At 60.8% G+C, this 57,671-nt stretch carries 47 protein-coding genes, 1 tRNA gene, 1 rRNA gene and 1 riboswitch (1 of these 50 running past the window's edge); of the genes, 20 read left to right on the forward strand and 29 right to left on the reverse strand.

Annotated elements, in window-relative coordinates:
* From KTAU_RS21820 to KTAU_RS17270, 3 genes are all read left to right on the forward strand, one after another.
* Positions 1-125 (forward strand): 23S ribosomal RNA (locus tag KTAU_RS21820); the annotation flags it as partial.
* A gap of 270 nt (positions 126-395) precedes the next feature.
* Positions 396-1,253 carry an amidohydrolase family protein gene (locus KTAU_RS17265; RefSeq protein WP_151729547.1) on the forward strand — a complete coding sequence of 286 codons (858 nt, stop codon included), beginning with the start codon at positions 396-398 and terminating at the stop codon, positions 1,251-1,253.
* Positions 1,254-1,349: 96 nt separating this feature from the next.
* Positions 1,350-2,324 carry an MBL fold metallo-hydrolase gene (locus KTAU_RS17270; RefSeq protein ID WP_151729548.1) on the forward strand — a complete coding sequence of 325 codons (975 nt, stop codon included), beginning with the start codon at positions 1,350-1,352 and terminating at the stop codon, positions 2,322-2,324.
* Positions 2,325-2,389: 65 nt separating this feature from the next.
* On the opposite strand, the gene KTAU_RS17275 is transcribed toward KTAU_RS17270, so the two are convergent.
* A complete protein-coding gene (locus tag KTAU_RS17275; RefSeq protein WP_151729549.1) occupies positions 2,390-6,427 on the reverse strand; it encodes an adenylate/guanylate cyclase domain-containing protein in 4,038 nt (1,345 codons plus the stop codon).
* Between the two features lie 300 nt (positions 6,428-6,727).
* Here KTAU_RS17275 and KTAU_RS17280 point away from each other — a divergent pair, with 300 nt between their 5' ends.
* From KTAU_RS17280 to KTAU_RS17290, 3 genes are all read left to right on the forward strand, one after another.
* The gene (locus KTAU_RS17280) at positions 6,728-7,300 is read left to right on the forward strand and encodes a ribonuclease FAU-1 family protein (protein ID WP_170293397.1); all 573 of its coding nucleotides are present in this window, start codon (positions 6,728-6,730) and stop codon (positions 7,298-7,300) included.
* A gap of 460 nt (positions 7,301-7,760) precedes the next feature.
* A complete protein-coding gene (locus tag KTAU_RS17285) occupies positions 7,761-9,821 on the forward strand; it encodes a GMC family oxidoreductase (RefSeq protein WP_170293398.1) in 2,061 nt (686 codons plus the stop codon).
* Positions 9,822-9,828: 7 nt separating this feature from the next.
* On the forward strand, positions 9,829-11,730 hold the full coding sequence (locus tag KTAU_RS17290) for an ABC transporter ATP-binding protein (RefSeq protein ID WP_170293399.1): 1,902 nt from the start codon (positions 9,829-9,831) through the stop codon (positions 11,728-11,730).
* A 121-nt stretch (positions 11,731-11,851) separates the two neighbouring features.
* On the opposite strand, the gene KTAU_RS17295 is transcribed toward KTAU_RS17290, so the two are convergent.
* The 3 genes from KTAU_RS17295 to KTAU_RS17305 form a co-directional block, all read right to left on the reverse strand.
* A complete protein-coding gene (locus tag KTAU_RS17295) occupies positions 11,852-12,952 on the reverse strand; it encodes a dipeptide epimerase (protein ID WP_151729552.1) in 1,101 nt (366 codons plus the stop codon).
* Between the two features lie 121 nt (positions 12,953-13,073).
* The gene (locus KTAU_RS17300) at positions 13,074-14,222 is read right to left on the reverse strand and encodes a D-alanine--D-alanine ligase (protein WP_151729553.1); all 1,149 of its coding nucleotides are present in this window, start codon (positions 14,220-14,222) and stop codon (positions 13,074-13,076) included.
* 29 nt (positions 14,223-14,251) lie between these two features.
* Positions 14,252-15,721: a UDP-N-acetylmuramoyl-tripeptide--D-alanyl-D-alanine ligase gene (locus KTAU_RS17305; protein ID WP_151729554.1), complete on the reverse strand. Its 1,470-nt coding sequence runs from the start codon at positions 15,719-15,721 to the stop codon at positions 14,252-14,254.
* Between the two features lie 292 nt (positions 15,722-16,013).
* On the opposite strand from KTAU_RS17305, the gene KTAU_RS17310 reads away from it, so the two are divergent.
* Positions 16,014-16,991, forward strand: a complete 978-nt coding sequence (locus KTAU_RS17310) for an NAD(P)H-quinone oxidoreductase (RefSeq protein ID WP_151729555.1) — start codon at positions 16,014-16,016, stop codon at positions 16,989-16,991.
* A 143-nt stretch (positions 16,992-17,134) separates the two neighbouring features.
* Here KTAU_RS17310 and KTAU_RS17315 read toward each other — a convergent pair whose 3' ends face one another.
* Positions 17,135-18,481, reverse strand: coding sequence for a hemolysin family protein (locus tag KTAU_RS17315; protein WP_151729556.1), 1,347 nt, complete (start codon positions 18,479-18,481; stop codon positions 17,135-17,137).
* A gap of 424 nt (positions 18,482-18,905) precedes the next feature.
* Positions 18,906-19,020, forward strand: a riboswitch (TPP riboswitch).
* A 408-nt stretch (positions 19,021-19,428) separates the two neighbouring features.
* On the opposite strand from KTAU_RS17315, the gene KTAU_RS17320 reads away from it, so the two are divergent.
* The 4 genes from KTAU_RS17320 (at position 19,429) to KTAU_RS17335 (ending at position 24,608) form a co-directional block, all read left to right on the forward strand.
* Positions 19,429-20,199: an ABC transporter ATP-binding protein gene (locus KTAU_RS17320; RefSeq protein WP_151729557.1), complete on the forward strand. Its 771-nt coding sequence runs from the start codon at positions 19,429-19,431 to the stop codon at positions 20,197-20,199.
* Positions 20,196-20,987 (forward strand): ABC transporter permease, encoded by a 792-nt coding sequence (locus KTAU_RS17325; protein WP_151729558.1) that lies wholly within the window; start codon positions 20,196-20,198, stop codon positions 20,985-20,987. The genes KTAU_RS17320 and KTAU_RS17325 overlap by 4 nt, the downstream gene beginning before the upstream one ends.
* 48 nt (positions 20,988-21,035) lie before the next feature.
* The gene (locus KTAU_RS17330; RefSeq protein WP_151729559.1) at positions 21,036-22,103 is read left to right on the forward strand and encodes an ABC transporter substrate-binding protein; all 1,068 of its coding nucleotides are present in this window, start codon (positions 21,036-21,038) and stop codon (positions 22,101-22,103) included.
* Between the two features lie 417 nt (positions 22,104-22,520).
* Positions 22,521-24,608, forward strand: a complete 2,088-nt coding sequence (locus tag KTAU_RS17335; protein ID WP_170293400.1) for a WD40 repeat domain-containing serine/threonine protein kinase — start codon at positions 22,521-22,523, stop codon at positions 24,606-24,608.
* Between the two features lie 67 nt (positions 24,609-24,675).
* Here KTAU_RS17335 and KTAU_RS17340 read toward each other — a convergent pair whose 3' ends face one another.
* Positions 24,676-25,323, reverse strand: coding sequence for a thiamine diphosphokinase (locus tag KTAU_RS17340; RefSeq protein WP_151729561.1), 648 nt, complete (start codon positions 25,321-25,323; stop codon positions 24,676-24,678).
* A gap of 384 nt (positions 25,324-25,707) precedes the next feature.
* Between KTAU_RS17340 and KTAU_RS17345 the strand changes: the two genes are divergently transcribed.
* Together KTAU_RS17345 and KTAU_RS17350 are read left to right on the forward strand one after the other, a co-directional pair.
* On the forward strand, positions 25,708-27,069 hold the full coding sequence (locus KTAU_RS17345; protein ID WP_151729562.1) for an FAD-binding oxidoreductase: 1,362 nt from the start codon (positions 25,708-25,710) through the stop codon (positions 27,067-27,069).
* Between the two features lie 8 nt (positions 27,070-27,077).
* Positions 27,078-27,815, forward strand: a complete 738-nt coding sequence (locus KTAU_RS17350) for an SDR family oxidoreductase (RefSeq protein WP_151729741.1) — start codon at positions 27,078-27,080, stop codon at positions 27,813-27,815.
* Between the two features lie 12 nt (positions 27,816-27,827).
* Here the strand turns inward: KTAU_RS17350 and KTAU_RS17355 are convergent, their stop codons facing one another.
* From KTAU_RS17355 to KTAU_RS17385, 7 genes are all read right to left on the reverse strand, one after another.
* Positions 27,828-30,401, reverse strand: coding sequence for an ArnT family glycosyltransferase (locus KTAU_RS17355; RefSeq protein ID WP_151729563.1), 2,574 nt, complete (start codon positions 30,399-30,401; stop codon positions 27,828-27,830).
* Positions 30,402-30,617: 216 nt separating this feature from the next.
* Positions 30,618-31,373 (reverse strand): 23S rRNA (guanosine(2251)-2'-O)-methyltransferase RlmB, encoded by a 756-nt coding sequence (gene rlmB / locus KTAU_RS17360; RefSeq protein WP_151729564.1) that lies wholly within the window; start codon positions 31,371-31,373, stop codon positions 30,618-30,620.
* Between the two features lie 168 nt (positions 31,374-31,541).
* Positions 31,542-32,366 carry a ribonuclease HII gene (gene rnhB / locus KTAU_RS17365; RefSeq protein WP_228026516.1) on the reverse strand — a complete coding sequence of 275 codons (825 nt, stop codon included), beginning with the start codon at positions 32,364-32,366 and terminating at the stop codon, positions 31,542-31,544.
* A gap of 157 nt (positions 32,367-32,523) precedes the next feature.
* Positions 32,524-32,988, reverse strand: coding sequence for a 50S ribosomal protein L19 (gene rplS, locus KTAU_RS17370; protein WP_151729566.1), 465 nt, complete (start codon positions 32,986-32,988; stop codon positions 32,524-32,526).
* A 383-nt stretch (positions 32,989-33,371) separates the two neighbouring features.
* A complete protein-coding gene (gene rpsT, locus KTAU_RS17375; RefSeq protein ID WP_151729567.1) occupies positions 33,372-33,665 on the reverse strand; it encodes a 30S ribosomal protein S20 in 294 nt (97 codons plus the stop codon).
* 688 nt (positions 33,666-34,353) lie between these two features.
* Positions 34,354-36,045 carry a L,D-transpeptidase gene (locus tag KTAU_RS17380; RefSeq protein ID WP_151729568.1) on the reverse strand — a complete coding sequence of 564 codons (1,692 nt, stop codon included), beginning with the start codon at positions 36,043-36,045 and terminating at the stop codon, positions 34,354-34,356.
* Between the two features lie 260 nt (positions 36,046-36,305).
* Complete coding sequence (locus tag KTAU_RS17385; RefSeq protein WP_371875117.1) at positions 36,306-37,466, reverse strand: cystathionine gamma-synthase; 1,161 nt, start codon at positions 37,464-37,466, stop codon at positions 36,306-36,308.
* Positions 37,467-37,769: 303 nt separating this feature from the next.
* Here KTAU_RS17385 and KTAU_RS17390 point away from each other — a divergent pair, with 303 nt between their 5' ends.
* Together KTAU_RS17390 and KTAU_RS17395 are read left to right on the forward strand one after the other, a co-directional pair.
* Complete coding sequence (locus KTAU_RS17390; RefSeq protein WP_151729570.1) at positions 37,770-38,783, forward strand: alpha/beta hydrolase; 1,014 nt, start codon at positions 37,770-37,772, stop codon at positions 38,781-38,783.
* A gap of 88 nt (positions 38,784-38,871) precedes the next feature.
* Positions 38,872-40,311: a hypothetical protein gene (locus KTAU_RS17395; protein WP_151729571.1), complete on the forward strand. Its 1,440-nt coding sequence runs from the start codon at positions 38,872-38,874 to the stop codon at positions 40,309-40,311.
* A gap of 539 nt (positions 40,312-40,850) precedes the next feature.
* On the opposite strand, the gene KTAU_RS17400 is transcribed toward KTAU_RS17395, so the two are convergent.
* From KTAU_RS17400 to KTAU_RS17410, 3 genes are all read right to left on the reverse strand, one after another.
* A complete protein-coding gene (locus tag KTAU_RS17400; protein ID WP_151729572.1) occupies positions 40,851-42,047 on the reverse strand; it encodes a rhomboid family protein in 1,197 nt (398 codons plus the stop codon).
* A 678-nt stretch (positions 42,048-42,725) separates the two neighbouring features.
* Positions 42,726-43,361: a MarC family protein gene (locus KTAU_RS17405; protein WP_151729573.1), complete on the reverse strand. Its 636-nt coding sequence runs from the start codon at positions 43,359-43,361 to the stop codon at positions 42,726-42,728.
* Positions 43,362-43,557: 196 nt separating this feature from the next.
* Positions 43,558-43,941 carry a hypothetical protein gene (locus tag KTAU_RS17410; RefSeq protein ID WP_228026517.1) on the reverse strand — a complete coding sequence of 128 codons (384 nt, stop codon included), beginning with the start codon at positions 43,939-43,941 and terminating at the stop codon, positions 43,558-43,560.
* Between the two features lie 356 nt (positions 43,942-44,297).
* Between KTAU_RS17410 and KTAU_RS17415 the strand changes: the two genes are divergently transcribed.
* The 3 genes from KTAU_RS17415 to KTAU_RS17425 are packed head-to-tail and all read left to right on the forward strand — an operon-like array spanning position 44,298 to position 46,844.
* Positions 44,298-44,780: a hypothetical protein gene (locus KTAU_RS17415; protein WP_151729574.1), complete on the forward strand. Its 483-nt coding sequence runs from the start codon at positions 44,298-44,300 to the stop codon at positions 44,778-44,780.
* 2 nt (positions 44,781-44,782) lie between these two features.
* A complete protein-coding gene (locus KTAU_RS17420; RefSeq protein ID WP_151729575.1) occupies positions 44,783-45,442 on the forward strand; it encodes a hypothetical protein in 660 nt (219 codons plus the stop codon).
* Complete coding sequence (locus tag KTAU_RS17425) at positions 45,426-46,844, forward strand: MFS transporter (RefSeq protein ID WP_151729576.1); 1,419 nt, start codon at positions 45,426-45,428, stop codon at positions 46,842-46,844. Before KTAU_RS17420 ends, KTAU_RS17425 begins: the two co-directional genes overlap by 17 nt.
* 217 nt (positions 46,845-47,061) lie before the next feature.
* Here the strand turns inward: KTAU_RS17425 and tatC are convergent, their stop codons facing one another.
* The 11 genes from tatC to KTAU_RS17480 all read right to left on the reverse strand — a co-directional run bounded on the left by tatC (position 47,062) and on the right by KTAU_RS17480 (position 54,496).
* On the reverse strand, positions 47,062-47,898 hold the full coding sequence (gene tatC / locus KTAU_RS17430; protein ID WP_112431190.1) for a twin-arginine translocase subunit TatC: 837 nt from the start codon (positions 47,896-47,898) through the stop codon (positions 47,062-47,064).
* A gap of 118 nt (positions 47,899-48,016) precedes the next feature.
* Entirely contained in the window at positions 48,017-48,394 is a 378-nt protein-coding gene (locus tag KTAU_RS22470; protein ID WP_151729577.1) for a twin-arginine translocase TatA/TatE family subunit, read from the reverse strand.
* Between the two features lie 191 nt (positions 48,395-48,585).
* On the reverse strand, positions 48,586-48,888 hold the full coding sequence (locus tag KTAU_RS17440; RefSeq protein ID WP_151729578.1) for a hypothetical protein: 303 nt from the start codon (positions 48,886-48,888) through the stop codon (positions 48,586-48,588).
* Positions 48,866-49,693 carry an RNA polymerase sigma factor gene (locus tag KTAU_RS17445; protein ID WP_151729579.1) on the reverse strand — a complete coding sequence of 276 codons (828 nt, stop codon included), beginning with the start codon at positions 49,691-49,693 and terminating at the stop codon, positions 48,866-48,868. The genes KTAU_RS17440 and KTAU_RS17445 overlap by 23 nt, the downstream gene beginning before the upstream one ends.
* Positions 49,694-50,244: 551 nt before the next feature.
* Complete coding sequence (gene acpP / locus KTAU_RS17450; RefSeq protein WP_151729580.1) at positions 50,245-50,499, reverse strand: acyl carrier protein; 255 nt, start codon at positions 50,497-50,499, stop codon at positions 50,245-50,247.
* The gene (nusB, locus tag KTAU_RS17455; RefSeq protein WP_151729581.1) at positions 50,499-50,951 is read right to left on the reverse strand and encodes a transcription antitermination factor NusB; all 453 of its coding nucleotides are present in this window, start codon (positions 50,949-50,951) and stop codon (positions 50,499-50,501) included. Before nusB ends, acpP begins: the two co-directional genes overlap by 1 nt.
* A 209-nt stretch (positions 50,952-51,160) precedes the next feature.
* A complete protein-coding gene (locus tag KTAU_RS17460) occupies positions 51,161-51,493 on the reverse strand; it encodes an Asp23/Gls24 family envelope stress response protein (protein ID WP_170293401.1) in 333 nt (110 codons plus the stop codon).
* Between the two features lie 105 nt (positions 51,494-51,598).
* Positions 51,599-52,636 (reverse strand): ACP S-malonyltransferase, encoded by a 1,038-nt coding sequence (fabD, locus tag KTAU_RS17465; RefSeq protein ID WP_151729583.1) that lies wholly within the window; start codon positions 52,634-52,636, stop codon positions 51,599-51,601.
* A 209-nt stretch (positions 52,637-52,845) separates the two neighbouring features.
* The gene (gene rpmF, locus KTAU_RS17470; protein WP_112431204.1) at positions 52,846-53,037 is read right to left on the reverse strand and encodes a 50S ribosomal protein L32; all 192 of its coding nucleotides are present in this window, start codon (positions 53,035-53,037) and stop codon (positions 52,846-52,848) included.
* Positions 53,038-53,117: 80 nt separating this feature from the next.
* Positions 53,118-53,657 (reverse strand): YceD family protein, encoded by a 540-nt coding sequence (locus KTAU_RS17475; protein ID WP_112431206.1) that lies wholly within the window; start codon positions 53,655-53,657, stop codon positions 53,118-53,120.
* Positions 53,658-53,818: 161 nt separating this feature from the next.
* Entirely contained in the window at positions 53,819-54,496 is a 678-nt protein-coding gene (locus KTAU_RS17480) for an ATP synthase subunit B family protein (protein ID WP_151729584.1), read from the reverse strand.
* Positions 54,497-54,573: 77 nt separating this feature from the next.
* Between KTAU_RS17480 and KTAU_RS17485 the strand changes: the two genes are divergently transcribed.
* A complete protein-coding gene (locus KTAU_RS17485; RefSeq protein ID WP_151729585.1) occupies positions 54,574-54,771 on the forward strand; it encodes a hypothetical protein in 198 nt (65 codons plus the stop codon).
* 65 nt (positions 54,772-54,836) lie between these two features.
* On the opposite strand, the gene coaD is transcribed toward KTAU_RS17485, so the two are convergent.
* On the reverse strand, positions 54,837-55,352 hold the full coding sequence (coaD, locus tag KTAU_RS17490; RefSeq protein ID WP_151729586.1) for a pantetheine-phosphate adenylyltransferase: 516 nt from the start codon (positions 55,350-55,352) through the stop codon (positions 54,837-54,839).
* 1,207 nt (positions 55,353-56,559) lie between these two features.
* Positions 56,560-56,650, reverse strand: a tRNA-Ser gene (locus KTAU_RS17495).
* Positions 56,651-56,982: 332 nt separating this feature from the next.
* Here KTAU_RS17495 and KTAU_RS17500 point away from each other — a divergent pair.
* On the forward strand, positions 56,983-57,671 hold the beginning of the coding sequence (locus KTAU_RS17500; RefSeq protein WP_151729587.1) for a PP2C family protein-serine/threonine phosphatase. The gene runs 853 nt beyond the window's last position; only the first 689 of its 1,542 coding nucleotides appear in the window; its start codon is at positions 56,983-56,985; its stop codon lies off the right edge, out of view.

Below are 57,671 nucleotides of genomic sequence, written 5' to 3' on the forward strand. Positions count from 1 at the left end.
CCGCTCCAGGCTGGACCCCCAGCCGGAGATAAGGTCCCAGGAAGATCACCTGGTTGATAGACCGGAGGTGGACACCTGGTAACAGGTGCAGCTGACCGGCCCTAATGACCGAACGGCTTGTGCCTTCCTTACGATACTGCCAAAGATCGCTGAACGCCTGCTATTGTCAAGGATGGAACGCGCGGCGCTTCCCCGCTGTCGCGACGGACTTCTCCCTCAGCAAAATTGAGGCAAGACACCTTTCAGTTGGAAGTTCTCCCTGTTTCGCTGTTGCTTTTTCTTCGAACAAAAAAGAATGTCTAAGAGGCGCAGTAAGGAAGCAGGAAAAGGGGCGTGCCGGTGAGCAACGCCCTTTTTTTATAGCCTGGAGCACCCTTCTGGAAGCGAAGCAGAGCATGATCATTGACTTCCACACCCATCTCTTTCCACCCTCTATTTGTCAGCAGCGTGAGCGCTATTGCGAGCGCGACCCCTGGTTTCGGACCCTCTATGCCAATCCCCGCAGCAAGCTGGCCACCGCTGAGGATCTGATCACGGAAATGGATGCTGCGGGCGTGGATGCTTCGGTAGCCTTCTCCTTCGGCTGGACCGACCCGGGCCTCATCGAAGAGGGTAACAGCTACGTCCTGGATGCCATGCGTCGTTATCCGGGTCGCATCTATGGCATGGCAGTAATCTTACCTACAGCTGGCAGGCGCGCGGTGCGCGAACTAGAGCGCTGTGCTCAGGCTGGCATGATCGGCATGGGCGAACTTATGCCCCACGGCCAGGGCTACCGCCTGAGCGACACCCGCTTGCTGGCCCCCCTCATCGAGGTAGTGCGCCACTATCGCTTGCTCGTCCTCTCCCATTGCAGCGAGCCTGTAGGCCACCTCTATCCCGGCAAAGGCGATGTCTCTGTGGCCGATGTTGTCGCCTTCTTGACGGCTTTCCCCGATGTACGCTTCATCGCCGCCCATTGGGGCGGGGGCCTGCCTTTTTATACTTTGATGCCAGAGGTGCAGCAGGCCTGTTCCCTGGTGTGGTATGATACTGCTGCAACGGTCTTCCTCTACCGTCCAGCCATCTTCCCAACGGTGGCAAGGCTGGTAGGCGCTGAGCGCATTCTGTTCGCCAGCGACTATGGCTTGCTGCGCCAGCGCCGCGTCATCGAGCACATTCGGCAGGCCGGCCTCAGCACCGATGAGCTGACCAAAATCCTGGGCGAGAACGCGCGCCTCCTGCTTGGCCTGCCTGAGCAATCTACACGCTGATGTCACGAGGAAAGGCCAGGCTTCCTGTCACGTCGACAACAAGGACAAGGCAGAGCAAAAACTAGTAGTGTCAGAACAGGCCCAGGTGGAGAGTCTATGCGCGTGATTTCTCTGGGAAGTGGCAGCAGCGGCAACGCTTTGCTCATTGAGGCCGGCCCCAACGGACGAACCAGACTCCTGGTCGACGCTGGCCTGCCCTGCCGCACGTTAATTAATCGTCTCCATCTCGCCGGCGTCTCCCCTGCCCAGATCCTCGCTGTTCTCCTCACTCACGAACATAATGACCATACGCTGGCCCTTCCCACGCTGCTGAAACGCTATGATCCTCTCGTAATCTCTGACCCGGCTACCCTGGCGACCCTGGCGGATAACTCGCGGCAAGAATCCCACGCGACAACTGGCAGCCAGACTGGCACAGAGCAGTCTCTCTCTCTCTGTTTAAGGGAGAAGCGCCCTGCCAGGCTGCCGGGAGAGCACGGTGCTTGCGGGAAGAGGATGACAACCTTGCTGCCCCTGAGACGGACACTGGCCTTGCCTGCTGGTAACTCCTGCCTGCTCGGCGACATCGAGATCTTTTCCTTTCCAGTCCCACACGATGCTGCTGCTCCTTGCGGCTACCTGCTTAGCGCCGGAGGATGTCGTGTCTGCGTGGTAGTAGATAGCGGCTCGGTTACCCCGATCATGCTAGAGGCGATGCGTCAAGCCGACCTGCTGGTCCTGGAGGCCAATCATGATCGCGAACGGCTCCTGCGTGGCCCCTACACCTATGCTCTCAAGATGCGCATCCTCAGCCCCACGGGCCATCTCTCTAACGAGCAGGCAGCACAGGCAATTTTGCAGACCTGGCGCACCAATGGCCTGCGCTGGATCTGGCTGGCTCATCTGAGCCAGGTCAACAATACACCGCAGCTGGCTTTACGTAGCGTCCAGCGCCACCTGGTGGAGGCTGGCGCCGCCTTGCAACAGGTCCACCTGGCAACACTGCCCCGCACAATGGGACCAGCCTGGGATTCGACACGCCTCTGGCACGATGAATACTGGTGGTGCTATGAAACTCTGACAGAGAGATAACTGCTTCACCACCCACCCGCTCGCTGTAGATTCGACTCTCCCGGCTGTCACACGCAATTTGCTTGCTATGACAGCTCTTGCAGAGCGCGGTTGGCCCGCTCGATATCGCGTGCGGCGCGTAAGGCCGTAAAGAAGCCTAGTGCCTGAGTAAAGTAACGGCGAGCCAGCTCACGCCACAACTCCACCGCATCAGGCAGCTGAGCACTGACAGCCTGCCTTTGATGCAGCTCGCCAAGGCAGTAGAGGGTCTGGCCCCGCTCCCACGGGAGGTCAAGGCGTTCGAAAAGTGCCAGGGCTTGCTGCAGACAGGTCCGCGCCTCCTCCCAGCGCTGCAGAGCCAGCGCCATGCGGCCTTGTGCCCGCCAGGCCCGCCCCTCGGCCTTCAATGCCTGCGACCGGCGGGCCGCCGCCAGCGCCCGCTGACACCACGCGGCCTGCTCCTCAGCAGAGGCTCCAATCTGAACCAGAAGTTCGGCCAGCAGCGCCTGCTGCTCCGGTCGGACGAATGGCTCGTGGCGTCGAATCTCCTCCTTGAGCGTCTCAACTGCCCCAGCCCAGTCTTGGCGCGCAAGCTGCAAGACTAGCTCCAGATCCAGGCGCAACAGACGAGAGGTTGCCTGCTCACCGAGAAGCCTGAGACGGCGCAGATAGCGTTCCCCGCTCTCATAGTCACCCGTCTGATAGGCAATCATTACCAGATGCTTCAGGGCATCGATCTCCCACATCTCTTCGAGCTGATATTGCTCGATCAGCTGCAAAGCTTTCTGCGCTGCCTCACGCGCATCATCCCAGCGCTCCCATTCGTACCAGACATGGATGCGTCCCAGCATACTGAGCAGGAGCAACGGCGGACTTTCCATCGTCTGGGCCACCTGCCACGACTCACCGAACCAGCGTGCTGCCGTTGGATAATCACAGATAAAAAAGTGCACCCATCCCAGGGAATAGTAGAGGTCATGCAACTCCTGCCGATCCTGACGCCCCTGCTGACGAGTGATCTGGGCCTGAAGCTGCTGACGCTGATGCTGAGTGCGATGGGCTTCTGCATAGTCGCAGAGCTTCATATAAATACCGCCGAGAGCGTCGAGAGCCAACCAGAGCGCTTCTACGTCCTGGGCCTCCTCAGCCAGGCGCCTCGCCTCACGGGCGCTCTTGAGCGCCTGCTCTGCCTGTCTGGCTCGCTCATCGACATCGTTGGGATCATCCTCCCGTTGGCGCATATGCCACAGAGCCAGATAAGTCAGAAAGACGGAGCGATCACCCTGATCTTCTGCAAGAGCCAGCCCGGCATCGATGTAGGCACGCACCTCATCCATATCAGGGTGAGCATCGTGCCACGGGCCCCAGCGCGTTGCTAGCTCGGCCAGACTATCGTAAAGATAGAGGAGATCAGCCGCAGGCGGCTCGTCTTCAGCTTCCAGCAGCTGCAGCGCCTGCCGATAGGCCAGCCAGGCTTCCTTGAGATTGGCGCGCTGCGTAAAGGCGTCACCTAGCTTCTCGTGCATGCGCGCCAGTGCACGGCGGTCTGCCCCGCTCTCGTTCAACAGCTCCAGTGCATCGCTGTAAGCCTGGATAGCCCGAATCGTATAGTAGCTGCGCAGCGCCTGATCGCCTGCGCTCGTCAAGTAGGCCGTTGCTCGCTGACGCAGCTCCTGCAGCGTCAGCTCTGGCTCTGTAGCCTCGGCCAGGCCGGCGAGCAGACTGGGCGTCCAGTTAGCGGCTGCCTGCTGGTAATGATAAGCCAGCAGCTCAACGAAGCGATCAGTGCGCCCGTCGACCTGCTCTTCCAGCCAGCGCGCCAGGCGGGCATGGCTCAGAGCGCGGTTGGCGCGCGAAAGCGTGTGATAGACCACATCGCGCGTCAGAATATGCTTGAAGCTAAAGACCCGATCGTTCTCAACAGGGCTACGATCGCGCCGCTCCGACTCGGAGATGAAGTCGCGCGTGATCAGCGACTCCAGCGTCTGCAGGAGCGTCTCCTCGTCCAGGTCAGCCGTTAGCTCGCGCAGGCCCGAGAGCCAGAAGGTGCGCCCGATGATCGCCGCCTTTTGTAAGACATGCCTCTCGACAGGACTGAGCAAATCGACGCGCGCCGCCAGCACACCCTGGATCGTATCGGGGACCCGCGGCAAAGGCAGCGTATAATGGAGATCCAGCAGGGCATCATCGGGAGGCCCGGCTGGGCTGGCCAACTCGCTGAGAAGATGCTCCTTCTCACGGGCCACGCGCCAGCTATCCTGCTCATAGACCAGAAGCCCCTGGTCGATGAACATGCGGATCAGCTCTTCAACAAAGAAAGGATTGCCCTCAGCCCGGGAAAGGATCGTATGACAGAGAGCTTCGGGCAGCTCGGTGTTCTTCAGCAAGGCGCGTACCAGCTCCTTGCTCTCCTCGGCAGAAAGGGCCTCCAGCACAATAGTAGTAAAATTGCGCTGGCCACCGCCCCAATCCTGGCGCCGCTCCAGAAACTCAGGCCGCGCCGGACAGAGCAAGAGAATCGGAACGTTACTCAGGCGTTCCATCAGGTGCTCCAGCAGATCGAGCAGGGCCTCATCTGCCCATTGGAGATCGTCGATCACGAGAATAAGGGGCTGCTGCAGAGCCAGCGCGGCCAGGAAGATGCGCCAGGAACGCAGTAAGGTCATCTGAGTGCCACTCTGCTCCAGATTGCGCGTATGGGCCATGCGCTGCCGCTCGCGCCGCTCACCGCCCGGCAACGTTATCGACCGCCCGAGGTGGCGCCCAACGCTCAGCAGGATGGCCTCAGCCACATCCTCGGCCTCTTCTTTGTGCCCGGCCCTCTCCAATACTTCACTGACGAAGGCTGTGAAGCGCCGATGGATATCCTCATCGCTTTCGTTATATTGCACCTGGAGCAAGGCCCGCAGGATCTCGATCAGCGGCCAGTACGTGATGCCCTCACCGTAGGGCGGACAGCGCCCATGCATGACCAGCGGCACCGGTAGCTCGTCTGGACCAGTCGTACTGCGGGCTTTCTCCTGCTCGCGTTCGATGAACTCGTGCACCAGGCGCGACTTGCCAACGCCTGAGGGACCCAGCAGAGTGATCAAATGAGGCTGCCGCTCGGCCAGCACACGAGCATAGGTCGCGTGCATCAGCGTCAGTTCCAGCGAGCGCCCGATCAATGGGGCCAGCAGACCGCGTCGAGCACGCGCTGCCAGTGAACTGGCGGGCTGCTCGTCCGCCAGACCCAGCACAACCCAAGCGCGGATCGGCTCCTCCTTCCCCTTGAGCTGCAAGGGTGCTAGCGGGCGAAAGCGGAAGATCTCGCGCGTGGCCAGGTAGGTGCGCTCTCCTACCAGGATAGTGTCGGGACTGGCCACCTGCTGCAGACGCGCGGCGAGATTGACCGCCTCGCCCGTCACCAGAAAATCTCGGCGGCTGTTGAGGCTGCCATCAGGCCCGGGTGTGGCCACTTCGCCGGTGTTGATCCCGATGCGCATCTGTAGAGGCACTGCCTCTGGATCACGCTGAAGACGTTCCTGATTGAAACGTACCAGCGCGGCCTGCATGTCGAGGGCGGCTCGAATGGCCCGATCGGGATCATCCTCGTGGGCCAGCGGCAGGCCAAAGACAGCCATGACAGCATCACCGATGTATTTCTCTACAGTACCACCGTGGCGGCGAATCTGCTCTGTCATCAAGTTGAAGTAGCCTGCGAGGATGGCCCGCAGATCCTCGGGATCAAGGCGGTCGGCCAGGGGCGTCGAGCCAATGATGTCGGCGAACATCACCGTCACCACGCGCCGCTCTTCGGGCGTGTTCAAGGCTGACAGCAGGGCCGGTGCCTCCTTCGAAGCCGGCTCCAGCGCCAGCACTGGCGCAGGCAGCTGGGGCAGTGATTCTGGACCCGACTCCCCTTCCTCTCCACCGCGCACAGCAGGTATCGGCCAGGGCGAGGTCTCCATCGCCTCCCATCCACGCTCCTTCTGCCCCTGAACCCGTCCGCATTCAATGCAGAAGCGGGCTACCGGGGGATTGGCCGTACCGCAGTATGGGCAGATCAGGAAGCGAAGGCCACAGGCAAAGCAGAATTTGGCATGCAACGGATTCTGCGTCTGACAGCGTGGACAGCGCAGCATGATCTCTATACTCTTTCTCAACTCCTGCCCGCTGCTCTTGCAGGCGCAGGAGAAACCCTTTTTCGCCCGCTCTTGGGCTTGCTCTGACGACGGCGTAAGGCAAATCTCTAGCTGTTATTCTACTATATTTCGCTGGCTGGGAGATAGCAGCTGCTGAGCGCTGGAACCAGTCTGCGAGGAGCGGCGGATCGACAAAAGCAGTAGGTGAACCTATGCCCTCATTCATGCTCCACCCGGCCCAGCTTGACGAACCGGGCAGATTTGCGTACTATGAGGCGGATGGAAGGGAGAAGTATGCGTATGCAACCGGATTTTCGTGTCGAGAGCCGCAGCTATGATGGAGTGCTGCGTGGCACCTGGCGCTCCTATCGCCTCTCACCGGAGGTGCAGCTAAGCGATCCTCCAACTGCTTCACCAGGAACTGACTGCCTGCGCCTCTGGCTACCTGCCGGAACACTGATGGAGTGGACCACCGGAACACGCCCACTGCGCCATCATTGTCTCCAGTTCTTCTGGCCGGAGCGCTGGTATATGTTGAGCGCCTTCTACAATGGCTGCGACCTGCTCTATACTTATGCGACCATTATCTTGCCGCCGACTATCGAGGTGGCGAGTGTGCGCTACGTCGATCTCGACTTGACGATGCTGGTGCGCCCAGATCTCTCCTATGAGGTGCTGACGCAGGCCGAGTTCGATCATATGGTTGAACTGCTCGACTATAGCGAGGAGACGCGCATCGGGGCCTTGATGGCCCTGCGAACCCTGACGAATGCAGCCCAAATCGGAACGGGCCTCTTTCGCCTGATCCCTCAGCGCCTCCTCCAGACCGATTTTCATCGGGATGACTGCCTGTCGCAGCATGGCCTGAGCTGAGTGGCCGATCACCAACTCCAGATTGCTGCTCTCCCGCCATGCCAGCGTAGCCAGGGCGGGAGGCTCCACTCAGCATTGACTACACCGCTGGCTGCCCGAGCCACTCCCCTTGCTCCACCGCCTACCTACCTGGTCTGGCTCGTCCAGACCTGGCGCCGGCAATACCTCTTATGATCCCGGCCAGCTCCCCCTTGCTGACCTGCTTCTTCTGCCCTCATCTCTGGTCGTAAGATCTTGACTGACTGTCAGTCAGATTTATCAAGAGGCCCTGAAAGCGCTTGGGGAGCGGTGCGGGACGCCATAAGAGGGCCTGAAGGGCAGGTCAGATTATGCTATACTTACCTACACTATAGAGATATGTCGGCTCTTCACTGTGGCTGTATTGCTTTGCCCGGCATCATGCGACGTCGGCATGATCCAGTGTATCAGTGTATTGAGCGAAAGGAAGGAGGTACGCTCAATGACCATCTCCTCCACTGTGCTATCACCCATCGTGCAGCGTCAGAGTCAGGGAGCGACGTGGCTCTCGCCTGCCGAGTTCGCCATTCTCGAAGCCATCTGTGATACTCTGCTCCCTTCGCTGGAACCGCCCCCCGGCGTGAGTGCCGAAGAAGCCGCCTACTACCGACGGCGAGCTGCCGACCTTCAGGTGGCCCAGCGCATGGCCGAGATGCTGGCCCTGGAGGGCGAAGAGCGCAAAAGGCAGATTCACCAGCTTCTCACTCTTCTCAGCAGCTCGCTCACTTCCCTGCTCTTGGTTGGCAGACCTCAGCCGTTCGCGCGCCTGCCCCAGGAGCTGCGCGAGCGCTATCTCCTGGCCCTGGCCAACAGTCCACTTGGCCTGCTGCGCCAGGGCTTCCAGGCCATGAAGCGTCTGGCCGGTTTCATCTTCTTCGCCGCTCTCGACGAGCGGGGCTGCAATCCCAACTGGGCAGTGCTTGACTACACGCCGCCCCGGGACCCGCCAGCGACCGTGGCGCGTTCCCTGCAGCCTTTCCCCATTGAAAGCGACACCACTCTGGAGGCCGACGCCGTTGTCATCGGTTCCGGGGCCGGCGGAGGCGTGGTAGCCGGGGAGCTGGCTCGCGCAGGCAAGAGCGTGGTGGTCCTTGAAAAAGGGGGGTATTATAATGAAGAGACCTTTCCGGTTGAGGAAGGGCGAGGGATGACCGAACTCTATCTGCAGCGTGGCCTCTTGACCTCGCGCGACCTCGGCATCACCGTCCTCGCAGGTAGTACGCTTGGCGGGGGCACAGTTGTCAACTGGATGACCTCCTTCAGAACCCCCGAGGACATTCTGGATGAGTGGGCAAGGCAATCAGGCGTGAGCGAGCTGACGGGCAAGAGCCTGCAGGACAGTTTCGCTGCCGTCGAGGAGCGCATCAGCGTCAATCTGGAGAACAGCGCTCACAATCGGCAGAATCAGGTCCTGGCCGATGGCTGCACCGCCCTGGGTTACCATGCTGGCGTCCTGCGTCGTAATGCCGTCGGCTGTAACCAGCGCTGCGGCTCCTGTTGTTTCGGCTGTCGCTACGGCTGCAAGCGCTCGACGCTCGCAACCTATTTACAGGACGCTTTTGAGGCAGGCGCCCGCATCATTGTGAACTGCAGCGCTGATCGCGTGCTGATCGAGCAGGGGCGCGCTGTCGGGGTCGTAGCAAGCGTGCGTGATCCTCAGAGTGGACGCCTGAGTCGCCTGACCGTGCGGGCCCGGGCCGTCATTGTAGCGGCGGGTTCTATTCACTCGCCGGCTCTCCTGCTGCGCTCCGGCTTGAGCAATCCCCACATTGGGCGCCATCTCTATCTGCACCCGACGGCGGTAGTGGCCGGCCTCTATCCTGACAAGATTTACCCCTGGAAAGGGGTCCTGCAGTCGGCCTACAGTAACCAGTTTGGCCATCTGGACGGTACCTATGGCTACAAGCTGGAGACCGCTCCCGTGCATCCGGGGATGCTGGGCGTGGCCCTGCCCTGGTGGTCGGCGCGTGACTACCGCCGCGAGCTGCTGCAGGCGCCCTACGTGGCGGCCTTCATCGTCCTGACCCGCGATCGTGGAGAGGGCCGCGTCACTGTCGGCAGAGATGGCGAGCCAGTCATCGACTACGTGGTCTCGGTCTACGATCGCCGCCACTTGCTGCACGGCATAGCGCAGGCGGCGCGCGTGCATTTCGCTGCCGGCGCTCGCTCTGTGCTCTCGCTGCATACGCGGCGCACACGCCTGGATCGCGCCGCCGATGGCACGCTCGATGAACGGCAATTCCGCGAGTTCGAGCGCCAGCTTGAGCGCCACGGCATGGCTCCCAATCGCCTCATGGTCTTCACGGCTCACCAGATGGGCACCTGTCGTATGGGTAGCGACCCGCGGCAGGCCGTGGTCGATGGCCATCATGAGGTGCATGGTGTGCGAGGCCTCTTTGTCTGCGATGGTAGCGTCTTCCCCTCGCCTTCCGGCGTCAATCCGATGCTCTCGATCATGGCGCTGTCCCATAGGGCAGCGCAATATATCAAATCAACGCTGTAAGGGGAATATGCTCTATCATACGCATATGATGCGCAGACCCTCGCCTTTCAGGCAGCAGAGCGAGGAGGACGAAGACCTCTCATGGCGGGAGCGTCTCGTCCGCTTTGTGCGGAGCGTGCCAGGGGCCCTCGCCGGCCTGGCACGCTCTCTGCGCCTGGTCTGGGAGACCAACCCCTGGCTGACCCTGGGTCTGGGTCTAACCACGCTGCTGCTGGCCTTCGTGCCAGCCTCGACTATCTATCTCAATAAGCTCCTGCTGGATGCTGTCGTCATGGCCATCAGGGAGAGCGCGCGCGCCGACTACTATCTGCGCCTGATCGCCATCCTGGCCGGGCTGCAGCTGTTGCTCAACCTCGTGATGAGCCTGCTAAGTACGCTGAGCAATACGTTTCAGCAGATCCTGCAGGATGAAACGGCCAGCCGCGTACAGTACCTGCTGATCGAGCACGCTCATACTCTCGATATGGCCTTTTTCGAGCGTTCCGAATTCTACGATAAGCTGCAGCAGGTGCAGCAAGAGGCCATGCTGCGCCCGGTGATGATGATCGCCGGCACCTTTTCCCTGCTGCGCAACGCTCTCACCTTTGGCTCGATGATTGTCTTGCTGGTGCGGCTGGAGTGGTGGCTGGCCGTCATCGCCCTCGTGGCTCCGGTGCCTGCCTTTATCGCCGACGCGCGCTACGGCTGGCGTGGCTTTCAGCTCAGACGGCGCCAGTCCCAGGAGCGACGCATGCAAGCCTATCTGGTCAACCTGCTGACCACCGACTCCTATCAGAAGGAGATCAAGATCTTCAACCTGGGGCCTTTCTTTATCGAGCGCTTTAAGCAGTTCGCCGAGCGCTTCCTCAGCGAAGAGCGCCGCCTGGTAGTGCGACGCTATCTTGCCGGTTTCGGCTGGGGAACGCTGACGACACTGGTGAGCAGCGGCACCTTTCTCTATGTGGCCATCCAGGCCATCTATGGACGCGTCTCTATCGGCGACTTGACGCTCTATACCCAGGCCGCTAACTCGGTGCAGAATAACTTTCAAAATATTCTGAGTGGCTTCTCATCGATGTATGAGCATAATTTGTATCTGAGCACGCTCTTTGAGGTGCTGGCCCTGCGCCCCGAGATGCCACGTCCGGCCAATCCTGTACCACTGGAGCGCCCATTTACGCGCGGCATCGAGTTCCGCAACGTGACCTTTTATTATGAGGGACGGCAGGAGCCGGCGCTGCGCAATGTGAGCTTTAAGCTGGAGGCTGGCCAGACCCTGGCCATCGTCGGGCGCAATGGGGCTGGCAAGACCACCCTGGTCAAGTTACTGGCGCGCCTCTACGATCCCCAGGAGGGCCAGATCCTGGTCAATGGTCACGATATTCGTGAATACGATCCTGACGAGCTGCGCCGCGAGATCGGCATCATTTTCCAGGATTTTGTGCAGTACCAGCTGCTGGCTCGCGAGAACATCGGCATCGGCCAGGTTGACTTCATTGAGGATCGAGCACGGATCACGACGGCGGCCCAGAAGAGCGGGGCCGACGAGGTGATTGCCCGTCTGCCGCAGGGCTACGAGACAATGCTGGGACGCTGGTTCGAGGAGGGCCACCATCTCTCGGGCGGAGAGTGGCAGAAGATGGCCCTGGCCCGCGGCTTTATGCGCGAGGCCCAGATCCTCATTCTCGATGAGCCGACATCGGCGCTCGATGCCCAGGCCGAGCACGAGCTATTTGCCCGCATGCGCGAATTGACTCGCGGGCGCATTGCCATCTTTATCTCGCACCGCTTCTCGACGGTGCGTGTGGCCGACCTTATTCTAGTCCTGGAGCGGGGCGAGGTGATTGAGCAGGGCAGCCATGAGGAGCTGATGGCGCGCGGAGGACGCTATGCCGAACTCTTCAATCTACAGGCGTCCTCCTATCGCTAGCTGCCCCTGGTCGGCTAGTTCGGATGGTTTCTATGCTTGCTCGCTCGCCTACCTATCTGTCCGCCTCCGCCTGCTCTTCACCAGCCTGCGCCAGAGGGATGGGGACCTGCCCCCCGTTTGCTCACTGACGCCGGCTGATGCCCAGGCCACTCTCGACGCCCGAGAGATCGTAAAGGCCGCCCCGCTGCTCGTAGCCACCGATGAAGGGATCAGTGGCCAGCAGCATCGGAGTGTCGAGGTCGATGAAGCGGAAGCCGCCCAGACCGGCGACGAAATGGGCGGCAGCGCTGATAGCCAGGCGCGACTCCATCATGGCGCCGATCATGAGCTGAGTGTGGGTGGCGCGACAGACGGCGGCGATGTCAAGGGCTTCGACGATGCCGCTTTTCATGAGCTTGATGTTGACAACGTTGACTGCTCCCATCGCGATCAGGTGGGCGACGTTGGCGGCGCTGTAGGCGCTCTCGTCCGCAGCGACCGGGACGCGGCTGTGCTGGGTGACGTAGCGCAGTCCCTCGTAGTCGTCTTTGGGGACCGGCTGTTCAAGCAGCAGCGGGCGGATGTCGCGCTCGTCGAGAGCTTCCAGGCAGAGCAGGGCTTCGGCGGGTGTATAGCCCTGGTTGGCGTCCAGGGTCAGACCTGCGTTGGGCGCGCCTTCGCGCACCGCCTCGACTCGTGCCACATCTTCGCGGACGTCGCTGCCGACCTTGATCTTGATGGTGCGAATGCCGCGTTCGACAGCGGCTCGTGCCAGCTCGTAGGCGTGCTCAGGTTCGACTAGAGGAATGCTGATGTCGGTCTCGACGGCATTGCTGGCTCCGCCAAAGAAGGCGTAGAGCGGTAGACCGTAGGAATGGGTCAGGGCATCGAGGAGGGCCATTTCAAAACCGGCGCAGACGGAAGACTGGCTGAAATAGAGGCTGCGTAAGAGACGGGCCAGGCTGCGCCAGTGGGCGGCGTCTTTGCCCTGCAGCAGGGCGGCGCAGCTCTGGGCGGCAGCCAGCGCCGTGTTCTGGTCTTCGCCTAGACTGGGCAGGAAGGGCGCGGCCTCACCATAGCCAACGCTGCCATCTTCCAGCGTGACAGTGATGAGGACGTTGCGCGCCTCGCTGGTGCTACCGGTGGCAATGGCGAATGGCTCCAACAGGGGAATGTTGAGCGGCTCAACGCTGATGGCGGCGATGGTGGTGCGTGTGGTACGTCGCTGATGGATGTGGGCCATAGTGCTTTCTCTGTCTCCTGCTTTTTTCTGCTCTGCTTGCTGCTGTGCTGATACTGACCTGTGTGCTCTCTGGCTTCCTGGCTGCTTGTCTGTCCGACTGTCCGACTGGCTGGCTGGCTGGCTAGAGCTGGAGCCGGGTGCGGTTGCGCTGCCGGTCGGTGTGGCGCTCCAGGGCTAGCTCGATCAGGTGATCGAGGAGCTGCTCGTAGGGCAGGCCGCTGGCCTGCCAGAGCTTCGGGTACATGCTGATGGTGGTGAAGCCCGGCATGGTGTTGACTTCGTTGATGTAGAGCTGTCCACTGGCTTTCTGCAGGAAGAAGTCGACGCGCGCCAGGCCGCTCAGGTCAAGGGCCAGAAAGGCCTGAACAGCGTAGCGCCGCACCTGCTCGGCAGTCTCCTGTGGAAGGTCAGCGGGTATGACAATCTGGGAGCGGTTGTCAATGTACTTGGCGCGATAGTCGTAGAATTCGTTGCTGGGGATGATTTCGCCTACCACTGAGGCCAGCGGCTCGTCGTTCCCCAGAACGGCGCACTCCAGCTCACGGCAGTCGATGCCGCGCTCGACGATGATTTTGCGGTCGTATTCGGCGGCGAAGGCAATGGCCTGTTCCAGCTCCTTGCGGTTGTGGGCTTTGCTGATGCCAACGCTGGAGCCGAGGTTAACCGGCTTGACGAAGCAGGGATAGCCCAGCCGGGCCTCCACGGCTTCGAGGATGGGGCCGGGGTCACGCTCCCAGTCGTGGCGACGGTAGACCAGGTAGTCGACGATGGGAAGGCCAACGGCCTGGAAGATCATTTTCATTTTTTCTTTGTCCATACCCAGGGCGGACCCCAGGACGCCGCAGCCAACGTAGGGCACGCCGGCCATCTCTAGCAGCCCCTGGAGGGTGCCATCTTCGCCGTAGGTGCCGTGCAGCACTGGAAAGATGACGTCGACCCGGCCTGCTTCAAGGGCCTGCCCAACGTTCTCGGACTGGTTCAGCGGCACCAGGCGCCCCACAGTCGGATCACCTGGCAGGGTCACTGCCAGGCTCTCGCTGAGGACTGTCCCCTCTTGACCTGTTTCGGCAGCAAGCAGGCGCTGTGGGGCGGCGCCGAGCAGCCAGCGCCCTTCCTGAGTGATGGCAATAGGTACAACCTCATATTTGTTGGGGTCGAGGTGCTCGATGATCGAGGTGGCAGAGGCGATGGAGACTTCGTGTTCGCCCGAGCGGCCACCGAAAATGACGCCAACGCGCAGCTTGCGCGTCTTCGGTTGGGAGTGCTGCATGCTCTGCTCTCTCCTTCCTCTCTTCCCTCTTATTGTGGGCCGCCTGTCCGCCCGGCAGAAGCCCCTGGTTCTGCTGACCACAGTTTGAGCATGGTTTCCATCGCCATGCCGCGCGAGCCTTTGAGCAGGACCAGGTCAGCGGGTTGGACCTCCGCCATCAGCAGGGCTGCCGCGGCGCGCTTGGCCTCTTCCAGAGCGCTACGGTCATGCGGGTCAGCGGGGAAATAGTGGGTGCGCTCCAAGGGCAGGCCGGCTGCTCTGGCTCCCTCGACGTAGTGGCGGGCCTGATCACCAATGGCCACTACATAATCAACGAGGCCACCAAGGGCCTCGCCGGCACGCCGGTGCTCGCGCTCGGCGTGGGGTCCTAGCTCGAAGATGTCACCCAGCACGGCCCAGCGCCGCCCTCCTTCCTCGACTGGTGTGGCCTGCATGGCGCGCGCGATGGCGATGATCGATTCGGCACTGGCGTTGTAGCTGTCGTCGATGAGGGTGCTGCCGTTTGGCCCTGGCTTGATTTCGCCCCGTCCTTTGACCGGCGCCAGCGATTCCAGGGCGGCGCGAATTTCGGCCAGGGGCAGGCCCGCGGCACAGCCAACCGCCGCCGCTGCGAGGGCGATGTAGATGCCGTGGTCACCAGGAATGTGCAGCTGAACTGGACACTGCTCGCCGTGATAGCTCAGGAGAAAGCGCCGCCCGCGCAGTGGGTCACCTCCATCAGGAATGGCTCGTACCTCTGCCTGCTCGCCGGTACCGTAGTAGACGACACGCGCCTGGGTGCGGGCTGCCATACCGCGTACGCGCGGATCATCATAGTTGAGGAAGGCGATACCATCGGGAGGCAGGGCCTCAACCAGTTCGCCTTTGGCCTGGACAATACCCTCGACTGATTTGAAGAATTCGAGATGAGCGCTGCCGACGTTGGTAATGACCGACCAGTGTGGGCGGGCGATGGTTCTGCAGAGCCAGGCCAGCTCTCCTACCCACTGGGCCCCCATTTCGAGCACGGCGTAGCGGTGCTGCGGCTCCAGACGCAGCAGCGTCAGGGGATAGCCGATCTCGTTATTATAGGAGGCGAAGGTTTTGAGGGTCGGCGCCTGCCTGCTAAGAACAGTAGCGATAGCCTCTTTCGTGCTGGTTTTTCCGTTGCTGCCGGTAATACCAATGAAGATAGTGCCTTGCTGGCGCTGGGCACGCTGGCGGGCGATGGCATGTAGGGCCTGAAGGACATCGGGGACAACAATCTGCAAGAAGGACGGGGGGACGTCCTCGGCGGGTTGACTGCAGAGGGCGCCGCCAGCCCCCTGGCGCGCAGCATTGGGAATGAAGTGATGGCCATCGACATGCTGGCCCTTGAGGGCAATGAACAGATCTCCGGGTTCGATCTGGCGGCTATCGTGGTGGGCTGCTGGGAAAAGGCGCTCCGTTTCCTCGGAGGCCAGACCGTAGAAGCGAGCGCTGTCGCCGCAGGCCTGCCGAATGTCGCTAAGGGTAAACATAGAAGCTGCGTCCTCTCCTCTCTCCTCTGCCAGTATCTGCTACTTTACTACTCCTATCGGGTGATCTGCCTCTCTGGTCAGGACCGATGTGCGGGCTTGCGAACTACGGATTCTTGGGGCCATTATACCATAGCCTCTACCGCTCGCATACGTTCCTGGCAACCAGGGCAGACCGAGTCCAGCTTGAGGCCGCGGCTCGGGGAGAAATGTGATAAGGTTAAAGGAGGAGAGTACGGGCTGCAGGCAGCCTGCAGTCCGACATGGAATCTGATGGAATGGAGGAACAGTTTTGATGCGAGCAGTTGTGATCACTCGTCCCGGAGGCCCCGAGGTCCTGGCTATTCGTGAAGTGCCGATGCCGGAACCCCAGGGTGATCAGGTTCGTGTGCGTGTCCATGCCGCCGGCCTCAATCGCGCCGATTTGCTGCAGCGTGCGGGTGGCTATCCTGCGCCGCCCGATGTGCCCTCTGATATTCCCGGGCTGGAGTTTGCGGGGACCGTCGATGCGGTGGGGCCACTGGCGCGCCGTTGGCGACCGGGTCAGCGCGTGATGGGTCTGGCCGGAGGGGGAGCACAGGCCGAGTACATCGTCGTTCATGAAGGGTTGCTGGTGGAGATCCCCGACCGCCTCGACTTCGTACAGGCAGCGAGTATTCCCGAGGTCTTCATGACCGCTCACGACGCCCTCTTTACTCAGGCGGGCCTGCAGATGGGCGAGCGCGTGCTGATCCATGCTGCCGGCAGTGGCGTAGGCACGGCAGCCATCCAGCTGGCCCATGCTGCCGGGGCTATTACGTTTGGCACCGCGCGCACAGCGGCCAAGCTGGAGCAAGCCCGTGAGCTGGGGCTGGACCATGCTCTCACTGCTCAGAATTTCGCCGCTGAGGTCCAGCGTTTGACAGGAGGAGAGGGCGTACAGGTGGTGCTCGACTTCGTTGGCTCTGCCTATCTGGCGCAGAATATGGAAGCCCTTGCTCCCTGGGGGCGCATGGTCATTCTGGCCACGATGGGCGGGGCCCAGGCCGGGATCAATCTTGGGCTGCTGATGGCCAAACGCCTGCAGATTCGCGGCTCAACCTTGCGTGCGCGCAGCCTGGAGGAGAAGCTGGCTGTCACACGCCGCTTTGCCACCTCGGTGCTGCCTTTGTTGGCGAGCGGCAGAGTGAAGCCGGTCATCGAGCGCGTCTATCCTCTGGAAGAGGTCGCCGAGGCCCATCGTCATATGGGTGAGAATCGTAACTTCGGGAAACTGGTACTCTCCCTCACGTAGTTGGCTTTGCCTTTTTGTACACTGACCGGTTCGCCCAAGCCAAGCGCCGGCGAGTCGATGGCGGCTAGCGGCAGTGGCTGGCAATCCGAGAGCGGCTGCTCGCCGGCGCGGAGCGCGGTCGCGAGGTCACTCAGGGGCCTGCTTCAGGCTGAGGTCTCTTGCTCGTCTTCGCGTGTCTGCTCGCCTGCCTGTCGCTGGCGGATCAGCACTTTATCGACGCGCCGCCCATCCATGTCAACGACTTCCAGCTCAAAGGTGCCCAGGGTGATCCGGTCTCCTTCGTGGGGAATGCGATCAAGATGGGCCTGCACCAGACCGGCGATGCTGCTGTATTGGCCGCGCTCCTCCTCGGGAATGGGTGGCAGCCCGATCTGTTCGCGGACTGTTTCGTAGCTCTCCAGGCCATCGACCAGCCACGAGCCATCTTCCCGCTGCACGATGCTGCGCTCTTCGTCCACATCGTACTCATCCTGGATCTCGCCTACCAATTCCTCTAGCAGATCCTCCATTGTGACCAGGCCGCTCACCTGACTGTATTCGTCGATGACCATAGCAATCTGGGCCCGCTCGCGCTTGAAGCGGCGCAGCAAATCGTCCAGGTGCTGCTGCTCCAGAGCAAAGATCGGTGTGCGCAACAGGCGTAGATAGTCTCGGCTGGTGCTGCCAGTCAACATGTAGAGCAGGTCTTTGGCGTGCAGGATACCGAGAACGTTGTCGATCGTGTCTCGGTAGACCGGTAGGCGGCTGTAGCCGCTCTCGCGGAAGACACGCGCTACCTCTTCGAGAGGAGCGCTGGCTTCGATGGCCACAACTTCGCTGCGCGGGCGCATCACCTCGCGCACAGTGCGGTCTGCAAAGTGGAGGGCGCGACGGATAAACTCCTCCTCTTCGCGCTCGACTGCTCCGCTGGTGAAACCTTCATGGGTCAGGTAGACGATGTCTTCCTCGGTGACCTCGGGCTGAGTGTCTGTACGCTGGCCGAGCAGGCGTAGCAGGAGGTTTGTGGAGAGCGTGAGCAGGCCGACGATGGGGCGGGCGAGGCGCGATAGCAGACTCATGACGGGAGCGGCGGCACTGGCCACGCTTTCGGCATGCTGCAAGGCCAGACGTTTGGGGGCCAGCTCGCCGATCACCAGCGTGAAGTAGGTGATCAGCAGGACATCGATGGCCAGCGCCAGGCTATCGGCGTAAGCGCCGACGAGGGGCAGCGTGCGCAGCCAGGCTGCCAGGGGACCGCTCAGGCTGGCGCCGCTGAAGGCTGCAGCCAGGGTACTGATAAGGGTAATACCTACCTGGACGGTCGCGAGAAAGCGGTCCGGTTCCTCGGCCAGCTCCAGGGCCTGTCGGGCCCGTTTCTTCCCAGCCTCCGCCTGCTGCTGTAACCTGCCACGTCGCGCCGAAACGGTGGCAATTTCTGAAGCTGCGAAGAAGCCGTTGGCGACCATTAATAGAAAAATAATGAGCAATTCGATGCCGAGTCTACCGGACATGCCTCCGCTCTCCTCTCTTCTGTCCTCTTCTCTGTATCGTGATCTCTCAGGCACTGTGCCAGCAGCCTGACTGCGTAGCAAGTGGGCGTAATGGGAGCTGATACCGTGTCCTGGGTATCTGCTCACCTAGCAGCACGATGCTGTGTCAGGCTCGCACGTCTGGACAGTACCCAGCAGGAGTAGTCTCTATTCTAACATCTCCGTCTCTCCAGGGTGAGTGTCTGACGGGCGCCGCCTGGCGCCAGCAGCACTGCCCTTCGCCACAGCCCGGGGTGCTCTCACTTCACAGCGGTCGCGCTTATGGGCTATAATAGCGATGCAGGGCTAGCGAGCAAACGGTCAAACAAACCGGGCGCACGGCGCGGCACCTGCAGATTCTTGGGAAGCGTCAAGCACAGCGTTTTCAGTACTGTCCTGTATCTAATGGCGCTGCTAGGGGAGCCGTTCCAGGCTGAGAGGGCGGCCATCGACAGATGGCTTGCCGACCCTGAAAACCTGATCTGGGTAATACCAGCGGAGGGAAGCGGCGAGCGCATCCGCCCTCGGCGCTCGCGTGAGATGCTCCGGTCCTGAGTGAGTCAATCCGGCGAGGGGGATGCATGTGAGCAGTCTGTCTCATTGCCACGTACCAAACTTGATCGCCGCTGTGCGAATCAAGGCCGCGGCGGCGCAGCGCACGGTGAGCGTCGCTACAGATGCAGATTGGTTTGTTGTGCGTGGCTGCCTCTTTCCCTGCTCAGTTGATTGCTCAGCTCGCTACCAGCTCTGAGCTGGGCCAGGGGCGGAAGAGCGAGTCATTGCCGCCAGGCCCGCTCTGCTCTGCTCTCCATGCCTCTGCTTTGGGTTCCTCTCCTGCCAATGGCTGTCTCGGCCCCCTTCAGCGCTCCATTCTGCGCGCCTGCTAGCTGCGCAGACTCAGCCTTGTTAGCGATAGTGGAGCAACAGCGATGCATTCGCCCAAATTGCAGCTTGAGGGGGTCACGTACCGCTACCGCGCTGGAAGACAGAGCGTGGAGGCGCTAGCTGGCATCGATCTGACGGTCAACGCGGGCGAGTTTGTAACCATCATTGGCCCCAGTGGCTGCGGCAAAAGTACCCTGTTCAACATCATTGCCGGGGTTGAGGAACCGACTGATGGCACCATTATGCTGGATGGCGAAGTCAATGGCGAGCGCGCTGGCAAAACGGGCTATATGCCGCAACAGCCGCTGCTCCTGCCCTGGCGCACCGTCGAGGAGAATGTGATGTTGGGCCTGGACATTCGCCGGGTTCCGCGCAAGCTCGCGCGCGAGCAGGCTCACGAGCTGCTCAAGCGCTTCGGCCTGAGCGAGTTCGCTGATCATTACCCGGCCTCGCTCTCCGGCGGGATGAGCCAGCGTGTGGCCTTGCTGCGCACCGTACTCTTTCATCCCTCTTTTCTCCTGTTAGATGAGCCTTTCGGTGCTCTCGATGCTTTGACCCGCCTCTCTTTGCAGATGTGGCTGCAGGAGCTGTGGCAGAGCCTTAAGTCGAGTATCCTCTTTATTACTCATGATGTTCGTGAGGCCATCCTGCTCTCTGACCGCATCTACATTTTCAGCGCTCGTCCGGCCCGGGTACTGCGCGTTGTCAGGGTAGAACTGCCGCGCCCGCGACGTCCTGAGCAGCTAGCCACGCCCGCGGCTGCCAGCCTCGAACAGGAATTGATCAGCTTACTGCTGAAGGAGCAGAGAGCATGAAGGACGGCACTCTGAGTAGTCTGCGCAAGCTGGCCAGCTATGGACCGGCCATCATTCTCGCCACCCTTCTCCTCGTGCTCTGGGAAAGCTATGTGCGCCTGGCCCGGGTGAGTCCTTTTATTCTGCCGGCGCCGACGGCCATGTTGCAGGCTCTGGTGGCGAACTGGGGCCTGCTCTACGAGCATACCTTGCAGACGCTGGTTGAGACTCTGATCGGCCTGGCTATCTCGGTGGTTTTGGGCCTGCTCATCGCCGTGCTGCTCGACCTCTCTCCCTGGGTGCGGCGCGCGCTTTACCCGCTGCTCTTGACCTCGCAGACCATTCCGATGGTGGCGCTGGCGCCGTTACTGCTGGTCTGGTTCGGCTATGGCTTGCTGCCCAAGGTCTTGCTGGTGATTCTCTACTGCTTTTTTCCCATCGCCGTAGCCTGTGCTGATGGTCTGCTCAGCGTCGAGCCGGAGCTGATCAAAGTCCTGCGGAGCATGCGCGCCTCGCGCTGGCAGATCCTCTGGTTGGTGCGTCTGCCAGGAGCCTTACCGGCCTTCTTCTCCGGCTTGCGCATTGCCGTCACCTACAGCGTTACGGGGGCCATTGTCGGCGAGTACGTCGGTGCCGAGAAGGGCCTGGGCCTCTATATGGAGACCTCGGCCAACTCCTTTGCGATGGCCAATGTGTTGGCGGCGGTCCTGATTACTGTCGTCTTGACCATCCTGCTCTTTGGCCTGGTGGCCCTCTGTGAGCGTCTGGCCCTTCCCTGGTATTTTACCCAGGCACGCACGCAGCGCTGAACCCTCGTGCCTCAGCTCTGGGGCTTGACTTGAAAGGATAGGTTGCTTATGAACAACAGAACGCGTTTGACATTGAGTATTGTGATCCCGCTACTGGTCATTGTGGTAGTCGTTGGGGCCTTCCTCTGGCAGCAGCATGGCGCCAGCTCTGGTGCCAGCACTGGCCCCGCCGGCACTGGTACAGCGCGGCCCCTGACGACGGTCAAGCTGGCCCTCGATTGGACGCCCAATACCAATCACACAGGTATTTATGTGGCCCTGGCCCAGGGCTGGTACGCCCAGGAGGGGATCAGACTGGAGATCCTCCCCTTTTCTTCGAATGTCTCGCCCGACGTGCTGGTCAGTACTGGCAAGGCCGATGTGGGCATTAGCTCGACCGAGGGCGTGGTCACCGATGCGGCCCTCGGCCAGCCTGTGGTCTCGATCGCTGCTATTATTCAGCATAATACTTCGGCGCTGGTGACGCTGGCCAAGTCTGGCCTGAAGCGTCCGCGCGATCTCGATGGCAAGGTCTATGCAGCTTTCGGCGCGCCTTATGAGACGGCGGTGGTGAGCGCCATTATCAAGCACGACGGTGGCAAGGGGATCTTTCGCAGCGTCACCCTGGATGTCGATAGTATGCAGGCCCTGGAGACGGGCCGCGTTGACTTCGTCTGGGTCTTTGAAGGCTGGGAGGTTATTCAGGCTCAGCGCCAGGGGGTGCAGCTGAATGTCTTCCCGGTGACCAGCTATGGTATTCCCGATTACTATACCCCGACCTTGATTACGGGGCCGCGCCAGATCAAGGAGGAGCCAGATGTACTGCGTCGCTTCATGGCGGCGACGGCGCGCGGCTATGAATATGCGCGCCAGCATCCGCGTGAGGCGGCGCAGATGCTGCTCAATATGGCTCCCAAGGGCACTTTTCCCGATCCCGGCCTGGTCTACGCTAGCCAGGCATTCTTGAGTCCGCGCTACGCTGACCCAGGTCGCCAGTGGGGCTGGCAGGACTCTGCCCCCTGGCATGGTTATCCTCAGTTCATCCTGGATACGGGCCAGATTAAGAATAGTGCCGGTCAGGTCGTGCGCTCGCTCAACTTCGACTCGCTCTATACCAATGCCTTCCTGCCTCACTAATTGATCGCCTGGCGCTGGCTTGTGCCGGGCAGGGTGGATGGCGGCCAACGGAAGAGCGTGTGGCCAGTCAGCTCTGCCGTTGGCCGCTGTGCTTTTGGGTGGCTCTATGGTGTCGTCCTTGACTAGAGCAGCTGGGCAGGCAAGGCGGGAGAAAGCCGATACCTCGGCGCACTCTCTTCGTTTCATCTAATAGATGGATATCCTGCCATGCTGGATCTATCTTCTTGATAAGCTGCTCTAGCCTTGGTGTGAAGAACCACCATCATGCAAACATCTGACCAGCCTATCTTTTGCCCGACGTGCGGGGCTGCCAACAGCCAGGGAACCCAGATCTGCCAATACTGCCAGGCCTCCCTCTTGCCTGCTGCCAAGTCTGCCGCCATTGCCAACTCTTCGCCGGCGCAGGGAAGGCCGGCTGTGATCAGGCTGGAGCCTGAAACGGAGGAAGAACCGGTAGACAGCCGTTCGCTCGTGCCGCTCTGGCCCGGTATGGTCTTGCGAGAGCGCTATCATATTTTGCGTATTTTGGGACGCGGCGGTTCGGGGGCTGTCTATGAAGCCAGCGATCTGCACGAAGGCGAGCGCCGCGTGGCCATCAAAGAGATCGTGGCCTTTCATTTGGAGCCGCGCGTGGCTGCTGAGACAATGGCCGCCTTCTACAGTGAGGCCTCGCTACTGGCGACCCTGCGTCATCCTAGCTTGCCGGAAGTTTACGAGTATTTTACCGAACAGGATTGCTGCTACCTGGTCATGGAATTCATTCAGGGCGAGACGCTGGAGGAGCGCTTGCTGCGCAGCCAGGATGGTCGCCTTCCTCTCGCGGAGGCCCTGGAGATTGCCATTCAACTCTGCACCGTTCTGGAGTACTTGCATTCGCGCCCTGTGCCGATCATCTTCCGTGACCTGAAACCGGCCAATATCATGCTTGATAGTGTCGCCGGGCGGGTCTGCCTGATTGACTTTGGGATCGCACGACGTTTCAAGCCGGGTCAGAGCCGCGATACGCTGGCGCTGGGTTCGCCTGGCTATGCGGCCCCCGAGCAATATGGCAGGGCACAGAGTACGCCGCAGGCCGATATCTATGGGCTGGGGGCCACGCTCCACCAGATGCTGACAGGCGTTGACCCTTCGGAGGCCCCGTTGCGCTTCGCCTCGCTACGCTCCTTTGATCCTTCGCTCCCGCCAGAGTTGGATGAGCTGGTGGCGCGCATGGTGGAGATCTCCCCCCAAAAACGGCCAGCCAGTGCCGCAGAAGTGCGACGCCAGCTTGATTTGATCCGTCTCCAGCTTCCACGGGACCAGCGGACTAGCAGCCGCAGGCCGAGTCAGCAGCCGCCCCCGACCCGGGGGAAACGCCGACGCCAGGTGGCCCAGCTCTCATCTGCGGCGCCATCGGCGGCAGCCGCATCTCCGGCTCCAACGCTGCCGCGCCGTTTGCTGCTCTTTGCCGGTCCTTTTCTCCTGGGGGCTGTGGTGGGCCTTTTGGGAGCGCGCGAGCTGGATCTGCCGCTGATCTCGGCCTCGTCCAGCCTCCAAACGCCTACCGTCTTCGCGCGCACGCCGGCGGCCAATCTGCTCTCACTCCCACGTGTGAGCGTGCGCCTGGCCCTGAGCTACCGCGGCCATCAGGCTCCGGTTCGCGCTGTGGCCTTCTCCAGCGACGGGCAGTATCTGGCCTCTGGCGACCTGGCTCATGCCGTTCACGTCTGGGAGCCGCTCTCTGGCGAGCTGCTGCTGCACTATGATGATCATCACGCAGCCATTACTTCCCTCGCCTGGCTGCCTGGCACCAGTGTGCTGGCTTCGAGCAGCGAAGATGGCACGGTGCAGGTCTGGGATGTAGCACAACAGCGGCGTCTGCTCGTGTATCGGGGCCATCGGGGAGCTGTGCGCGCAGTCAAGGGGAGCGCAGTAGGTGTATTCGCCTCGGGGGGAGTCGATGGCAGCGTGCAGGTGTGGGATGCCAGCACTGGCGTGCGCAGCTTGCTGCTCCTGGACAGGAGTCGTGCGCCGATCAACGCTCTGAGCTGGTCACCGGCGACTACTAGCCTGGCCTCTGCCGATGAGCAAGGCAATGTACTGCTGTGGGATACGAGCAGTGCAGCGCTGAGCGGGCATCAGACCATACTCGATGTTGTGAGCGGGCAGCCTGTGGCTCTACTAGCGCTGGCCTGGTCGCCCGATGGCTCGCAGCTAGCGGGAGCCGGCGCCGACGGCCAGGTTGTCTTGATCAGTCTACAGGGCAGCGCCTTTCTGGGCGGTCAGGTCGTCTCATCGTCCCCCTGCACCGCTCTGGCCTGGTCGCCGGATAGTCGCCTGCTGCTGACCGCCAGTGGCAATCAGGCCACCATTTGGCTGGCTAGCATGACCGCTTACAGTCCGCTCTACACCTATGAAGAGCAGGAAGGGAACGTGGCAGCAGTGGATTGGGCCCTCAATGGCGGACTGCTGGCTTCCACAGGAGGGAAAAGCGTGCGTGTCTGGAGTGTGAGCAGCAGCGGCTAGTGCCCGTGGCAGGGGGCTGGAGAGCGAGAGGCGAGCCGCTGGCTGCCAACGACGTAGCGGGGGCAGCTCAGAGGAGGTCGCTGCGCGTATGGATGATCAGGAGCTGCCCGCTGACCAGAGTGACGCTGGCCTCCGGCTGGATCAGCTGGTTGCTGACACCGCGGGGCCGGCCAAAGACGAGCGTCTCCCCGTGCAGCGAATAGTACAGCCCCTGAGTAGCGACGCCCTCAGCATCGCCCGCCAGAGGCAGCAGCGAGACCAGATCGCCGACCTGACCACGGACCTGCGTGACGCCGGGGCCGCGTAGTAGCCAGCAGATTGATGGCCCATCGATAAGGCGTACTGCTACCTGATCGTAGGCTGCCAGCAGCAGTACGTTGGCCAGCGCGTGGTCGCAGCGGGCCCCACCCCAGGCTCCCAGGATGGTCACAGCCGTTGCTCCCTGCTCAATGGCATACTGGAGCGCCAGCTCGCTATCGGTCTCGTTCTTCTCGACAGGCGTTTGCACAAAACGGCAGCCGGCAGCCTCAAGTTGGGCAGCCAGGGCAGGAGCGAGCGAATCCAGGTCTCCCAGTACGACCTCTGGTTGCCGGCCCAGGCGAAGAGCGCTCTCGGCCCCACCATCTGCCGCCAGAATCAGGTCTGCCTGGCGTAGAGCCTCCTCAATCAGAAGGCTCGGGCGCAGCGTTCCACCGGCGAAGATCACCGCCTGCATCTCAGCGCTTGGACTCCTTTCTTTCCATAGTTGCCGCCGCCCCACCGTTGGTTGGTTAGCTCTGCTCGGGCAGGTCAGGGCGGGCAGATCTCAACTGGAGAGCATTGTACCATCTTGCCAGCATAGCAAACGAGGGCCAGAAAGGGGCAGAGACGTGCAAAGCGGCGAATAATGACGTACAATGGCCCTGGTTGGCTGGAAGGCTTCTGGCTGTCTGCGGCTGCCCGCTTGCTTCTCCTCTTTCACTACCAGTCGCTGAGGGTCGCTGAGCGACCTCCTGCTGCTGATTTGCCAGCCTGCCAACTGGCCAGCGCGTAGCTCTCTTGGAGAATTATCCGTTCTACAGGTGGAAGTCTTCACTTCGCCACGTGGGGGAAACAAGCAATGCTTTCCACGCAAGCGATACCGCAATCATGGGGGCGTTACCCACGCGTCAAACCGGCGCGCGTCGTACCGATCTACTGGCGCGATCAACTGCCTGATCTGCGGACCCTGCCCGGGCCGCTGCTGGCCTACGGCTATGGCCGCAGCTATGGCGATAGCTGTCTTAACGAAAATGGAACGGTGCTGGTGACCAGTCACCTGCGGCGTTTTCTGGCTTTTGATGAAGAGCAAGGACTGTTGCGCTGCGAGGCCGGCGTCTCGCTGGCCGAGGTTCTGGATCTGATTGTGCCTCGGGGCTGGTTCCTGCCGGTCTCTCCGGGCACGAAATTTGTATCGGTGGGTGGGGCGATCGCCAACGATATTCATGGCAAGAACCATCATAAGGCGGGGACCTTCGGCTGCCACGTCACGCGCTTCGAGTTGCTGCGCTCGAATGGCGAGCGCCTGGTCTGCTCGCCGACTGAGAATCGCGAGCTGTTTGAGGCAACAATCGGCGGCCTCGGCCTAACGGGCTTGATCCTCTGGGCCGAATTTCGCTTGAAGCGCATTCACAATCCCTATATCGATATGGAGCGTATCCGCTACGATTCGCTCGAAGAGTTTATGGAGCTGTGCGCCGAATCCGACGAGCAGTATGAGTATACGGTAGCCTGGGTCGACTGCCTGGCCAGCGGAAGCAAGCTCGGACGAGGCATCTTTATGCGCGGCAATCATAATCAGTCTCCCGACTATGCTCGCAAGCCGCTGCCGCGCAAGCTGCCGCTGGCTGTGCCCGTGGATCTGCCTTCCTTTACCTTGAACACGCTAACGCTGAAAATCTTCAATACACTCTATGATCACTCTCAGCTTCAGAAGCGTGTCTTTAAAGTAATTCCTTATGAACCTTTCTTCTACCCTCTAGACTCTATTCATGACTGGAACCGCATGTATGGACCACGCGGGTTCTTCCAGTATCAGTGTGTGGTGCCGTACGATCAGGGCTACGATGTGATGAAGGAGATCCTGCAGCGCATCAGTCGCTCCGGTCAGGGTTCGTTCCTGGCGGTCCTGAAGAAGTTTGGTGACGTACGCTCGCCTGGCCTGCTCTCCTTCCCGCGCCCGGGCCTGACCCTGGCGCTGGATTTCGCCAACCAGGGGCCGAAGACCCTGCGCCTCTTCGACGAGCTGGACGCGCTGGTGCGCGAGAGCGGCGGGGCGCTTTACCCGGCCAAGGATGCCCGCATGCATGGCGAGGATTTCAAGCGCTTCTTCCCACGCTGGCAGGAGTTTATGCGCTATGTTGATCCGAAGTTCTCATCCAGTTTCTGGCGGCGGATGGCCCTCGTACCCTCGCGGGAACAGTCTGCCACGGTAGAGGTTTGACTATGGTGTTGCAGAAAGTTGTGATTGTTGGCGCAACCTCGGCCATCGCCTACGAGGCGGCGAAGTGCATGGCGGCCCGAGGCGCCGAGTTGTTTCTGGTTGGGCGCAACCCGGAAAAGCTGGAGACGGTGGCCGCCGATCTGCAGGTGCGTGGGGCTCAGCGCATCGAAACCTTTGTCCTGGATGTCAACGATGTAGCGCGCCATCAGGAGATGCTCGACGCCGCCGTAGCCGCCTTCGGCTGGCTGGATGGCTTGCTGATCGCGCACGGTACTCTCGGCGATCAGCATAAGTGCGAGCTGAGCGTTGAGGAGACGCTGCGCGAGTTTCAGACCAATGCCCTCAGTGTCATCGCGCTGCTGACGCTGGCCGCGAACTATTTTGAGCAGCGTGGGCGCGGCTGCATTGCGGTGCTCTCTTCGGTAGCAGGCGATCGCGGTCGCCCCAGCAACTATGTCTATGGTGCAGCCAAGGGGGCGGTCTCCCTCTTCTTACAGGGCCTGCGTGCTCGCCTGGCCAGGCACGGCGTGGCCGTCGTGACCATTAAACCAGGACTGGTCGATACACCAATGACGGCCCATCTGCGCAAGGGACTGCTCTTCGCCAGCGCGCGCCGCGTTGGTCGTGGCGTCTACCGGGCCATGCAGCAGGGCCGTCCGGTGGTCTATTTGCCCGGCTATTGGCGCCTGGTGATGCTCATTATTCGTCTGATTCCTGAGCGCGTCTTTCAGCGCCTCTCGCTCTAGCCTGCTGCCGGCTCAAGGCAGAGGCAGGTAGGTGACTTGGCCGTTGGGCCCGACCTCCAGGAGGTAGAGGGGGCGGCCTGGGAAGGCGCGGCGCAGGCGCTCAAACTCCTCTGGCTCGCTGGCCCTGGCATAGATGATATCCCCCTGCCCTAAGAGGGGATTATTGAGGGGGAAGAGGACGAAATCGTAGAGGGTCAGGTCGGTGGTGACGACAATGGCGTGGTGCACCGGCGGCTGGTAGATGGCCTGCAGATTGATCTGCGTTCCGGCTGGCAGCCCGCTGTAGTTCTGATAGAGGCTGATCTGTCGCGGGGTGTAGTAGAGAAGATTACAGGCCAGGAGTCCACTGAAGAGCAAGACCGTCAGCGGGCAGCTTTGTGCCAGCAGACCCACCAGGGAGCGCCCGATGATCGGTTCTTGCTCTGCTGTCGTCTGAGGGAGCGCACTGGCCCCCTGCTGAGGCTGGCCCGCCCGGCTGACCGAGCGACCTCTCCAAGCCTGCCCAATGCTCCGGGCAATGGCCTGCTCGTAGCGGGCCAGGGCCACCAGACCGCGGGCACTCAGCATGAGTAGAAAGGGTAGCGTCTCGTAGAGGTAGCGCGGCCCCAGATAGATGCCGTGGTAAAAGTAGCCCACAAAAGCCAGCGCGATAGCCGCCGTCCCCGCTAACAGTAGCCAGTCTGCGATCCGGCTCTGGCCGCTCACGAAGGGCAACAGCGGCAGGGCCAGCGTGAGATAGAAGGGCCAGCCGAAGAGATCGATCGCCAGAATCGTGAGCTGCTCGTCAAGGTTGACCAGACCGGCGGCCAGAGTGTGGGCGCCGTAGAAGCCGATACCCTGACCGAAGCCCCAGCGGTCGCCAGCGAAGAACAGCTCGCGCGGAGTAATCAACGGGTTGCCCGTCAGGGCCAGATTGTACAGCAGGTCGAGGATGAAGAAGAGCAAAAGGATCAGACTGGAGACGGTCAAGGCTCGTAGCCAGGCATCCGGCCAGGGACGCCAGCGTCGCCAGGCAGCAAAGAGGGTGGCACCGCTCAGCATAGCAATATAAAGCAGCGCCACCTGCTCGCGTGTCAGATAAGCCAGCCCGAAGCAGAGCGCTGCCAGGGGTGGTCCCCAGAGCTTGCCCTCTTGCTGAAAGCGGAGCAGCGCCCAGAAACCCCAGACAAGATAGAAGAGTGTAATAGTGTGACTGAGGTAGGAGGCCGCCAGATAGCTATAGAACGGTGAGAGCACCCCCAGCAGCACAGTCAGCGTAGCGACCGTGCGGTCGTAGAGACGGGCAGCAATGAGACCGATGCCCAGCAGAGCTAATGTCCCGAGGATCGGCTCGACGGCGTAGGGCAGACCGAGCCAGAAGCCCGGCACCAACGTGAGAGCGGTGCCGGGTGGATATTGAGCGAACCAGCGACCGTCAAACTGAACCATGAAGGGACCGGGAAAGAGGTCGGGCGTAGGCGGAAGGGGTACAGCTAGCCGCCCCTGGGCGTACATTTTGGCGGCGAAGACGTAAGCGGCAGCATCATAGATATGAGGCTGGCCATTGTACTCGACCCGCGCAATCCAGAGCGTATAGCCCAAAGAGGCGATCAGGGCAAGCAAGGCCAGTGGATGCAACGCCGTTGTCAGGCGCTGCCACCAGCCTATGAGGAAATCAGGCACTCGTTGGCCGCAGGCAGTCCACCAGGACCGCTGCCGAGCGCGAGCGCAGCCAGCGCCTTCCTGGTTGGCGTGAGAGGTGGCTAGACGTCGGGCAGCAACCAGTCGCTGACCCACCAGCGAGCCGATACTGGTCAAGGCGCTGGTGATCAGCGTCAACAGAAGCAGCAAAGCCGTGGCCCAGAGCAGCGAGCGCACCAGGGTATCAACGACCTCGGCCCCGAATGGCACGGCATCGAGCGGAAAAAAGACGCTCCTCATAGACTGGGCTGATCCTGTTCCCTGTTGAGAGGACAGCTCTGGGGTGAGCCAGATCAAGCTCAGACTGCGATCGTTACGATCCAGCGTAATCTGCAGCATGCCACCGCTGGCGGTCATCAAAATCAGCGAGCGCGGCGTCTCCGGTCGTTGCAGCTCAAGATGCAGACGCAGCGTCGTGCTCCCCGGCAGACTCACCGTCGTCGAGGGAGCAGGCCAGGCGACGGCCTGTAGCAGACGGTTGCCACTCCAAACCTGGAGATTGCGCCAGCGACTGCTCCCCCCTAAGTCGCGCATCCAGCTTTGAAAGCGGTAGTACCATGAAGAGGAGATACTATGAATATAGGAGAGATCGAGCGTGAAGTTATTGGTGCTATCGCTACCGTCGATCTGGTACTCCTGAAGAGCGGGGTCCTGGGCTGGCAGGCGCAGCCCTATGAGAGGCGCCAGATGGCCTAAGGTGAGGCGCTGGCCTCCCACAAGCAACGACGTCATACCCGACTGGCTCACCACCTCCACCGGCAGGGCGGCCTGATAGCACCAGGCATCGGCCCCTAACAAGAGCAGCAACAGGCCGCCGAGCAACGCGCAACGCCAGAGCCAGGAGATCGCCCGACGTCGCTCTCGCGTCGGCTCAGTGTGGGGAGGGGCTTCTGCACTGCTGGCCATGCCTATCCTTCCACCTCATCTGCATACAGACCGGAGCGCATCCCAAAGTGTCATAAACCACGCCTGCTCTTCACAAAGCGACTCGTCCCAGCCGTCACTGACGCCCCCTGCTCCTTTTCGTACTGTGCGCAGGGCAACAGGACAGTAGGGCAGCGGGAGGCGCTCCCAACTGGCGCCCATAGATAGCAGGCCGGCCAAGGCCGGAGGCGTGTTCACTCATGGTTTGAGGCGCTTGCGCTGCTCCTGCTGGCGCAGAGCTTCATAAAGAACAATGCTCCCGGCGACCGCCGCATTCAGCGACTGGATACGCCCCCGCATTGGAATGCTTACCAGCAGATCACAATGTTCGCGTACCAGACGATGTAACCCCTTGGCCTCGCTGCCCACCACTAAAGCCAGCGGTCCCGTCAGATCGACCTCGGTATAGTGCTGGCGGGCGCTGGCGTCCAGGCCGATCACCCAAATATTCTGCTGCTTCAAAAACTCGATGCAGCGTGTCAAATTGGTCTCACGGGCGATCAGCAGATGCTCGGTGGCGCCGGCAGAGGTCTTGACCACTGCGGGAGTAATTTCCGCAGCACGATGCTCTGGAATAACGACCCCGTGCACTCCGGCGGCCTCAGCGCTACGCAGCAAAGAACCCAGATTCGTAACGTCCTGCAACGCATCCAGAATCAGCACAAAGGGGTCTTCCTGGCGCTCAGCGGCGCAGGCCAGGATCTCATCGAGGCTGGCGTAACGGCGCGACTCCACCACGGCAATACAGCCCTGATGGACAGCGCCGCTGCTTAACTGATCGAGGCGTGGACGAGGCACGCTCTCGATCGGGATCGAACGTCGTTGCGCCTCCTCGACGATGGCCCGGAGAGCTGGCGCCTCGCGCAATCCCTCGGCCAGAAGCAGGCGTTTGACCCGGCGCGATGAGCGCAGGGTCTCCAACACTGGATTGCGGCCCCAGACATAATCGGGCATAGCACTCCCTCAGCGGACGAAGGTTAACGGAGCAGACCTGTTTGATAAAGCAAAGCAACCACAGCACTCCTGAGACCGACCCGAGCTGATGACGTTGGGCCAGGTGCCAGGCCATCAGAGAAAGAAGGGACAGCCTGTCAAGATAGAGGGGAAAAGCCAGGCTGTCCTCTAGAATCGGGCATCTTCCTCCTGCTCCACGGATTCCAGCGGCATGGTTGGCAGAGGCGTCTCAGCGGCTTCAGACTCGGGCAGGGCGCTGAAAAGACCAGCGACCAGCTCGCGTACTGGGGCAAAGCTTCGACGATGATGCGGACTCACGCCATAGCGGCGCAGGGCGGCAAGATGAGCCTCCGTCCCATAGCCCTTATGGCGGTCGAAACCATAGACAGGAAACTCCTCGTGGAGGCGCTCCATCAGGTGATCACGCGTCACCTTCGCAATCACAGAAGCCGCGGCAATCGAGAGGCAGCGCGCATCACCCTTGATCAGAGGGCGCTGGGGCAGAGGGATGCCAGGCAGCGTCAACGCATCCAGCAGCAGGGCCTCTGGTCGAACCTGCAGCTGAGCCAGGGCCTCGCGCATAGCCCAACGTGTGGCTTCCAAGATGTTGCGCGCGTCGATCAACTCCACTGGGGCTATGCCTACACCTACGGCGAGCGCCCGCTGCTGAATCACCGCATACATTCGCTCGCGCTGCGCGGGAGTCATCTGTTTCGAATCGCGCAGCTTCGTACGTAAAAATAGCGCAGCCGAATCCTGATCGGACTCGGCTTCAGGCGTCTCAGCCGCCGGTGTCAGCCGGGCCAGTTGCTCGACAGGAAGAATCACGGCGGCGGCGACCACTGGACCGGCCAGGCAACCACGGCCAGCCTCATCCAGCCCGGCGACGAAGCGGTAGCCCTGAGCAAGCAGCGCCAGCTCTTCCTCTAAGGTTGGCTCCATGTCTCCTCTCTGCTGCCTCGGTTTCGCGCTCGCGCTCCTCCTTTCCCGCACCAGCTGAGCTGGAAGCAGGCTCAGCGATTACCTGGTCGGTGTCAGGGCTGCCGGCCTCACCAGCCGCCGGGCGAGCGATGAAGAGATAGCGAGCGAGCAAAGGAGAAACAACAGAGCGTCTCAACAGAGCATAGAGAAGGCTGCCCACGAGGGGCAACTACTCCTCGCCCCCGCGCTCCTCGCCCAACGCCTCGCGAGCTGCCGCGGCAGCCTCCCTGGCGGCAATCTCGGCCTTGCGCATCGGGCGGATCTCCTTCAGGCGGGCCGACTTACCGGAACGCTCGCGCAGATAATACAGCTGCTTACGGCGCACCCGCGCGTGACGGAGCACCTCAATCTTCTCAAGGCGGGGTGAATGGAGCAGAAAAGTACGCTCCACACCAATCCCATGTGCAGCGATGCGGCGCACGGTAAAGGTTCGATTGACGCCGCCGCCGTGTAAGCGAATCACAACCCCCTCGAAGGGCTGAACGCGCTCATCTTTACCCTCACCGATGCGCACAAGCAGACGGACCGTATCACCGGACTTAATCTCCGGCACATCCTTACGCATCTGCGAGCGCTCTACTGCCTCCAGCAGTGCGCGTCCGGCGGGCTTTGGAATCTCCTGTTTCTCGGCCATATTCCCAGAAACCTCCACTCCGCTCCATTACGCCACCAGGGCAGGCGACCGCGACGAGGCCCGCTCTTTTCGCATCTCTGGACGGGAGACCTCTCTCACTGGCTAACTGGTTCGCTGCCGCCGTACTGGAGACAAGCAGACAGCAACCAGGCCGTGCAATCCGGCTGGCTCTGATTCTGGTAGCGCCTGGATAGACGGATTGAGACAACACCAAAGCAGGCGGCAATGAGCCGGCTTGCTACGAACCGACCTCTTGCGCTGCTCTCTATCGTTGTGAAGACTATCTTTGCTGAAGAAAGGCCAGAAGGCCCTTTCGCCTACTTCGGGCCGACACTCAGCAGCCCTACCTGTAGCAGCTGAGCGGCCACTGGCTTGACTCTCACCTAGCTACCGACCTGGGCCTGCTGAGGAGAGCTGGCGGCTTTCGCGCTATTGAAGAGTTTCATCAAACGCGACTTGCGGCGCGCGGCATTATTGGGATGCAGCACACCTTTCTTCACAGCGCGATCCAGCGTACTGATAGCATTGCGCACCGCCGCCTCAGCATCAAGGCCGCTTGCAATTGCCAGGCGAGCCTTTTTAATCGCCGTCTTGACCGACGACTTCACGCTGCGGTTATACAAGCGCCGCTTGCGCTCCTGACGCAGGCGTTTCTCCGCTGACTTCGTGTTGGGCATAGAAGCTTATCGAACCTCCCCGCTTCCTTAGCGATAATCACACGACAGCTACTTGTTGACGCCTTTCACTCACACGACGAGGGTCTCGCTGCTGACCGTGGCAGCTCGCCCGTTATAGCCTGACACTCGGCTCTCCTTGAAGAGTGCTCCTCGGCGGTGGGGTCCAGCGCGGGCGGTGCGTCGCGTCACATGACGTCACGTTGCATCACGTCACAGCGCAGCCGCCCCGTTGAGGCGCCAGCGACCTGGCCAACTGGCTCGATGGAGGTCGAGCCTTTGCCAGCGTGGCCTGGTTGGTGGTCTTATGCCGTGTTGCGCTCCTTGCCAGGCGACGCCTCTCTGGTGTCTGCTTGCTGTCTATGGATCAACTGGCTGGCTACTAACTTGGTTGCCTGATTCGTGCAAGCAAGATAAGACCGGCGCATTGGGCGCCGGATAGGGTGAGTGCTCAAGGATTGTAACATAGCCGGCGCCGGTTGTCAAACGCTCTTTCTCCCTGATCGTCCTGCTCCTGGCTGGCCGTGTGCTGCCTAGCGTTGGCGCCGTGTAGGGGTGAAGCTCGATGAAGAAGCCGGGTGGGCAAGGCAAGAAAGCAGAGCAAGGGAGATCTGGCCAGACCTCCCTTGCTCTCGTCGGAAGAGAGATCGAGGTGGTTGCGTCTATAACAAGGCAGAATCTGACAGTATGGTTAGTAGATGATCAGCGGTGTCCCATAGGTCGTATGGTTATAGAGCCAGCCAGCCTGGTCTTCCTGCATATTAATGCAGCCGTGGCTACCATTGCCGGCGAACTCCTCATCGCCGCCGCTATCGTAATGCGGGAACTCCGTGCCCGGCCCATAGTCGGCGCGCCACCAGCTATCGTGGATAAAGTAGCCGTCTTGGCGGTAGGCCATCGCATAGTTAATCTTGGTATCGGGATACCAGAAGGCCGAGCCTTTCGGCTCACTCGACTTGAAGATGGTTGGTGACTCCCGATCGAAGATATGGTAGATCCCTGGGGGCGAAGGTCGCATATACTGCCCGGTGGTCACATAGAAGGCACGCACCAGCTCTCCATTATTGTAGAGACGCAGCACCTGTTCCACCAGTGAAACCACCATGACCTCGCCCTGCATAAAACCATAGCGCTCCATCAGCTGCAGATCGGTGTTATGCGCCTGGTTGTAGGGTGTCTGATCGTTGTAATCGGCCTCCATCGCCTGCAGCAGCGTCGTGCTGCGATTGATGAAATCAATGGCCGCCTGGTAGTCATCGACGGACTGAGCTGTCTGCACCAGATAATCGGCATCCGAGCCGATTCCCTGATCCATATATTCGAAATCCAGCTCGTAGCCGTGGTACTTATGTGTGGCGCCCCAGTTTTTGACCTCCGTATGGAACTGCTGGAGCAGATAGTTGGCCTTGCCACGGTAGACAGTGAGCTGGATGGCGGCGATATCATTGTCGATCTGCGAAGAGACCTGCAAATAATCGCCGATGCTCTGGGCCTGATCAAGCGCGTGTTGATCGGCGGTCAGCCGCTGCTGGAACGTGCTCACGTCCTGGCCGTACTGCTGAGCCTGAGTGATATAATCGCTAAACTGCTTCAGCTTGGCCGCGCCAACGTAGGGGATGGCCTGCGTGGACAGGACCACAGCCTGGGTGAACTGGGCGTTGATCGTGCTGATCAGCCCCTGGAAATCCGCGGGGGTCTGTGCCGTTTGAAAGCGCTGCTGATCGGCCTGGAGCAGCTGCTTGAGAGGCGTAGTATCCAGATGCGAAGCCTGAAGCTGGCTAATGACCTGATCAAAGGTTTGCATTTGGCCGGCGGCGGTTGCCATCAGACGCAACGCCTGGGTGTCCTGGCGAGCCTGGTTACTGATCTGCTGGTAGTCTCGTGGCAGTTTGGCCCGATTGAAGGACGTCTGCAGCTTTGTCAGGCGATTCTGGAAAGGCTGGGCCTCGGCAAAGCCCTGAGCCTGGCGCTCGGAGAGCACGCTGGCGTAGTCCTGCAGATCCTGCCAGGCCTGATAGTCAAATTCGTCGGTGACTTGGGCAGTTAACCCCTCCACCTGGGTGCAGAGTTGCTGATAACGCTGAGTGAGATTCTCATAATATTGGACCAGGGGCTGGTCGCTGAAAAAGCTCACGGGGGCCCGGCTACTGCTCAGCTGGGTCTCCTGATCCTGGATAGGACTGAGCAATGTCTGAGGAACGCCCACGCTGCGCGCTTGCGCAATGAGGCTGTCCAGCTCAGCCTTGGCCTGGCTTGCAGCTTGCTGCTGCGGAAGATTCCCTGTACATGCATTTAGTGTCAGAAGTAAAAGAAAAAGAAAAAGACTAAGCACAATCGAGCTTTGCCAGAAGCGCTGCCGCGCTTTCCTCTCTGAGGGCTTCATTTCAGAGCAGCCTCCTGCTTTTTAGGAAGAGAAAAGGATCAATGGATAGGAATAGATCTTTTCCTTAACTAAAGATAACGCTTTTTCGCTCCTGGATGGCTCACTCTCCCAAAAAGTAACAGGGGAGAAAGGGCGAGACCAGGGAGCGATCAGCTAGCGATCGGGTAGAGTCCGGGCAAAGCATCTGCCTGGATGGCTCGCCTTCCCCCGAGGATTCCCTTATTGTTTTCAGATAGCCTTTCCTGACGGAAGGGACCTGTTCAACCCAGGGCCTGTTCCAGATCGGCGAGCAGGTCGTCGCTGTCCTCGATGCCGACCGAGAGGCGTAGCAGCGTATCGGTGATGCCGCGTGCCTCGCGCACCTCGCGAGGAATGGAGCCGTGGGTCATGCTGGCGGGATGGCAGACCAGGGACTCGATGCCTCCCAGGCTTTCAGCCAGCGTGAAGACCTGGAAGCGGCGTACCAGGCGATCAACGTCCTCGCGCGTTCCTCGGAGCTGGAAGGAGACCATGCCGCCGGGGCCGCGCATCTGGCGCTGAGCCAGAGCGTAGTCGGGGTGTTGATGCAGTCCGGGATAGTAGACACGCTCAACGCGCGGGTGCTCTATCAGAAAGTGGGCGAGGCGCAGGGCATTCGCCTGATGCTGCTGCATACGCACGGCCAGGGTTTTCAGTCCGCGCAGAGTCAGCCAGCAGTCGAACGGCGAAGGAACGCCGCCGGCGGCATTCTGATAGAATTTGATCTGCTGATAGACCTCTTCGTTGCTGGTAATCACTGCTCCACCGATGACGTCGCTATGGCCATTGAGGTATTTCGTGGTGCTATGGACCACAATATCGGCCCCCAGCTTCAGCGGCTGCTGCAAGTAGGGGGTGGCAAAGGTATTGTCCACCACCAGGAGCAAGCCGTGGGCATGGGCCACCTCGGCCACGGCAGCAATATCGACCAGCCGCAGCAAGGGATTGGTGGGACTCTCCAGCCAGATCAGCCGCGTCGTTGGGCGAATGAGGTGGGCGTAGCTCTCAGGCGCGCTTCCCAGAGGCACATAATCGCAGCTAATCTGATAGCGGCGTAAGATCCGTTCGAAGAGGCGATAGGTGCCGCCATAGAGATCATCGCAGGCGATCAGGTGGTCGCCTGCGCTCAGCAGGCTCAGGACAGCGCTCTCGGCGGCCATGCCCGAGGCGAAAGCCAGGCCGTAGCTTCCCTCTTCCAGGGCTGCCAGGCAGATCTCCAGGGCCTGCCTTGTTGGATTACCGGTACGCGAATACTCAAAGCCTTTATGGCCACCCAGTCCCTGCTGAGCATAGGTCGAGGTCTGAAAGATCGGTGGCATAATCGCGCCGGTGGAGGGATCAGGCTCCTGGCCAGCGTGGATAGCCCGTGTTGCAAACTTCATCGTAGTGCTCCTTGTGCTTATAGTTGCTCCCCTCTGCGGGTTCGCGGATTGTTCATCATGGTACTCTGTCCCCCCATAATTTGACCAGCCCTTCCCCGCCAGGGCAGCCATTGACCTGTGTGGTTCTGGCGCGTTACCATACAACAGGAGGCAGAGAAAGGAAGCGGACTTAGGCCAGCCTGTGGTGTGCTGCATTCCTACCTGTTAAGCCGAACTCTCTCCACTAGTAGAGCTGGCCTGAGGCTGCGCTCTGCACAATTCGCTACGGTCCGCTCCCGCAAATGTTGCGCGACACGCTCAGGCAATAGTAAGGAGGTCTCTCTGATGGCGTTCCTGTTCTCAACCAGCGCTGACTTGCCCGAAGGAAAAGCCACTGAGGCGACGAGGCGCAAAGAAGAGGCGGGAGTCGTGCTAGTGCATGGCCTCAACGGCAGCCGATATGATATGCAGGAGCTGGAAGTCTATCTACGCGCGCGAGGTTTGCAGGTAGTGAATTTGCTCCTGCCCGGGCATGGAGAAGAAGATGCCACGCGCTTGGTCGAGGTGAGCTGGAGAGACTGGGTGGAGGCGGTGCGTGCGGAGCTGCAAGCGCTCAAGCATCGTTGTGCCGCGGTATTTCTGGTAGGACACTCGCTAGGCGGGGCCTTGGTGCTCTATGTGGCCGCACAGGAGGCGGTGGATGGTGTCGTGGCCATGTGTGCGCCACTTCACCTCTATTCCTGGACCCTGCCTTTCATTCGGCTGGCACGCCGGCTGATGCCCCGCATCCGCTGGGCCTGGGAAGACATTCGCGATCCGGCGGCGCGCTATGCCTACAGTCGTCAGCGCTTCAAGCAGAGCCATCAATGGCGTGTGCTGGCTGCCATTGAGAATCTGCTGGAGTTTCTCCCCCATCTGCGGCAGGCTCTGCCTGCGGTGACCGCGCCGGCTCTCATCATGGTCGCACGCCATGATCACGTCGTTCCCCCTCGCGATGGCCGGGCCATCTATCATCAGATCAGCTCGCATGAAAAGTATCTGATCACCTTTCATCGCTCCTATCACCTGATTACCAAAGACTACGACCGCGAGGAGGTCTTTGAGAAGACAGCTGCCTTTCTCACTGAGCAAGCGCACAAGCGTGGGGTGGTCATCCAGGGTGAGAACCATCAACGAGCCTGGCAGCAGGCTGGCACCCCGTTTGAGCCTCCACCGGTGCCTGGGCTACAGACGCGCTGCTGGCGCTGGTGTCAGCAGCAGTGGCAGCTCATGAGTATGCGCACGGCCCAGTTCGCCCAGTGCTTCACATCCTGGGCTGCTCTCGTGTATACTCAGACGGCGAAGAAATTGAAGCCATGATGTGAGGCGACAACTAGCATTGGCTCATCAGGTGAGTGATCCACCGCGTGCTCCAGCTGGCTCTGCTCCCGGCTCGCAGAGCCGCTACATGCACCTATCGAGAATTGGCATGCTGGCCATGCTGAGCCTGATCGGGCTGCTCCTGGCCTGCTTCAATGGCCTGCTCATCTATGGCCTGACTCCCCAGGCTCAGCAAGCAGCTGCACGCTCGGCGACGGCGACCGTGAGCGCTCTTGAAACCCGTGTTGCTTCTCCAATTGTATTAACGCCGACCCCAACTCCCAATCCCTCAGCGACGCCAACACCCAACCCACCGATTTTCTGGCCCAACAACAGTGTACCCAACGCTGTACTCCAATTGCCAGAAGATCGCTATTTGCTCTATGAACAGCCATATAATCCTAATTTGCCAAGTAATCCCAAAAACACCCAGAACCCCAATAGCCAGCAAGGGAATCTCTTCCTGGCGCCTTTGGGCGGTCAGCCGGAAGTCCTCAATGCGCCCGGCTACATTTACAACCAGGCAGTGCGGCCTATGCTCACGCCCTCTGGGCAGCTGCTCTATAGTGGTGATGGCCTCTGGCTGCTCGACATCTTTAGCGGTCAAGCCACACAAATCGCTACCATCGACGCCGACGCAGTTGTGACCTCGATGGCTCTCAGCAGTGACGGGCACTGGCTTGCCTGGAGTAGTGAGCCCTCCAATGGACGGGGCACTATCAAGATTTACGCCGGGCCACTGGCCAGCACCCACCTCGTCTATCAGCAATCGACCGCCGACTGTCCCTGTTTCCGGGTTTTTGCTGTGCTCCCTTCCAGCAGCAAGCAGGTGCTTGCCTATCTCTTGCTCACCGACAGCCGTGGCAGTCATGAGGCGATTCAAAATGGCCTCTGGGTGCTTCCGATTACCACTACAGCCGGGCAAGAGCAGCAACAGCCGCAGGAGATTCTTGACGAAGATCCGCAGCAAGGGCCGCTGCTCCTCTCGCCTTCTGATCGCTTCCTTCTCTATTCGCCCAACGAGGGGCAGGTCCCCTATCCCACTGATAATAGCGTCCCGGCGGACATCGCGGCTCTTTCCTATGCCAACAGTCTCAGCCTGGCCTCATTGGGAGGCTCACCGCCAGCCCTGGGACAGGCCCAGATAGTGCTACCTGCGCAGCGGGCCTTGCGCAGCATTGCCGATTATCACTGGGTAACTACGCCGCTTTTTACTCCCGATGAGCGCTCCCTGGTCTATGTGGAGTTTTCGAGCGACGACCAGCCCCCCTATGAGCGCCATAGTGCCCTCTACACAGTGCAGGTTAGCGATGGCAATGGTCACCTGCACGTGGCCAGGCCCGTGCTCCTGGCTACTACCACCGCGGCCCTGGTTGAGCTAGGGACCTGGCTCAATGGGCACACACTGACCTTCTATGCCGATGGTAACATCTTTGCTCTCGATCTCAGCAGTGGAGCTATTGCGACTCTGGTGCAGGCAAGAACCTACGTGCGTGCCATCGCTGTTGTTGGCACGGGTCGCATCTAAGGGCCTGTTGAGTGAGGAGCAAAGGAGAGCTGTTTCTCCTCTATTGCTCTTCTCAAGAAAGAAGGGAGCTGAGCGGGGGGGTAAAGGGCATGGATAGGATCATGTGACTCAGCCGGGTCACAGCGAGATTGCAGGCTCAGCTCCTTATATTTAGTTTACTCTGTCTACCAACAGGCAGCGGGCGAGCGGAGGCTCTTTTCCCCGGCCAGCTCTTCCGTTACGGTGCGCAGGCTGAGGAAGTGGCGTGGCAGGGAAAGCAGCAGGCGCGAGGCAGGCGCAGAGGCAAGCAGATAGCAGGTCTGAGAAGAGGCAAGGACCTACGTTGAGCCAAAGAAAGCCCCTGGCTGAAGAACAAAAAGACCCCCTGCGGACCGATCCGATCATCGACAGCCCGGTGTTCGGGCGGCCATGTCGCTTCGACCGGCTGGAGGGTGCTCCCATTGGGCGACTCCTCGCCGGTGTCTGGTCTGGGTCTTCCCCCGCGATCTGGCTCTGGCTTGCCCGGGCTAGGAGCCTGGGGCCAGAGCTGAACGGGAGGGCTAGAGCATGCGCCGCTCTAGTGGGCGGCCAAGCAGGAAGCCCAGCACGAGGCCCGTGATGAGGCCACCGATGTGGTCAGAAACGGCGATATTGCTGCCAGGGGCGAATCCCAGAGCCAGATTAAGACCCAGCCAGAAGAGCCAGTTGATAATTGCCCCCTGGCCGAAGGGTCCCAGCGCTCGCCTATTCATAATGTAGAAGGCGCCAAGTGCGCCGAAAACGCCGAAGATTGCTCCCGAGGCGCCCACGCTCAGCACCGTTGCGGGCATCAGAAAGTAGGTAGCCAGGCCGCCGACAATCCCCGAGGCGAGGTAGATGATCAGGTAGCGTAGCTTGCCATAGAACAGCTCGGTAGCGCTCCCGATCAAGAATAGAGAGAGCATATTTAAGAAGATATGCAGGATGTTCGCGTGTAAGAACATCGCCGTGAAAATGCGCCAGTAGTCTCCGACCTGGCTGACCTCTCCCCCCATCTGGTAGAGCACGTTCTCGTCAATGAACAGGTTCTGACTCAGGAAAACCTCGACCAGAAAGACGGCGATGTTGATAAAGATCAGGGTATTTGTTACCAGGCGTGGATAGCGGCTCAGGATAAAGCGTCCGCGTGTGACCTGGCGTTGGAGCTGACTGCGCTGGGGCCAGGGAGTCTGCTCCTGTGGCAGGGGCTGACTTGGGCTGGTAGGGGCGTTGGGTGAGGGTGAAGGGGGAACACCCCGATAGCCGAAGCCGAAGCTCTCCTCCAACGGAGGGAAAGCCCGCTCGAAGCGCCCGCCGTAGGAAAGGCGCGCCGCGCGTGACCGTGCCAGGCCGGCATCGTAGTACTGGCCCAATGCCTGCAGCAGATAGGAGCGCAAAGCGTGGGCGTAGGCATTTGCCGGGTCCTGAGCAATGTACTGGTCGACGTAGCTCAGAGCCTGATCGTAGCGCTTCTCCAACAGCGCCAGCAAGGCTCGGGCCAGCAAACTCTCCAGACCGCCTTCCGGCTGTAGCTCCTCGACTTTCTGGCAAGCCAGAGTCACCACCCGGTAGTCTCCCAGGCCCAGGTTAGCCTCCGCCAGGCCCAGGTGCACTTTGGGATTCTCTGGATCGATCTGGGCGGCGTGGGCAAAAGCGATGGCTGCCTCTCGGGGTTGTCCTTCGGCGAGAGCTTGTTTGCCCCGCTCCAGGTAAGATTGAATCTCGGTCTGTGCTTCCAAATGTGTCTCCTCCACTCAGGCGTAGTGCCGCACTATACCGTCAATGCTCCTGCTCTTGACTGGGCTGGCTGTGGTCTGTCGCGTCAAGGTAAGGACTTCCTCCTTGTCGCGTTGCTGCTTCCTTCACTAAGGCGTAAGACAGCCAGTAAAGGCCACCGGGACCTGAGCGTCTGACTGCTTCGCTGGTGTTCTGGGCACCACATCCTACATGATACCATAGAGACGTGCTGCCAGGGGCCTCTGGGTGACCCCAAGGAAAGGAGCGGCCTTCTCACTGGCTGGCCAGACTGATGGCCCTGGCAGAAGGATGTGGCGGCAGTCGTTTCTCTCTCGGCCAGGAGCAGGAGGCATCGGATGGCTGTCCTCTCTCATGGGGCAGCAGGCTGCTCGTAACCAGCCCTGAACCCCGGGTCGCTGAGGCTGTTAGCACACTCTGTACTCAGAAAATACTACGTATAGTCTGGCAAAAGGTGACGCTTCTCTCCTCGTTTTTGGAGTGGTTCCTGGCTCTCTGCCCTATCTCGGAGGGTATCGCGCCGGCCACAGGAAGCTCTCAGCAATAGCTGACCGGCTCAGATCACCTTCCTTCCAAGCTGAGGCTATTCTAGTATAGCCGGCCTTTAAGACGAGGAGGGGGCGCCGAGGAGCCGGACGCCCCAGGTGACCCTGCCGCGGCTCTCATCTCAGCAGGCCGCTGGTGTGGATGAAGGTCAGCGTCCCGTTCAGGATGAACTGGATGGCGAGCGCTGCCAACAGGATGCCCAGGATGCGCGATAGGACCAGAATCCCCGTTCGCCCAATATGCTCCATAATCCAGATGCTGTGGCGCATAACGATCCAGGCTGCCAACAGTGAGGTGGCAATAGCGGCTGCCACAGAGAAGAGCTTGAAAGGATCGGGCAGCGCCTGATCGACATAGAGAATAGTGGTGGCGATCGTTCCCGGGCCGGCGATCATCGGAATGGCGAGCGGAAAGACGCTAATGTCCTCGCGGGTCATCGCTTCTTCCTCTTCTGCGGCGGTGCGGCGTGTCCCCGACGAGCGTCCGAAGAGCATCTCTACAGCTACCAGGAAAAGCAAAGCTCCCCCTGCCATATTGAAGGCATAGAGCGTAATTCCCAGTCGATCGAGTAGAAAACGTCCTACAAGTGCAAAAAAAGCGATGATGGCTGCACTGATCAAGATGGCGCGCGTAATCACCGCGCGGCGCTGGGCCTCATTGAGGTGAGCTGTCAGCGCAATGAAGACCGGTGCTAATCCGACGGGGTCGATAATCGTAAAAAAAGTCACGAAAGCGCGAGTTGTAAAGACCACTGCAACGCCTCCCTCACTCGACTAGCTTGCTGTAGTATACGGGAGAAAGCGCTCTCTGGCAATGTTGCAGTGGTAGCTCGTGTCAGCGTCAGGTCAGGGAAGGAAGCGGGTTGCCGGGGCCTGATCTGCGGCTGGCACTCAGATCCGCAAAGAAAGCAGGCTCACCGGCAAAGCAGGCGGCGGTGCAGAGAGCGAGCTAATCGCCCCGACGGTAGTATGGGCGGCGGTGGCGCCAGGCGCCGAAGGTGATCAAGTGCCAGAGGAAGACTAAGAGGATGGCCCCGATGAGCGCTCTGAAAATGGGAACACCGTAGACCGTCGGATCGCCACTGATAGTGAAGGGAAGCACATGGGTAAAGAGCCAGATGCCAATCAGTCCGGCAATAACTGCTCCGATAAGTCCCCCAGGCAGCCGCCAGCCGACGATAAACTCAGCCAATAGCCCGGCGATCGCGGCTATTGCCAGGTAGATGACTGTACCTACGGTCACCGTCCAGTGAAAATCGCCAATGTTGATCGTAAAGAGTGGTGAATCCGAAGTGAGAGCAGCGATGGCTGCAGATGTCACAGAAGCAAACATAAGAAGTTCCCTCCTTCTCTTCAAAACGGGCCTTGTGGCCTGGGCCGGTCCTCCTCCCGTGCCACCTCATCCATGATCTCTTGCTCTGACAATACACGTATAACGTGGCTGAGAGCAAGTCAACAATAAAAGTTTCAGCAATTTCTCAGCTAACGCTCAGCTTTCTAAGGGAAAAGGGCCTGTCGTGAGCAGTCTGTCGCCTGAGCGGACTCAGCAGCGTATACAGCTAATGAGGGCCTTGTCACTGGCCAGGCTGAACATGGCTGGCTACCGCGCTGGTGGTCGCTGTTTAAGGTCATGCGTTATAATCAGGTAGTACAGGCTTCTCTAAATCTTTGCCGGGAGGTCTCCTTCTTATGCAAAGCGCAAAGCGCTATTTGCTGGTGATCGGGGTTGGGGTATTGGTGTTGCTGATTGTAGGCTTTATCCTGGCTGCTCTCTTCCATGTTTTGCTGGCCGTACTCTATATTGCTCTGATCATTCTGGCTGCGACGACGCTGATTGCTATTGCTCTTCTCATCTATGCTGTTCTCGCTCTGCTGCGGGCGATTACGACGGTGCGTAACGAGATGCGTCCCCTCCTGGCCTCAGTGCAGGAGACGGTTGGTGTGGTCAAGGAGACGGCGCGCACTGCCGGCCATACGGTCACAACGGTGGGTAGCGCCGCCCAACTGGCGCGTGATTTCGCGCTGGCGCCGGGGATTCGCGCCGTGGCCACTGTTCTGGCGGGACAGCAGGTGTTGCGTATCTTCCTGGGCAAGGGCCGTGCCCGTCGCAGCGAAGAGCGTCGGCGCCAGCAGATGCGTGCCATTCGTGCTCATGAGGTTGGAGGAAAGTAGCTATGTCCGTCCCTGTCCTGGCTGCTCTCGCTGCTGATCCCTTGGAGACCTGGGGACAGATTGCGGCGATCGTGCTGGCGATCGAGTTGTTTGTCTTTGTCTTATTAGCGCTGGGGCTTTCCATCGGCTTATTCTTTGCCTTTGCCTGGGTCCAGGAGAAGAGCGAGTTGATTAAGCGTCTACGCCCAGTGGTCGATCAGCTCAATCAGGCCCTGGAGACCAGCCCCACCGAGCGGTCCACCGAGGGAGGAGCGCTAGAGCATCCGCTGGTCCAGGGTGTGGTCAGCCTGCCGGAACGGGTGCGGGCGGTCGATCGGCGCGTCGAGCAAGGAAGCGATCGGGTAGCAGAGGCCGTGATCGAGTTCCGCGCGCGTACAGTGATGGTCAAGGAGATGGCCAGAGCCTTCTTCTTGCCAGGATTAGTGCGGCGCGAGGCGCGCCAACGAGAGCTGCGTCGTGCGGCTGAGGCCGGCGCGGAGTTGCGAGAGGATTCACGCGAAGTGGGGCCGTCGCCGGCGGGCCGTAGCGTTGCTGAGGACCTGCCGGCTACCTTTGAAGCCGAGGGTGCTGGCCGAGTCGGTGTTGCGGGAGGGCTTTCCACCAGAGAGGAGGCGCCTGCTCAACAGGCGGTGCAGTCCATGCGCCATGTCTCTCCTCATTGACTACGTACGTCAGTTCACCCGTTTGCAGCGGAATGCTCGCCTCTATCTGATCAGCAACGCTCTCAGCGGTGTTTCGCTCGGCATTCTGCTGCTGCTCTATAATCTCTATCTCGATGCTCTAGGTTATCGTGCTGATTTCATTGGGGCTGTCCAATTTGCGGCTACCGTTGGGGCGGGCCTGGCTATCTTTCCCGCTGGCCTCTGTGTGGACCGTTTGGGGGGCAAGACGGTCCTGATCGTGGCCAGTCTCCTGATTGGCCTACTTGGGGCTGGCCAGATCCTGTTTCGACAGGCCCTCCCCTTGCTGATCACGGCCTTCCTGGCGGGAATAGTCAGCGCGGCCCTCCTCGTCGTCAACGCTCCCTATCTGACACAGCACAGCTTGCCTGCAGAGCGCTCCCATCTCTTCAGCCTCAATCTCGTCGTGACGCTGGTGACCTCAGTAGCTGGGCGTCTGCTTGGGGGAGCGCTGCCTGTCTGGCTTCGTCAACTGACCTGGCTGATGGGGCCGCTGCCCTTCCCGCTCAGTAGTCTGCTGGCTCCTCAGCCGGCGGCGCGCGCCTATCAGCTTGCTCTCATTGGGGCCGGCTTGCTAGCTGTTCCCAGTCTGATCCCTCTCTTCCTGCTCGATCCTGATCCGCAGCCTCTGTCAAAGCCTGCCGATGGCGGGAGTGGGGGGGCCAGACGTATCCTGACTGAGAGAGTGGGTGGTCTTGCTCGCAGGGTCATGGCCGACTGGCGGCGCTGGCTGGATTGGAAGGTCTGGAGGCCCTGGCTGGGCAGCGCCCTGGTGTTGCTTACCCTGGAGCAAGGGCTGATTGGCTTCGGGGCCGGCCTCTTTATTCCCTACTTCAACCTCTTTTTCGTGCGTCATCTGGGAGCCAGCTCCTGGCAGTTTGGCCTCATCGATGGTGGGGCCACTGCTCTCACCGCCGGCGCCACTCTTCTCGCCCCCTGGTTAGCGGCGCGCCTGGGCAAGGCGCGGGCTGTAGTCTTAACGCAAACTCTCAGTCTGCCGCTCATGCTCGTACTGGGCTTCAGTCCTTCGTTGTTGCTGGCGGCCCTGCTCTATCCACTGCGTCAGGGGGCGATGGATATGACAATGGGCGTGCTGCAGGCCTTCTCAATGGAGGTTGTGCCGGGGCAATGGCGCGGCCTGGCCAACAGCAGCTATCAGGCTGCCTACTGGATCGCCTACTCCTTGTCGACCCCCATTGGTGGGATTGTCATCGTTCAGCAAGGCTATTCTGCCGTTTTTGTACTGGCGGCCATCAGCTACGCACTCGCCATCCTCGTGCTCTGGCGAGGTTTTGGGCATGATCCACAAGAGGCAACCAAAGGAGGGGCCGGGATGAACCAGACTGATCCGGGAGCAGCCGAAGCGGAGGCCCGGCAGCGCTGACTGAGTCACTCCCCTCTCGTTCACCCCGGGTCATGGCAAGAACTAACCTGCTGACTTACTTGCTCAATCTATCCTTCCTGACCACCGCGGGCTGTCGCTCCTCTGGCAGTGGACCGGCCCGAATGCGTGAGCGAGCCTAACGAGCCGAGCGGAGCCAAGTGGCTGCTTGCCTGCCTGCCTGCCCGTCGTCTCTTCTCTGGGACTCGTGCAGGCTCGCTCACGCGCCTGCCTTGCTTGGACGAACCATAAAGCGGATAAGCAGGATCGTCAGCTCATACAGGCAGGACATGGTCACCCCCAGGATAATGGGGCTATAGAAATCGGCCCCGGGGGTCAAGAAGGTCGAGGCGATCCACAGCCCGACGTGAGACGCGGCGCGGCGGCGTTTCAAGGTTTCCGCGCTTACGATCCCGAGCTTAGCCAGGAAAGTCAACACGAGAGGAATCTCGAAGACGATTCCGAAAGCCAGCAAGAAGAAGGCCACGAACGTAAAGTAGCTGTCTGCCGAAACCAGCTCCACAAAATCGCCGGAGGAGAAAGCGATTAGCCATTGAACTGGATACTGCAGGACCACGAAGCCCAGGCCAATACCGGCCACGAAGAGGAGGCTGCCCAGGATCAGGAAAGGCAGAGCGGCCCTTTTCTCGTGGCGATAGAGACCGGGGGCGATAAAAGCCCAGGCCTGGTACAGGATGACCGGCATTGCCAGCAGGATGCCGACAGCGATCGAGACCTTGAGGAAGACCGTGAAGCCCTCGGCCAGGCCGATAGTGATCAGACCCCTGCCTGCCAGCTCTCCGTGAGAGTCGAGGCGTTGACCAGCCGTCAGCGTTGGCAGGGGCAACGTCAGGAAATGCAGGATTGGCTCGCGGAAGATAAAAGCGACGACTGCCCCGACGACTACCGCAATCAGGGACTTAAAAATGCGCCAGCGCAGCTCCTCCAGATGCTCGACGAGCGTCATGGAGGCGCCGTCTTCCTCTTCCTCCTGAAAGCGGAAGGTCTCATCCAGGTCGGGCATCAGGTCAGGTTGTCGTAAATTCCCTGTAGCCATGCTCTTCCTCTGCTCACTCCCGGCGGTGTAGAGCGGGCTGGACCGATAGGAGGCGTCTACTCTGCATAGCTGCTATCTTGCTTCCTTGTCCTTCTCGCAACTTCTACAGAGCGGCGTCTCATTCGGCCTTCTGCCCGCCCTCGCTGATGGTCGGTTCTGTCTTGCTGACGCTCGCAGGAGAAGCCTGGCTCTGAGTCGACTGAGGCTGTGTCTCGTGAATCAGCTCGGGAGTAGGCTCAAAGAGTGGGTCCTGTCGCAGGCCGCTCCCGCTGCTCAAGCGGTTCAAATTGTTCCGTGCGGCATAGGAAGGGGAGAAAGGCTCATCCAGGGGATCATGCTCCTCTTTATCCCTGGTGAGATCGCTCATGCCCTTACGGAACTCCTTAATGCTTTTCCCAATTGCCGAACCCATTTCAGGCAGGCGCTTTGGACCGAAGATCAGCAGGGCAACGATCAGAATAACAACCAGATCGAGGCCGTGGAATCCGGGGAACATAGTTGCACCCTCTCTTTTCTTGTCTTGTCTTGCCTTATGGAGGCGTGGCGCCTTCCTTTGTGCACTCCGAAAGCGACAACACTCTTCTTCTTACTTTACTTATTGTATCTCACGCTTGCCCCCCCTTGCTAGCGCGGCTCTGAGCAGGGGGCAGGAGGCTGGAGAGCCAGCGAGCGGAGCACCTGACCCGTCTAGCCAGAATAGGCGGGGTAGGAAGACAGCTCTCGCTGCTGGGGAGCCAGCAGGGACTGCACACACTCCAGGCCGAGGCTCAGCACACCGGCCCCGGCGGCGCCGAGAGCCACCAGAGCGGCGGCGCGGCGGCGGCTCAAGCGTTGTTCTCCCAGCAAGCGGGCGATACGTTGACCACTTTCCAGAGAAGCGGCCTCTCTGGTCAGGCCCGCCCGCAAGCGGGCCTCCAGATCAGGTGGAGTAGGGGCCTGCTCACCATAGTGGCGCAGGAGCAGGACTTCAACAGAGTCCAAAGGCTGCATAGTGTCTCCCATTGTACCAGGGAGGATTAGAGACCAGGCGTTCAGGTCTCTCCTCACTGGCGGCGTCTCCTGTTTGAAACGTCTGCTCGGGCTGAAGCGGCGGCGCTGGCGCTGGCTCTCTGCTTTCGCGCGGAGAGGGCGCTGGCTCACTGCCTGCCGGAGCAGATTGGCCAGCAGAAGCAGGGCTGGGCTGGCGACGCGGTCCGTCGCCGCGCTCCAGGGCGTAAAGCTGTTGGAACTGACGGCGAGCGCGTACCAGGCGCTGACGAACTGCTGGCTCGCTCACGTCCAGCATCTGAGCAATTTCCGCACTGGAGAAGTCGCCCACCACTGAAAGCAGGAGGCAGACCCGTAGTGGCTCCGGCAGACGCTGCAACGTTCGCTGGACGGCATCGCGTTCGGCGATCAGTTCGCTGGGATCGGAGCCAGGTGTTGCCCCGTAGCCATGAGGCTGGACAGGAGCCGCCTGGGCCGCAAGATTCTCCGTCAAGCGTTCGCTCTCCGGCTCCTGAGCGCGTCGGCTCTGGTTGCCGAGTGAAGAGAAAGGCACGAAGCGGAAGAGGCGCTTGCGGCGCTCCTGCATACGGACTGTATTGAGAGCGATTTTCAGCAGCCAGGCACGGGCATTAAAATGAGGGCCACTGGAAGCGCGGGCGGCCTCGATACTTTTCAGAGCCTGCTGAAAAGTATCCTGAGTGAGGTCCTGGCTTTCCTCCCAATCGCCGGTCAGGCCATAGATTGTATGAAAGACCAGCTTGCCGTATTGCTGGATCAGCGCCTCAACGGCCTGCGCCGCGGGTCCCATTGTTGTCTACATCCTCACTCACGCACTTGCTCGACGTCAACCGGAGCCGGTGAAGCCGGCCAGGGGAAGTAATCTCTCCTTACTTAAGGAGATGCCTGGGGGAGAAGAAATGTGACAGGGGGAAAGGTGAGGGGGGAAGACGAGGTGAGCGGTGACCACCACCCCACCCATCCCACGCCACATAAGCCCTCGAATCTGGCTGAAGAAGCAGGTCGTCCTCGGCGCCGCCTGAACGACCGTTTGTCCACCCACCAACCTGATCGATTGCTCGACTGGAGCGATAGGTAGAGAGGCAGGCGTAGCGGGGAAAAAGCAGAGAGGCGGTTTGACCGGCTGTCTGGTATCAGACAAACCGACGCGACGAGCGCATCTACGGCGCGATCCAACCTAGTTCCGAGGTCCCCAGACAGGTGGATGGGGAAACAAATAGAGCCGTAGAACTGCGGCCACCGCGCCGCCTCCTGTCTCCCGCCTGCTTCTCGTATCCGCAGAAGAAGATCGAGTCAGGTCAGTGAATAAAGTCGGATCAGATCAGCGCAGCGCAAAGGGACTTAGCGCAGATGTTCCTCGATATATTCCTGGGCCTCACCCACCGTCGTGATCTTCTCGGCGTCCTCATCCGAGATCTGGAGTTTAAACTCCTCCTCCAGGGACATGATCAGCTCCACCAGATCCAGGGAGTCCGCGTTTAGATCCTCGACGAAAGAGGCGCTGGGGACCACCTCGCTCTCATCGACGCCGAGCTGCTCGACGATGATCCGCTTCAAGCGCTCGGCGACGGAGCCGGAGCCAGAGCCAGAAGCCATTAGGATGTCACCTCACTTTCCGCAGTTGGAGTGGGCTGCTGTTGCTGTGCCCGCGCAAATATTGTGCCAAGGACGCCATTGACGAAGCGGCTCGACGAGTCGCTGCCAAACAACTTGGCCAGTTCGACCGCCTCATTAATGGCTGCCTTTGCTGGTACCGTATTATTAAACAGAATCTCATAGATTGCAAGTCTGAGGATATTTTTATCGATGCGGGCCATTTGTGAAAGTGGCCATTCGCGTGCGGCGCTCTGGATCTGCGCATCGATCGTCTCCAGGTGGGCGCAAGTGCCCTCGACCAGCTCAAGGGCATAATCCACCACCCGGGGATGCAGATTGCGCTCCTGGGCATGGCGCTGCACCACCTCGACCGGGGGGTGCCGCACCGTATCAAACTCGTAGAGCGCCTGCAGCGCGACCATTCGGGCCTGTCTGCGTATCCCTACCGGCATAGCGTCTTCACCCAATCGCTGGTCTAGCTTGCTGACTTTGCCCGACCGCGTGCGCTTGCGCGCGAGCAGGAAGCTAGTTTCTCTCGAACACGCCTCATCGTGGATGCCACATCTCCTCTCTCTACTACCTACCTACCTATCCTACTACTACCTACTTACTGGCTGACCTTGCCTCTCGCCTTCTTTCCTGCCTGCCTCTGCTCAAAGCGCTAAGCCACATCCTGGATGTAGACATTGATCTCGCGCACCTGCATCCCGACCATATGCTCCAAGGCGGCGGCTACCTCTTCCTGGACAGCGGTAGCGACCTCGACGACATTGACGCCGGAGGCCACGACCAGGTAAAGGTCGACGCTCACGGTATTGTCCTGGACTGTCAGAGCCACACCTTGGCGGGGGATCTCGCGACCGGCGAAAGCTGGCCAGCGCTCGCTACCACGGGCCAGGCGGACGACGCCGGCCACCCCTAGCGCGGCATTCGAGACGATGGTTGTCAGAACCTGGCGGGCGACGCGCACCACGCCTGGAGGCTCATTGGTCATCTGTCTTGCTTCCCTTCTACTGTGCAGCATACTGACGGGACGCCGGTTGCTCTCTGCGCTCTTTCCCCGGTCTGGTGGGCAGGAACCCTTGATTATTATACCGCATCAGAGCTGGAGCTGCCCTTGCTCACGCAAGGCGGTCACCGCTTTGTCCAGTTCGTTCGCGTTGCTGATTGTCAAGGTAGTGGCATCGCGAGCGATGCGCTTGACCAGGCCGGTCAGCACCGAGCCGGGTCCGATCTCCAGATAGACGCTGACCCCTGCAGTGGCCAGGTACTCGACGCTGCGAACCCACTGCACGGGGGCGACGATCTGGCGCGCCAGCTCCTGGCGTAGGGCCTCCGCATCGGTCAGCGGGCGGGCCTCGATATTGCTAATGATGGGAATGGCCGCATTGCGCAGTGGAGTTGTGGCCAGCGCCTGGGCTAAACCCGCGGCAGCAGGCTCCATGACCGGCGAATGGAAAGCGCCGCTGACCGCTAAGGGGATAACCCGCTTGGCGCCGCGCGCCTTAGCTCGCTCCATTGCCAGGGCGAGGGCGCGCTGCTCACCGGAGATGACGATCTGGCCTGGAGCATTCAAGTTTGCCACACTCACCTTGCCCCAGCCGGGATGGTCTGTGTGAGACTGGGTCGCTGCTCCTTCCTGCATGGCCTCCTGACTGGCTTCCTGGCAGATCTCCTGCAGCGTTGCCTCATCCAGACCGATGATTGCCGCCATCCCGCCCGGGCAGACGCTCCCTTCGTGGTGCATCAGACGTCCCCGCTCCCGCACCAGGCGCACAGCGTCCTCCAGATCGAGCGCGCCGGCAGCGACGAGGGCCGCATATTCTCCAACGCTGTGACCGGCGGTGAAGGTGGGGGTCAAAGGGGACGACCAGCTAAAGCGGGAAGCAAGCCGCTCCTGCAGAGCGGCCAACAGAGCGAGGCTAACGGTGACAATCGCGGGTTGGGCATTAATCGTCTCACGAAGTTGCTCTTCTGGTCCCTGGAAGCAGAGGGTGCTCAGCGCCATGCCCAGAGCCTGGTCGGCCCGCTCGAAAACCTGGCGGGCCGCGGGGGACTGCTCATAAATATCAGCCCCCATGCCCACTGTCTGACTGCCCTGTCCAGGAAAGAGGAAAGCTATTCCTTGTGCTGCCATAGAGTTACACTGCGCGCGAGGGGTAGACGCGGCGCGAGCGAGACAAACAATGCCTGCTAGCTAATCGCACCTGGCCTGGTCCTGCCTCGCCCGACCGCGGGTGTGGCCTCGCGCTCTCTCCTCTTCTCGTCATAGTCTCGGTTGCCTGTCCCAGTCAATGGGGGCGTGCGTGCGCGGTGGAGAGCACTGCGGTGTGGATGTGGAGGCCACTAGCGCTTGCGCTCCTTGGGCCAGAAGACCTGGCGACCGCGGTAGGTGCCGCACTTAGGGCAGGCATGGTGGGCGAGCCGCGGCGAGCGGCACTGGGGGCAGAGCACCAGCTGAGGCAGCTTCAGGTGGAAATGCGCGCGCCTCTCGCCCTTACGCGCATGGGAAACTCGCTGTTTTGGTAATGCGCCCATAGAACAAAGCTCCTCCTCTATCTCCTAATCGGGCTAGCTGGCGGGAACGGACTGGATGGCCAGCGGGGCCAGCGAGCACGTTAAGCTTGCGACGGCAAGCGCTGTTGCAGCAGCTCGGCCAGCGCGCCCCAGCGCGGATCGATCTCTGGTTGACACTGGCAGGGGCCTAGACTCAGGTCGTGGCCGCACTGCGGGCAGAGACCTGGGCAATCCTCGCGGCAGAGCGCGCGCATTGGCAGCTCCAGCAGCAGGTGCTGGCGCACGGCTTCGCTCAGGTCGAGCTGGTGATGCTCGTCAATTGGAAAGCCCTCATCCTCACCCAGGGGTGGGGGAACAGGCACGCCGCTGGTGACATCGATGGTAGGATAGAACAGCTCCTCGAAGGTGATATGCATGGGCTGCTCAAAGGGCTTCAAGCAGCGGTCGCAGACCATCGGGAGGGTCAGATCCACCCAGCCATCGACCAGTAACCCGTAGTCGGTGCGTCGCATGCGGACGTGGCCGTTGATAGCGCCGAGTATCTTAAGATCGCTATCTAGCTGAACATCTTCTTCATGAATATCTGCCTGGAAGGCGGTCCCGATGGAGGCCTTCAGGAGTTGCGCCACGTTGTACTGCATAAGAAATGGAACCTCACTTTTGCCCCAGAGTAGACGACTAAACGGGAGAAGGGCTGCAAATAGAGCTGAACAGGTCAGGCTGTCTGTCGATGGCGCAAGTCTGGAAGATACTCAGCTTCTCACGTACGCTGGTTCATTATAGGTGACCCTGAGAAGGTGTGTCAAGCCCTTGGCTCGGGGCGACGTGGTGGCTCGCCTGGGCGTCCCAGCATGGGGCCGCCCATGGTATCGGCGGCCAGGGAAGAGCGGCGGGGGGAGGAATGGGGGGGGAGCGCGTCCTCCGCCTCCTCCTCGTCGGCATAGAGGGCATAGTCCTCCTCTGGCAGCGGCAGCTCCTCGGCGGTCTGGTCTTCGCTCTCTTCTTCGACGTAAGGCGAGGAGGCCTCCAGGCTTTCCAGGCCCTTCTCGATACTGAGAATGGTGCGACTGATCTCCGTCTCAATGGCGGTCAGGTGCTCATGCAAGGAGCGCAAGGTTTCCGCCACGTAGGCGTTGGCCTCGCTCTTGAGCTGCTGGGCCTGTTCCTCTGCCAGGCGTACTAACTCCTCTGAGCGCTCCTCGGCCTGGCGCAGCAGCCCCTCGCGGTCCATAACACGCTCGGACTCCTCGCGGGCCTTTGCCAGGATGCTGGCCGCCTCTGCCTGGGCCTGAGCCAGGATACGCTCCTTCTCCTGCAGGAGGCGTCTGGCCTGCTTGACCTCTTCAGGAACCGCGGCACGCATTTGATCAAGGATCGCCAGAATCTCTGCTTCCCTGACCATGATCTGATTGACGAGGGGCATCCTGCGGCTGCTGGCGATCAGGTTTTCCAGGCGATCTACCAGATAGAGTATATCCACACTGACCCTTCCTCTTCCTCGTGCTCTCTTGCGACTGGCTGACTGTACAACTGGCGAGCGAGTGGGCGAGCGAACGCATGCACGATGCGCTGCTGAGCTGGTCGATCCCGACCCCGACTGGCCGTGGTTGGAGAGAGCGCCCGCCTGGCGTCCTCCGCCTTGTTGCTCGCAGCGTGCAGATCAGCCCGCCGCTGTCTACCTACCTGCTTGCCTGTCTGCCTGCCTGCACCGACCGGCCTCTGGCCTTCGGTCTGGAAGCCGGTCACGCACTGTGACCGGCACCCTTTCTTGCTTTCGTTCTCTGCCTGTGACCTCGCACCCGGCAGCTCAACTGTAGCGCTCAGGATTCGCTGTGGCCAAATTTGCGCTGCAGGGCTTTAATGACTACTGGTGGCAACATGTCGCTGACGTTCCCTCCCAGTCGGGCTACTTCCTTGAGCAGGGAGGAGCTGACAAAGAGATGCTGTAAATTCGTCAGCAGACAGACGGTCTCAATTTCCGGGGCCAATTTGCGATTCATCAGCCCTTGTTGAAACTCGGCCTCGAAGTCGTTAGGGGAGCGCAGGCCCTTGATGATGACTGAGCCACCTACTGAGCGCACAAACTCAACGACGAGGCCGTAGAATTTTTCTACGCGAACATTGGTAAGGCCCTCGGCGGCAATGACCTCTTCCCAGAGCTGCACCCGCTCGTCGACAGAGAAGAGCAGATTCTTATCGGGAACAGCGTAGACTGCCACGATCAGCATATCGAAAAGGCGGGCGCCGCGCCGCGCGATATCCAGGTGGCCGTGCGTGAGCGGGTCAAAGCTGCCCGGATAAACGGCAATCCGTTGACGTTTCTCTACGTTGCTCACACGAACATCCCTTCACGATGCTGAAGCGGCCCTTGTCTATCTCTCTGTTGAGTGACCGACCGCTGTACCTGCCAGTGGAACCAGAAGCGCTCTCTGCAGGCAGCCAACCAGGTCGCCAGCCTGGGCTGGCGTTCAGTTCAGCGGAAGGAGAAAGCCGGGATCAGGGACGCCTGAGATCAGGCAGGTTTCTCCGCCCTCCTCTCCCCGGGCTTCTCTCTGGCCTGGCCTGGTCTGGCCTGGCCTTGCCTTGCGCGCCGGCCTTTCCTGCTGCCCTTCCTTGCCGTCTGGCATGTTGCTCTGTCGCCTATGATACCATATCTGCTGGAGATGGGGCAATGCGTGAGGCTGTGACTGACAGGTAAAGCAGGCGGGCGACAGGTGATAGGGCCGGCTGAGCTGAGGTAAGGGAGCGAGGCGCGCTGTTGAAAGAAAGAACGGAGGCTATGAAAAAAGGTCGGTACTCGTGACGAGCACCGACCCCAAACGCTGTAGTCTACAAGCAGGGGCGGCAGGACTTGAACCCGCAACCTGCGGTGTGGAGCTGCTCCACCGCAACCCGTGTGCAGCGGGCTGCTGGCGATGTCTCCCCGAACCGGACGTGCACCTTTCGATGCATCCGGCTCTCCAGAGGTCTGGAGCCAGCCCAAGCGAAGCACTAGACGCCAGTTAGCCTCGCGCGGGAGGCAGACCTCCTGCATCCCTTCCCCATGTCTCAGGCATTACCCTGAGCCTTTGAGTACTATGGATGCTCCGTCGCCATGCACCTTACGGTGTTTAGGCGATCCCCCAGTTGCACTTCTGCTCCGCTCCGGGTTTAGGTGCCTCGTTCGCCGCCGCGCTCGCCTGGGCGCTGTCCGTACCCTTGGCGAGAGCCTCGCTGGAGAAGCGGTTGCCAGCCCTCCAAATTACGACTGACAATCCAGCGAAGCGGGCAACTGAGGTTCAAGCAATCCAGCCTTCACCATGCCCGGCCTAGCTGCCCGGCGCGTAGCCATCCGTTGGCTGTGGAGTGGACCGCCGGACTTTTCGACCATGCTGTTGTCCCCGCCCCCTTTCGGGAGCCAGGTGAGGTCGTGCTTTAATCACACCCGCTTCAGTGATGTTGCGCTGCCGCAACAGGAACAGAAGCACCACAGGGGCGCACTTTGGAGACCGCTGCTCTACCGATTGAGCTACACCCCTGTACACAGGCCACTGAACTGTGGCCTGGCGGAGAGGGTGGGATTCGAACCCACGAGGGACTTTTGATCCCTAGCGGTTTAGCAAACCGCCGCACTAGGCCTCTATGCGACCTCTCCTTGTTGGTTCATGGCTCCTTTGCGATTGTCATCACAAGGATACTCCACTTCTTGTGACTTGTCAAGTCCCTCTTTGGCTCTCCAGACGCGCCGGACAGCCCGTCTGGAGAGCCCAGGATCAAGTCGCCCGCTGGTGCTGGTGGCAAGGGTGCCCTGGCGTCCACTCTCCGGCGTTTGCGGGCGTAGGTACCAGGAATTTTGGATGGTCATGCTGCACACTGTACGAAGTGGTGAGTATACTTAATATTGTCGGCAAGAATTGCAAGAAACGCACGATGCTGAGCTGATTGTGAGTGCCCAGCGCGAACTGGTAAAGAGAGGATAGCGAAGCGATGCTGGGGCAATTCAACATCGGCTACGGGGTCCGCCAGATTCCGCTGCCCGCGCGGGCGCTGGGATGGTTCTGTGCCCTGGCTGTGCTGATCTGGGTTTCGGGCGGCTTCCCTCCCCATGCCTGGCTGCTGCTCTGGCAGTCGCTCCAACAGCTTCCAACGCTGTGGGCGGCCCGCGGCCCCGCTCTGCTGCTCCCTGTATTGGGACTGGTCATCTTGGCCTTGCTCCTGGCCGCGGCCTGGATAGGGCTGTTGCTCGCTGGCTGGCGCCTCTTACGGACCTGCTGGTACTCCTGGCAGGAGCGCCGGTTGCTCAGGCATGAGCTTGAGCAGCTGCGCGAAGCCGAGGTCCAGGCAACGCGTGCTGTGAGGCACTATCGTCCCGGCGGTGGGGGGCGGTCCCGTTCGCAGCCGTTGTCGACCTCCCGCCCGCTGGCTCCCAAACCTGGCTCTCCCGACTCGCTGACGCGCCCGCTGGCCTCTGTCTCTGGTCCCTCTCCCTCTGCTGGGGCAAATGCAGCCCCCTCCCTGGATGCGCGACGTGCTCTTTGGGCTGATTTCCCCACCCAGGTTGACCTCTCTCTCTCGTCGCCGCCTGCCCTCTCCGCGCTGATGGCTGCCCCTGTCGAGGAGCAGCTCACCTTCCCCTCTCCTGCGGAGGCCCAGGCCCTTGAGACCCCCACACCCAA

The organism is Thermogemmatispora aurantia (genome assembly GCF_008974285.1).
GTDB classification, from domain to species: Bacteria; Chloroflexota; Ktedonobacteria; order Ktedonobacterales; family Ktedonobacteraceae; genus Thermogemmatispora; species Thermogemmatispora aurantia.

Bases quoted from the DNA above. Each gene is read 5' to 3' on its own strand.
- KTAU_RS17270 (WP_151729548.1), top strand. From the start codon at position 1,350: ATGCGCGTGATTTCTCTGGGAAGTGGCAGCAGCGGCAACGCTTTGCTC.
- KTAU_RS17325 (WP_151729558.1), top strand. From the start codon at position 20,196: ATGAAGGACGGCACTCTGAGTAGTCTGCGCAAGCTGGCCAGCTATGGA.
- KTAU_RS17285 (WP_170293398.1), top strand. From the start codon at position 7,761: ATGACCATCTCCTCCACTGTGCTATCACCCATCGTGCAGCGTCAGAGT.
- KTAU_RS17440 (WP_151729578.1), bottom strand. From the start codon at position 48,888: ATGCAGCCTTTGGACTCTGTTGAAGTCCTGCTCCTGCGCCACTATGGT.
- rplS (WP_151729566.1), bottom strand. From the start codon at position 32,988: ATGGCCGAGAAACAGGAGATTCCAAAGCCCGCCGGACGCGCACTGCTG.
- rpmF (WP_112431204.1), bottom strand. From the start codon at position 53,037: ATGGGCGCATTACCAAAACAGCGAGTTTCCCATGCGCGTAAGGGCGAG.
- KTAU_RS17380 (WP_151729568.1), bottom strand. From the start codon at position 36,045: ATGAAGCCCTCAGAGAGGAAAGCGCGGCAGCGCTTCTGGCAAAGCTCG.
- KTAU_RS17345 (WP_151729562.1), top strand. From the start codon at position 25,708: ATGCTTTCCACGCAAGCGATACCGCAATCATGGGGGCGTTACCCACGC.
- KTAU_RS17355 (WP_151729563.1), bottom strand. From the start codon at position 30,401: ATGGCCAGCAGTGCAGAAGCCCCTCCCCACACTGAGCCGACGCGAGAG.
- KTAU_RS17300 (WP_151729553.1), bottom strand. From the start codon at position 14,222: ATGCAGCACTCCCAACCGAAGACGCGCAAGCTGCGCGTTGGCGTCATT.
- KTAU_RS17320 (WP_151729557.1), top strand. From the start codon at position 19,429: ATGCATTCGCCCAAATTGCAGCTTGAGGGGGTCACGTACCGCTACCGC.
- KTAU_RS17410 (WP_228026517.1), bottom strand. From the start codon at position 43,941: ATGTTTGCTTCTGTGACATCTGCAGCCATCGCTGCTCTCACTTCGGAT.
- rpsT (WP_151729567.1), bottom strand. From the start codon at position 33,665: ATGCCCAACACGAAGTCAGCGGAGAAACGCCTGCGTCAGGAGCGCAAG.
- KTAU_RS17390 (WP_151729570.1), top strand. From the start codon at position 37,770: ATGGCGTTCCTGTTCTCAACCAGCGCTGACTTGCCCGAAGGAAAAGCC.
- KTAU_RS17265 (WP_151729547.1), top strand. From the start codon at position 396: ATGATCATTGACTTCCACACCCATCTCTTTCCACCCTCTATTTGTCAG.
- KTAU_RS22470 (WP_151729577.1), bottom strand. From the start codon at position 48,394: ATGTTCCCCGGATTCCACGGCCTCGATCTGGTTGTTATTCTGATCGTT.
- KTAU_RS17415 (WP_151729574.1), top strand. From the start codon at position 44,298: ATGCAAAGCGCAAAGCGCTATTTGCTGGTGATCGGGGTTGGGGTATTG.
- tatC (WP_112431190.1), bottom strand. From the start codon at position 47,898: ATGGCTACAGGGAATTTACGACAACCTGACCTGATGCCCGACCTGGAT.
- KTAU_RS17310 (WP_151729555.1), top strand. From the start codon at position 16,014: ATGCGAGCAGTTGTGATCACTCGTCCCGGAGGCCCCGAGGTCCTGGCT.
- rlmB (WP_151729564.1), bottom strand. From the start codon at position 31,373: ATGCCCGATTATGTCTGGGGCCGCAATCCAGTGTTGGAGACCCTGCGC.
- KTAU_RS17395 (WP_151729571.1), top strand. From the start codon at position 38,872: ATGCACCTATCGAGAATTGGCATGCTGGCCATGCTGAGCCTGATCGGG.
- KTAU_RS17475 (WP_112431206.1), bottom strand. From the start codon at position 53,657: ATGCAGTACAACGTGGCGCAACTCCTGAAGGCCTCCATCGGGACCGCC.
- KTAU_RS17460 (WP_170293401.1), bottom strand. From the start codon at position 51,493: ATGACCAATGAGCCTCCAGGCGTGGTGCGCGTCGCCCGCCAGGTTCTG.
- KTAU_RS17280 (WP_170293397.1), top strand. From the start codon at position 6,728: ATGCAACCGGATTTTCGTGTCGAGAGCCGCAGCTATGATGGAGTGCTG.
- KTAU_RS17290 (WP_170293399.1), top strand. From the start codon at position 9,829: ATGCTCTATCATACGCATATGATGCGCAGACCCTCGCCTTTCAGGCAG.
- KTAU_RS17445 (WP_151729579.1), bottom strand. From the start codon at position 49,693: ATGGGACCCGCGGCGCAGGCCGTTGAGGCGCTGATCCAGCAATACGGC.
- acpP (WP_151729580.1), bottom strand. From the start codon at position 50,499: ATGGCTTCTGGCTCTGGCTCCGGCTCCGTCGCCGAGCGCTTGAAGCGG.
- KTAU_RS17425 (WP_151729576.1), top strand. From the start codon at position 45,426: ATGTCTCTCCTCATTGACTACGTACGTCAGTTCACCCGTTTGCAGCGG.
- KTAU_RS17295 (WP_151729552.1), bottom strand. From the start codon at position 12,952: ATGGCCCACATCCATCAGCGACGTACCACACGCACCACCATCGCCGCC.
- KTAU_RS17330 (WP_151729559.1), top strand. From the start codon at position 21,036: ATGAACAACAGAACGCGTTTGACATTGAGTATTGTGATCCCGCTACTG.
- nusB (WP_151729581.1), bottom strand. From the start codon at position 50,951: ATGCCGGTAGGGATACGCAGACAGGCCCGAATGGTCGCGCTGCAGGCG.
- KTAU_RS17275 (WP_151729549.1), bottom strand. From the start codon at position 6,427: ATGCTGCGCTGTCCACGCTGTCAGACGCAGAATCCGTTGCATGCCAAA.
- fabD (WP_151729583.1), bottom strand. From the start codon at position 52,636: ATGGCAGCACAAGGAATAGCTTTCCTCTTTCCTGGACAGGGCAGTCAG.
- KTAU_RS17315 (WP_151729556.1), bottom strand. From the start codon at position 18,481: ATGTCCGGTAGACTCGGCATCGAATTGCTCATTATTTTTCTATTAATG.
- KTAU_RS17305 (WP_151729554.1), bottom strand. From the start codon at position 15,721: ATGTTTACCCTTAGCGACATTCGGCAGGCCTGCGGCGACAGCGCTCGC.
- KTAU_RS17420 (WP_151729575.1), top strand. From the start codon at position 44,783: ATGTCCGTCCCTGTCCTGGCTGCTCTCGCTGCTGATCCCTTGGAGACC.
- KTAU_RS17485 (WP_151729585.1), top strand. From the start codon at position 54,574: ATGCACGATGCGCTGCTGAGCTGGTCGATCCCGACCCCGACTGGCCGT.
- KTAU_RS17340 (WP_151729561.1), bottom strand. From the start codon at position 25,323: ATGCAGGCGGTGATCTTCGCCGGTGGAACGCTGCGCCCGAGCCTTCTG.